General features: G+C 61.1%; 53 protein-coding genes and 4 pseudogenes (1 of these 57 only partly in view). 31 read left to right on the top strand and 26 right to left on the bottom strand.

What is annotated here, in order from left to right:
* The 5 genes and pseudogenes from AC1ECN_RS20505 to AC1ECN_RS20485 all read right to left on the bottom strand — a co-directional run.
* Positions 1 to 609 carry the 5' portion of an RES family NAD+ phosphorylase gene (locus tag AC1ECN_RS20505; RefSeq protein WP_024319688.1) on the bottom strand. It extends 30 nt beyond the left edge of the window, so 609 of the gene's 639 nt are visible here — the first part of the coding sequence; the start codon lies at positions 607 to 609; the stop codon falls past the left edge of the window.
* On the bottom strand, positions 609 to 1,220 hold the full coding sequence (locus AC1ECN_RS20500; RefSeq protein ID WP_024319689.1) for a helix-turn-helix domain-containing protein: 612 nt from the start codon (positions 1,218 to 1,220) through the stop codon (positions 609 to 611). The genes AC1ECN_RS20505 and AC1ECN_RS20500 overlap by 1 nt, the downstream gene beginning before the upstream one ends.
* Before the next feature lie 93 nt (positions 1,221 to 1,313).
* A pseudogene (locus AC1ECN_RS20495) lies at positions 1,314 to 1,465 on the bottom strand (alpha/beta fold hydrolase); the annotation flags it as partial.
* A gap of 2 nt (positions 1,466 to 1,467) precedes the next feature.
* Positions 1,468 to 1,749: a hypothetical protein gene (locus AC1ECN_RS20490; protein ID WP_024319690.1), complete on the bottom strand. Its 282-nt coding sequence runs from the start codon at positions 1,747 to 1,749 to the stop codon at positions 1,468 to 1,470.
* A gap of 77 nt (positions 1,750 to 1,826) precedes the next feature.
* Positions 1,827 to 2,291, bottom strand: a complete 465-nt coding sequence (locus AC1ECN_RS20485) for a hypothetical protein (RefSeq protein WP_477953943.1) — start codon at positions 2,289 to 2,291, stop codon at positions 1,827 to 1,829.
* A 212-nt stretch (positions 2,292 to 2,503) separates the two neighbouring features.
* Between AC1ECN_RS20485 and AC1ECN_RS20480 the strand changes: the two genes are divergently transcribed.
* Positions 2,504 to 8,803 carry a HAMP domain-containing protein gene (locus tag AC1ECN_RS20480; RefSeq protein ID WP_477953941.1) on the top strand — a complete coding sequence of 2,100 codons (6,300 nt, stop codon included), beginning with the start codon at positions 2,504 to 2,506 and terminating at the stop codon, positions 8,801 to 8,803.
* A gap of 10 nt (positions 8,804 to 8,813) precedes the next feature.
* A complete protein-coding gene (locus AC1ECN_RS20475) occupies positions 8,814 to 10,490 on the top strand; it encodes a response regulator (RefSeq protein WP_018073027.1) in 1,677 nt (558 codons plus the stop codon).
* A 46-nt stretch (positions 10,491 to 10,536) separates the two neighbouring features.
* Here the strand turns inward: AC1ECN_RS20475 and AC1ECN_RS20470 are convergent, their stop codons facing one another.
* The gene (locus AC1ECN_RS20470) at positions 10,537 to 10,842 is read right to left on the bottom strand and encodes a type II toxin-antitoxin system RelE/ParE family toxin (RefSeq protein WP_024319693.1); all 306 of its coding nucleotides are present in this window, start codon (positions 10,840 to 10,842) and stop codon (positions 10,537 to 10,539) included.
* Positions 10,842 to 11,123 (bottom strand): type II toxin-antitoxin system ParD family antitoxin, encoded by a 282-nt coding sequence (locus AC1ECN_RS20465; protein ID WP_011649474.1) that lies wholly within the window; start codon positions 11,121 to 11,123, stop codon positions 10,842 to 10,844. The genes AC1ECN_RS20470 and AC1ECN_RS20465 overlap by 1 nt, the downstream gene beginning before the upstream one ends.
* Before the next feature lie 209 nt (positions 11,124 to 11,332).
* Here AC1ECN_RS20465 and treZ point away from each other — a divergent pair, with 209 nt between their 5' ends.
* From treZ to AC1ECN_RS20425, 8 genes are all read left to right on the top strand, one after another.
* The gene (gene treZ / locus AC1ECN_RS20460) at positions 11,333 to 13,093 is read left to right on the top strand and encodes a malto-oligosyltrehalose trehalohydrolase (RefSeq protein ID WP_392397320.1); all 1,761 of its coding nucleotides are present in this window, start codon (positions 11,333 to 11,335) and stop codon (positions 13,091 to 13,093) included.
* 29 nt (positions 13,094 to 13,122) lie between these two features.
* A complete protein-coding gene (gene malQ, locus AC1ECN_RS20455; protein ID WP_130657002.1) occupies positions 13,123 to 14,976 on the top strand; it encodes a 4-alpha-glucanotransferase in 1,854 nt (617 codons plus the stop codon).
* A 137-nt stretch (positions 14,977 to 15,113) separates the two neighbouring features.
* The gene (locus AC1ECN_RS20450; RefSeq protein ID WP_130673584.1) at positions 15,114 to 15,329 is read left to right on the top strand and encodes a hypothetical protein; all 216 of its coding nucleotides are present in this window, start codon (positions 15,114 to 15,116) and stop codon (positions 15,327 to 15,329) included.
* A 130-nt stretch (positions 15,330 to 15,459) separates the two neighbouring features.
* On the top strand, positions 15,460 to 15,750 hold the full coding sequence (locus AC1ECN_RS20445) for a hypothetical protein (RefSeq protein ID WP_024319696.1): 291 nt from the start codon (positions 15,460 to 15,462) through the stop codon (positions 15,748 to 15,750).
* Positions 15,751 to 15,862: 112 nt separating this feature from the next.
* On the top strand, positions 15,863 to 16,270 hold the full coding sequence (locus AC1ECN_RS20440; protein WP_024319697.1) for a hypothetical protein: 408 nt from the start codon (positions 15,863 to 15,865) through the stop codon (positions 16,268 to 16,270).
* Positions 16,271 to 16,337: 67 nt separating this feature from the next.
* Entirely contained in the window at positions 16,338 to 16,586 is a 249-nt protein-coding gene (locus tag AC1ECN_RS20435; protein WP_018073033.1) for a hypothetical protein, read from the top strand.
* 279 nt (positions 16,587 to 16,865) lie between these two features.
* A complete protein-coding gene (locus AC1ECN_RS20430) occupies positions 16,866 to 17,096 on the top strand; it encodes a hypothetical protein (protein ID WP_018073034.1) in 231 nt (76 codons plus the stop codon).
* A 121-nt stretch (positions 17,097 to 17,217) separates the two neighbouring features.
* Positions 17,218 to 17,481, top strand: coding sequence for a hypothetical protein (locus AC1ECN_RS20425; protein WP_027688258.1), 264 nt, complete (start codon positions 17,218 to 17,220; stop codon positions 17,479 to 17,481).
* A 220-nt stretch (positions 17,482 to 17,701) separates the two neighbouring features.
* Here AC1ECN_RS20425 and AC1ECN_RS20420 read toward each other — a convergent pair whose 3' ends face one another.
* Positions 17,702 to 18,805, bottom strand: coding sequence for a helix-turn-helix transcriptional regulator (locus AC1ECN_RS20420; RefSeq protein ID WP_477953937.1), 1,104 nt, complete (start codon positions 18,803 to 18,805; stop codon positions 17,702 to 17,704).
* A gap of 175 nt (positions 18,806 to 18,980) precedes the next feature.
* Positions 18,981 to 20,051 (bottom strand): LacI family DNA-binding transcriptional regulator, encoded by a 1,071-nt coding sequence (locus AC1ECN_RS20415; protein ID WP_130714046.1) that lies wholly within the window; start codon positions 20,049 to 20,051, stop codon positions 18,981 to 18,983.
* A 182-nt stretch (positions 20,052 to 20,233) separates the two neighbouring features.
* Here AC1ECN_RS20415 and AC1ECN_RS20410 point away from each other — a divergent pair, with 182 nt between their 5' ends.
* The 4 genes from AC1ECN_RS20410 to AC1ECN_RS20395 all read left to right on the top strand — a co-directional run bounded on the left by AC1ECN_RS20410 (position 20,234) and on the right by AC1ECN_RS20395 (position 24,506).
* Positions 20,234 to 21,061 carry an ABC transporter substrate-binding protein gene (locus AC1ECN_RS20410; protein WP_130657004.1) on the top strand — a complete coding sequence of 276 codons (828 nt, stop codon included), beginning with the start codon at positions 20,234 to 20,236 and terminating at the stop codon, positions 21,059 to 21,061.
* Positions 21,062 to 21,150: 89 nt separating this feature from the next.
* Entirely contained in the window at positions 21,151 to 22,689 is a 1,539-nt protein-coding gene (locus AC1ECN_RS20405; protein ID WP_130663329.1) for an amino acid ABC transporter permease/ATP-binding protein, read from the top strand.
* A gap of 96 nt (positions 22,690 to 22,785) precedes the next feature.
* The gene (locus AC1ECN_RS20400; RefSeq protein WP_130663328.1) at positions 22,786 to 23,916 is read left to right on the top strand and encodes an NAD(P)/FAD-dependent oxidoreductase; all 1,131 of its coding nucleotides are present in this window, start codon (positions 22,786 to 22,788) and stop codon (positions 23,914 to 23,916) included.
* 83 nt (positions 23,917 to 23,999) lie between these two features.
* Positions 24,000 to 24,506 carry a hypothetical protein gene (locus tag AC1ECN_RS20395; RefSeq protein ID WP_130665531.1) on the top strand — a complete coding sequence of 169 codons (507 nt, stop codon included), beginning with the start codon at positions 24,000 to 24,002 and terminating at the stop codon, positions 24,504 to 24,506.
* Between the two features lie 20 nt (positions 24,507 to 24,526).
* Here AC1ECN_RS20395 and AC1ECN_RS20390 read toward each other — a convergent pair whose 3' ends face one another.
* Positions 24,527 to 25,255, bottom strand: a complete 729-nt coding sequence (locus AC1ECN_RS20390) for an endonuclease/exonuclease/phosphatase family protein (protein ID WP_477953934.1) — start codon at positions 25,253 to 25,255, stop codon at positions 24,527 to 24,529.
* Between the two features lie 119 nt (positions 25,256 to 25,374).
* On the opposite strand from AC1ECN_RS20390, the gene AC1ECN_RS20385 reads away from it, so the two are divergent.
* Positions 25,375 to 26,337 (top strand): lysylphosphatidylglycerol synthase domain-containing protein, encoded by a 963-nt coding sequence (locus AC1ECN_RS20385; protein WP_130657009.1) that lies wholly within the window; start codon positions 25,375 to 25,377, stop codon positions 26,335 to 26,337.
* On the opposite strand, the gene AC1ECN_RS20380 is transcribed toward AC1ECN_RS20385, so the two are convergent.
* Entirely contained in the window at positions 26,284 to 27,795 is a 1,512-nt protein-coding gene (locus AC1ECN_RS20380) for a phospholipase D-like domain-containing protein (protein ID WP_130665530.1), read from the bottom strand. The two genes, AC1ECN_RS20385 and AC1ECN_RS20380, sit on opposite strands and share 54 nt — an antisense overlap.
* A 115-nt stretch (positions 27,796 to 27,910) precedes the next feature.
* On the opposite strand from AC1ECN_RS20380, the gene AC1ECN_RS20375 reads away from it, so the two are divergent.
* Positions 27,911 to 29,155, top strand: a complete 1,245-nt coding sequence (locus tag AC1ECN_RS20375; RefSeq protein WP_024319708.1) for a DUF763 domain-containing protein — start codon at positions 27,911 to 27,913, stop codon at positions 29,153 to 29,155.
* 70 nt (positions 29,156 to 29,225) lie between these two features.
* Here AC1ECN_RS20375 and AC1ECN_RS20370 read toward each other — a convergent pair whose 3' ends face one another.
* The 3 genes from AC1ECN_RS20370 to AC1ECN_RS20360 form a co-directional block, all read right to left on the bottom strand.
* A complete protein-coding gene (locus AC1ECN_RS20370; protein ID WP_130663324.1) occupies positions 29,226 to 29,627 on the bottom strand; it encodes a pyridoxamine 5'-phosphate oxidase family protein in 402 nt (133 codons plus the stop codon).
* Positions 29,628 to 29,817: 190 nt separating this feature from the next.
* Positions 29,818 to 30,735: a DMT family transporter gene (locus AC1ECN_RS20365; protein ID WP_024319710.1), complete on the bottom strand. Its 918-nt coding sequence runs from the start codon at positions 30,733 to 30,735 to the stop codon at positions 29,818 to 29,820.
* A gap of 261 nt (positions 30,736 to 30,996) precedes the next feature.
* Entirely contained in the window at positions 30,997 to 31,713 is a 717-nt protein-coding gene (locus tag AC1ECN_RS20360) for an SDR family oxidoreductase (protein WP_024319711.1), read from the bottom strand.
* 258 nt (positions 31,714 to 31,971) lie between these two features.
* Here AC1ECN_RS20360 and AC1ECN_RS20355 point away from each other — a divergent pair, with 258 nt between their 5' ends.
* Positions 31,972 to 32,784, top strand: coding sequence for an AraC family transcriptional regulator (locus AC1ECN_RS20355; protein WP_477953930.1), 813 nt, complete (start codon positions 31,972 to 31,974; stop codon positions 32,782 to 32,784).
* Positions 32,785 to 32,830: 46 nt separating this feature from the next.
* On the opposite strand, the pseudogene AC1ECN_RS20350 reads toward AC1ECN_RS20355, so the two are convergent.
* Positions 32,831 to 32,916 (bottom strand): annotated as a pseudogene (locus AC1ECN_RS20350) (type II toxin-antitoxin system VapC family toxin); the annotation flags it as partial.
* Between the two features lie 123 nt (positions 32,917 to 33,039).
* A complete protein-coding gene (locus tag AC1ECN_RS20345; RefSeq protein ID WP_024319713.1) occupies positions 33,040 to 33,963 on the bottom strand; it encodes a LysR family transcriptional regulator in 924 nt (307 codons plus the stop codon).
* 101 nt (positions 33,964 to 34,064) lie between these two features.
* Here AC1ECN_RS20345 and AC1ECN_RS20340 point away from each other — a divergent pair, with 101 nt between their 5' ends.
* The 12 genes from AC1ECN_RS20340 to AC1ECN_RS20285 all read left to right on the top strand — a co-directional run bounded on the left by AC1ECN_RS20340 (position 34,065) and on the right by AC1ECN_RS20285 (position 45,874).
* A complete protein-coding gene (locus AC1ECN_RS20340; protein ID WP_050574259.1) occupies positions 34,065 to 35,090 on the top strand; it encodes a YeiH family protein in 1,026 nt (341 codons plus the stop codon).
* A gap of 100 nt (positions 35,091 to 35,190) precedes the next feature.
* Complete coding sequence (locus AC1ECN_RS20335) at positions 35,191 to 36,741, top strand: acyl CoA:acetate/3-ketoacid CoA transferase (protein ID WP_477953928.1); 1,551 nt, start codon at positions 35,191 to 35,193, stop codon at positions 36,739 to 36,741.
* Complete coding sequence (locus AC1ECN_RS20330; protein ID WP_477953926.1) at positions 36,738 to 37,544, top strand: SDR family NAD(P)-dependent oxidoreductase; 807 nt, start codon at positions 36,738 to 36,740, stop codon at positions 37,542 to 37,544. The genes AC1ECN_RS20335 and AC1ECN_RS20330 overlap by 4 nt, the downstream gene beginning before the upstream one ends.
* Complete coding sequence (locus tag AC1ECN_RS20325) at positions 37,541 to 38,392, top strand: MaoC family dehydratase (RefSeq protein ID WP_130682919.1); 852 nt, start codon at positions 37,541 to 37,543, stop codon at positions 38,390 to 38,392. Before AC1ECN_RS20330 ends, AC1ECN_RS20325 begins: the two co-directional genes overlap by 4 nt.
* Entirely contained in the window at positions 38,389 to 39,156 is a 768-nt protein-coding gene (hutC, locus tag AC1ECN_RS20320) for a histidine utilization repressor (RefSeq protein WP_130682917.1), read from the top strand. Before AC1ECN_RS20325 ends, hutC begins: the two co-directional genes overlap by 4 nt.
* Positions 39,153 to 40,658, top strand: coding sequence for an HAL/PAL/TAL family ammonia-lyase (locus tag AC1ECN_RS20315; RefSeq protein ID WP_130682915.1), 1,506 nt, complete (start codon positions 39,153 to 39,155; stop codon positions 40,656 to 40,658). The genes hutC and AC1ECN_RS20315 overlap by 4 nt, the downstream gene beginning before the upstream one ends.
* 69 nt (positions 40,659 to 40,727) lie before the next feature.
* The gene (locus tag AC1ECN_RS20310; RefSeq protein ID WP_027688240.1) at positions 40,728 to 41,660 is read left to right on the top strand and encodes a glycine betaine ABC transporter substrate-binding protein; all 933 of its coding nucleotides are present in this window, start codon (positions 40,728 to 40,730) and stop codon (positions 41,658 to 41,660) included.
* Between the two features lie 118 nt (positions 41,661 to 41,778).
* Positions 41,779 to 42,783 carry an ornithine cyclodeaminase family protein gene (locus AC1ECN_RS20305; protein WP_130682913.1) on the top strand — a complete coding sequence of 335 codons (1,005 nt, stop codon included), beginning with the start codon at positions 41,779 to 41,781 and terminating at the stop codon, positions 42,781 to 42,783.
* A gap of 6 nt (positions 42,784 to 42,789) precedes the next feature.
* Positions 42,790 to 43,608, top strand: a complete 819-nt coding sequence (locus AC1ECN_RS20300) for a phosphate/phosphite/phosphonate ABC transporter substrate-binding protein (protein ID WP_130682911.1) — start codon at positions 42,790 to 42,792, stop codon at positions 43,606 to 43,608.
* A gap of 37 nt (positions 43,609 to 43,645) precedes the next feature.
* Positions 43,646 to 44,278 (top strand): ABC transporter permease, encoded by a 633-nt coding sequence (locus AC1ECN_RS20295; protein WP_003550062.1) that lies wholly within the window; start codon positions 43,646 to 43,648, stop codon positions 44,276 to 44,278.
* Entirely contained in the window at positions 44,275 to 44,910 is a 636-nt protein-coding gene (locus AC1ECN_RS20290; RefSeq protein WP_130726084.1) for an ABC transporter permease, read from the top strand. The genes AC1ECN_RS20295 and AC1ECN_RS20290 overlap by 4 nt, the downstream gene beginning before the upstream one ends.
* A 22-nt stretch (positions 44,911 to 44,932) precedes the next feature.
* Positions 44,933 to 45,874, top strand: a complete 942-nt coding sequence (locus tag AC1ECN_RS20285) for an ABC transporter ATP-binding protein (RefSeq protein ID WP_018073067.1) — start codon at positions 44,933 to 44,935, stop codon at positions 45,872 to 45,874.
* Between the two features lie 190 nt (positions 45,875 to 46,064).
* Here the strand turns inward: AC1ECN_RS20285 and AC1ECN_RS20280 are convergent, their stop codons facing one another.
* The gene (locus tag AC1ECN_RS20280) at positions 46,065 to 46,268 is read right to left on the bottom strand and encodes a cold-shock protein (RefSeq protein ID WP_003550088.1); all 204 of its coding nucleotides are present in this window, start codon (positions 46,266 to 46,268) and stop codon (positions 46,065 to 46,067) included.
* Between the two features lie 112 nt (positions 46,269 to 46,380).
* A complete protein-coding gene (locus AC1ECN_RS20275) occupies positions 46,381 to 46,893 on the bottom strand; it encodes a hypothetical protein (protein WP_032988759.1) in 513 nt (170 codons plus the stop codon).
* Positions 46,894 to 47,289: 396 nt separating this feature from the next.
* Between AC1ECN_RS20275 and AC1ECN_RS20270 the strand changes: the two genes are divergently transcribed.
* Positions 47,290 to 48,387, top strand: coding sequence for a hypothetical protein (locus AC1ECN_RS20270; protein WP_130682953.1), 1,098 nt, complete (start codon positions 47,290 to 47,292; stop codon positions 48,385 to 48,387).
* Between the two features lie 179 nt (positions 48,388 to 48,566).
* Positions 48,567 to 49,010 (top strand): annotated as a pseudogene (locus tag AC1ECN_RS20265) (GNAT family N-acetyltransferase).
* A gap of 198 nt (positions 49,011 to 49,208) precedes the next feature.
* Here AC1ECN_RS20265 and AC1ECN_RS20260 read toward each other — a convergent pair.
* The 8 genes and pseudogenes from AC1ECN_RS20260 to AC1ECN_RS20225 form a co-directional block, all read right to left on the bottom strand.
* Positions 49,209 to 49,952 (bottom strand): ABC transporter ATP-binding protein, encoded by a 744-nt coding sequence (locus AC1ECN_RS20260; protein WP_018073070.1) that lies wholly within the window; start codon positions 49,950 to 49,952, stop codon positions 49,209 to 49,211.
* On the bottom strand, positions 49,949 to 50,803 hold the full coding sequence (locus AC1ECN_RS20255; RefSeq protein WP_018073071.1) for an ABC transporter ATP-binding protein: 855 nt from the start codon (positions 50,801 to 50,803) through the stop codon (positions 49,949 to 49,951). The genes AC1ECN_RS20260 and AC1ECN_RS20255 overlap by 4 nt, the downstream gene beginning before the upstream one ends.
* A complete protein-coding gene (locus AC1ECN_RS20250; RefSeq protein WP_018073072.1) occupies positions 50,800 to 51,735 on the bottom strand; it encodes an ABC transporter permease in 936 nt (311 codons plus the stop codon). The genes AC1ECN_RS20255 and AC1ECN_RS20250 overlap by 4 nt, the downstream gene beginning before the upstream one ends.
* 4 nt (positions 51,736 to 51,739) lie before the next feature.
* On the bottom strand, positions 51,740 to 52,837 hold the full coding sequence (locus tag AC1ECN_RS20245) for an ABC transporter permease (RefSeq protein ID WP_018073073.1): 1,098 nt from the start codon (positions 52,835 to 52,837) through the stop codon (positions 51,740 to 51,742).
* Positions 52,838 to 52,843: 6 nt separating this feature from the next.
* Positions 52,844 to 54,430, bottom strand: coding sequence for an ABC transporter substrate-binding protein (locus tag AC1ECN_RS20240; protein WP_024319727.1), 1,587 nt, complete (start codon positions 54,428 to 54,430; stop codon positions 52,844 to 52,846).
* A 141-nt stretch (positions 54,431 to 54,571) separates the two neighbouring features.
* Positions 54,572 to 55,525: a dihydrodipicolinate synthase family protein gene (locus AC1ECN_RS20235; protein ID WP_018073075.1), complete on the bottom strand. Its 954-nt coding sequence runs from the start codon at positions 55,523 to 55,525 to the stop codon at positions 54,572 to 54,574.
* Positions 55,526 to 55,582: 57 nt separating this feature from the next.
* Positions 55,583 to 56,476 carry an SMP-30/gluconolactonase/LRE family protein gene (locus tag AC1ECN_RS20230; RefSeq protein WP_130673593.1) on the bottom strand — a complete coding sequence of 298 codons (894 nt, stop codon included), beginning with the start codon at positions 56,474 to 56,476 and terminating at the stop codon, positions 55,583 to 55,585.
* Positions 56,473 to 56,919: pseudogene (locus AC1ECN_RS20225) on the bottom strand (NAD-dependent epimerase/dehydratase family protein); the annotation flags it as partial. The gene AC1ECN_RS20230 and the pseudogene AC1ECN_RS20225, both read right to left, overlap by 4 nt.

Genomic DNA, 56,919 nt, shown 5'->3' with positions numbered 1-56,919 from the left:
GCCGTAGACCTCGAGGATCGCGGCAATCTCCTTGAGGATACCGGAGAGCGGAAGCATGCCCTTTCTGTCGAACGCCATGTCGCTGCGTTCGAAAAGGGCAAGGCAGATCTCGCTCGAATCGTGACGTGACTGGTAGGCGAGACCGTCCGGCTGGTCGGCATGGTCCCAAAGCGCGTCGGCCCAGAGGCCGCATGGTTCGTAAGGGCCGGTGGAGACGGCATTATCGGTGCCGAGGGCCTGCAGGCCGGTGCCGTGCATGCGCACGATCCTCAGCGGTCTGATACAGCTGAGTTCGCTGATGGCGCGGGTGGTGATTTCGGTCATCGACACCATCAACCGCTGGGGATTGCGCAGGATCGTTTCCGCAATCGCTCCCCTGCGGCTCATTCCGACATAGAGAATTCCGAAACGTCCGCTGGCGCTGTCGAAACGATTGGTGGCGGCAATCCCGGGGCCGGGTCCAAAGAAGATGGGATCGAGAGGCGTCCGATGGACCCTATGAAGAACCTGCCCGGCCGCAATGAGGTCGATCGGCAATGACGAATGGGCGAGCCAAGGAGGCGGGGGCAGGGCAGATCCCGACGGCCCTCTGCCTGCATTTGCCGGCATCAGGCAAAGCCGTCGGAGGTTTCAATCCGGATCAGACGCCGGACTGCTTCGCGATCGCCGTCGCGCAGCGCCTGCAGGGCTGTCCGGCCACCGAGAGCCGTATCGGCAGCAAGCAGAAAATCCAATGCGATCCAGGGACCGGCGGCGGCAAAATCACGCACGACGTCGGAAATCCCCGCGATCACCTCACCTTGGTCAAACTGGCAGAGCGGATAGCGCCAGTCGCTGCCCTCGCGTACGGCAAGCAGCGTGCCGGCCCGCCGCCTCTTGTCGACGGCCTGTCTGCTGATGCCAAGCATCCGTCCGGCGTCTTCGGCTGACACTGTCCCGCCGGCCCGCTCGACGAGATTTTGCCGATGCTCGACGTTGCGAGCTAGCGCCGGAACCAGCGGATCGAGATCGTTTATAGCCGCGCCCACCATATCCGAGCGGCTGAGAAGCTGCGCCAACGATCCGGCGTCGGTCGGGGCTGAAAGCGCATCGGCCAGGTCCTTTGCCGGGACGTTCGCCGAAATGCGTTCCAGCGCCGATGTCGCACGTCGCAGAAACGCGGTCCTGATGGAATTCGGCTCTTCCTGCACTGTGACGGGACCGGATGCGTGGCGGGCCATTGAGCGGCTCCTTGGTTGACGAGGTATTTATATATCTGTTGATGGTATGAAGTCAACCAGGGTGGAGGTCAAGAGGGAGATGCCCCGTATGCGGTCCGGTGCCAGAAAGTCCGCCGCCTTGCTCCAGGTCATATGCGTTCTGGATGACCGTGGAGAAGAAAAACGGCTTGGCCCCGATCCTCCGTGACGGACCCGAAGCGAACCCGCTCCGATGTCAACAGCATCAGGGTAAAGCCATCGGGCATGTTCAGGTCAGCTTTGCCACGAGCTTGGCATAGTCCGAAAACGTCAACCGTTCGCCTTTCCTGCCTGCCTCCTCGGCGAGCTGCAGCACACGGATGGGGAACAGGATCGCGGCGCGGTTGGCATCCGACAGTTCATGGTCGTCGTCCTCCTCGATTGCCTTCGTGGCTTTCGAGAGAGCGGCATTGAGTTCCCCGCTGGTAAGCAGTTCCTTCTCGACGATCGCATCACATATCGCTGCCATGGCCATGATCAGGCCTTTGAGCTGGAGGTTGGCCGTATTCATGAGAACTCCGAGGAAACGAGAGGAACTGCGATGGTGACGCTCCGGCGTCTCGCCGATCGCGCCGGGGAATTGCTACGTCAGTCCGTTTGAACCGGTCGGATGGTGTCGATGGTGACCACACCGTCGACGATCCCGCGCGTGACATCGCGTCTGTTCCGATCGATCTCGATGACGGTGTAAAGCTTATCGTCCMGAAAGGCGCTGGCATTGACCGTCGTCACATCCTCGGCGGGAGCCGCATCCACCTCCATGAAATCGAGTTCACGAGCCGCGGCGACGATCCTCGCGTCACCGGGCGTTCTGGCGGCGACGACGACGGTGCCATGTCCGGGGGAATTGTCCCATCGCGGATCGTCGGGTGCGGCGATCGGCTCCAACCGGTAGATGTTGAGCATCTCGCCGCCGGCGTCGGGCGACGCTTGCGCAGCCRCATCCTTAATTTGCGCCTGGCTCTCGACCGACTTTCCGAAGGTGGTCGGGCTGGTCGCGTTGTTGATCTCTTCCTTGCCTGTCCTCGAGACGTTCGACATGTCGCTCTCCATCGTCAGGACTGAAACGACAGCCGGCAGGCAAGTGTTCCCCCGCGCACGAAAAACCGCAAATTCCGGCCAGACGGTTTCCGACGGGCATTTTCGATACCTGCAACTATCGGGCTCATTTTAAGCACTGAATCATGATAAGCTGTATGCGGGATGGCCCATACCATTTTCTGAGTTGAGCGCTAAATTACCAGTCGTCGAACAGGGGGATTTTCGTGAGCAACCAATCCAGCGAATTCGCGCGCGAAAGCGTTGCGGTAGACAGCCTCAATGGGCATGACCACAAAACAATGGCGTTCGACGACGCCAGCGCACTTCTGGAAGTCCTCGTCGCGGTCAGGCGCGGCGACTTCTCCGTACGGATGCGGTCCGACCTGACAGGACTCACCGGCAAGGTCGCCGATGCCCTCAACGACATCATTGCCGCCAATCAGCGCATGGCCCAGCAGCTCGAGCATGTCGGGCAGGTGGTCGGCCGGGACGGGCGAACGAGCACGCGCGTGCGCTTCGGCCTGTCGGACGGCTCCTGGTCTGAAATGGAAGGATCGATCAACGGTCTGATCGACGATCTCCTGTGGCCGACGACAGCCGTCACGCGCACGATCACCGCGGTCGCCAAGGGGGATCTCTTGCAGACCGTGCCGCTCGACGTCGACGGGCGGGCGCTCAAAGGCGAATTCCTGCGCTCGGCCGATATCGTCAATACGATGATCAAGCAGCTGAGCGTCTTCACATCGGAAGTGACGCGCGTCGCGCGCGAGGTCGGCACGGACGGAAAACTCGGCGGCCAGGCGCAGGTGCCGGAGGTGACCGGCGTCTGGAAGGATCTCACCGAAAGCGTGAACTCAATGGCGTCGAACCTGACGGCGCAGGTGCGCAATATCGCCGACGTCACGATCGCCGTTGCGAATGGCGATCTTTCCAAGAAGATCACCGTCGACGTGCGCGGCGAAATCCTGCAGCTCAAGGAAGCGATCAACACCATGGTCGACCAGCTGCGATCCTTCGCCTCGGAAGTGACGCGCGTCGCGCGCGAGGTCGGTACCGAGGGCAAGCTCGGCGGGCAGGCACTGGTGCCGGGCGTCGCCGGCACCTGGAAGGACCTGACCGATTCCGTCAACGCCATGTGCGGCAACCTGACCGCCCAGGTCCGTAATATCGCCCAGGTGACCACGGCCGTGGCGCGCGGCGACCTGTCGCGCAAGATCACCGTCGACGTTTCGGGTGAAATCCTCGAGCTCAAGGAAACCATCAACACGATGGTCGACCAGCTCAACGGCTTTGCCGGCGAGGTGACGCGCGTGGCGCGTGAAGTCGGCACCGAAGGGCGGCTCGGCGGGCAGGCGCAGGTGCCAGGCGTCGCCGGCACCTGGAAGGACCTCACTGACAACGTCAATTCCATGGCCTCGAACCTCACSGCGCAGGTGCGCAACATCGCCGAGGTCTCGACCGCGATCGCCAATGGCGACCTGTCGAAGAAGATCACCGTGACGGTGTCGGGAGAAATCCTCGAGCTGAAGGAAACGATCAATACGATGGTTGATCAGCTCAATGCGTTCGCGTCGGAAGTGACCCGTGTCGCCCGCGAAGTGGGCACCGAGGGCCGGCTCGGCGGCCAGGCCAATGTGCGCGGTGTCGCCGGCACCTGGAAGGATCTGACCGAGAATGTAAATTCCATGGCCGGCAACCTCACGGCGCAGGTGCGCAATATCGCGGACGTCTCGACCGCGATCGCCAATGGCGACCTGTCGAAGAAAATCACCGTCGACGTGAAGGGCGAGATCCTCGAACTGAAGRAMACCATCAATACGATGGTGGACCAGTTGAACGCCTTCGCCTCCGAAGTGACCCGTGTCGCCCGCGAAGTGGGCACGGAGGGCCGGCTCGGGGGCCAGGCCAATGTGCGCGGCGTCGCCGGCACCTGGAAGGATTTGACCGACAGCGTCAATTCCATGGCCTCCAACCTAACCGGGCAGGTGCGCAACATCGCCGAAGTCGCGACCGCCGTCGCCCAGGGAGACCTTTCCAAGAAGATCACCGTCACAGTGTCGGGCGAAATCCTCGAACTGAAGGAGACCATCAACACGATGGTCGACCAGCTCAACGGCTTTGCCGGTGAAGTGACGCGTGTGGCGCGCGAGGTCGGCACCGAGGGGCGGCTCGGCGGCCAGGCGAACGTGCTCGGCGTCGCCGGCACCTGGAAGGACCTGACCGACAGCGTCAACTCCATGGCGGGCAATCTGACGGCGCAGGTGCGCAACATCGCCGAAGTTTCGACCGCGATCGCCAATGGCGATCTGTCGAAGAAGATTACGGTGTCGGTCTCGGGCGAAATCCTCGAGCTCAAGGAAACGCTGAACACCATGGTCGATCAGCTGAACCGCTTCGCTTCCGAAGTGACGCGCGTCGCCCGCGAAGTCGGCACCGAAGGCAAGCTCGGCGGCCAGGCGCAGGTGCCGGGTGTCGCCGGCACCTGGAAGGACCTCACCGAAAACGTCAATTCCATGGCCTCCAACCTCACCGGCCAGGTCCGCAATATCGCCGAAGTGACGACGGCCGTGGCGCGCGGCGACCTGTCGCGCAAGATCACTGTCGACGTGAAGGGGGAAATCCTCGAACTGAAGAACACCATCAACACGATGGTGGACCAGCTCAACGCCTTTGCCGGCGAAGTGACGCGTGTTGCCCGCGAAGTCGGCACCGAAGGCAAGCTCGGCGGCCAGGCGCAGGTCTCCGGTGTTGCCGGCACCTGGAAGGACCTGACCGACAGCGTCAACTCCATGGCCGGCAACCTGACGGCGCAGGTGCGCAACATCGCCGAGGTGGCCACCGCAATCGCCAATGGCGACCTTTCACGCAAGATCACGGTCGACGTGCGCGGCGAAATCCTGCTCTTGAAGGATACGCTCAACACTATGGTCGATCAGCTTCGCTCCTTTGCCGGCGAGGTGACGCGTGTCGCCCGCGAAGTCGGCACCGATGGCAGGCTCGGCGGCCAGGCCGTCGTTCCCGGTGTCGCCGGCACCTGGAAGGACCTGACCGACAACGTCAACCTGCTTGCGGCCAATCTGACGACCCAGGTTCGAAACATCGCCGAAGTGACGACGGCCGTGGCGCGCGGCGACCTGTCGCGCAAGATCACCGTCGACGTGAAGGGGGAAATCCTTGAACTGAAGAACACCATCAACACGATGGTGGACCAGCTCAACGCCTTCGCCGGCGAAGTGACGCGYGTCGCCCGCGARGTCGGCACCGAAGGCAAGCTYGGCGGCCAGGCGCAGGTGCCGGGTGTCGCCGGCACCTGGAAGGACCTGACCGACACCGTCAACGTCATGGCCGCCAACCTGACCGAGCAGGTCCGCGGCATCGTCAAGGTGGTGACGGCGGTCGCCAACGGCGACCTCAAGCAAAATCTCACCGTCGCATCGAAGGGTGAGGTGGCCGCCCTTGCCGAGACCATCAACAACATGACCAACACGCTCGCGACCTTTGCCGATCAGGTGACCACGGTTGCGCGTGAGGTGGGCGTGGAAGGCCGTCTCGGCGGTCAGGCGAATGTTCCCGGCACCGCGGGAACCTGGAAGGACCTGACCGGCAACGTCAACCTGCTGGCAGCCAACCTGACGACGCAGGTGCGCGCCATCGCCGAGGTGGCAACCGCCGTCACCAAGGGTGACCTGACCCGCTCGATCAAGGTCGACGCGCGCGGTGAAGTGGCCGAGCTCAAGGACAACATCAACACGATGATCGACAACCTCAGGCTCACCACCGAGCGCAACACCGAGCAGGACTGGCTGAAGACCAACCTGGCCCGCTTCACCAACATGCTGCAGGGGCAGCGCGACCTGACGCTGGTCGGAAAGATGCTGCTGTCGGAGCTGGCGCCGCTGGTCGGCGCCCATCAGGGGGTCATCTACCAGGTGGATGCCGACGAGCGGCAGCCGGTCTTGTCGCTCCTCTCCGTCTACGCGAAAGGGGGCGAGGCGGCGCACCCGGCCCGGCTCGAGTTCGGCCAGGGACTTGTCGGCCAGTGCGCCAGCGACGCCCGCCGCATCCTGGTCACCGACCTTCCCGACAACGTCGTTCCGATAAGCTCCGGCGTGTTCACGACCCTGCCGAGAAGCGCCATCGTTCTGCCTGTGCATTTCGAGGGGCAGGTGAAGGCGGTGATCGAGCTTGCCTCCGCAGGCGAATTTACCGAGCTGCAATTGTCCTTCCTCGATCAGCTGACGACATCGATCGGCATCGTCCTCAACTCGATCGAAGCGACCATGCAGACCGAAGGCCTGCTCAAGCAGTCCCAGCAGCTCGCCGCCGAGCTTCAGACGCAGYAGCGCGAGCTGCAGCAGACCAACGAGCAGCTCGGGCAGAAGGCGCAGCAGCTGGAGGAGCGCAACGTCGAAGTCGAGGCGAAGAACCAGGAAATCGAGCAGGCCCGGCGCGCGCTGGAGGAGAAGGCAACCGAGCTCGCGCTGACATCGAAGTACAAGTCCGAATTCCTCGCCAACATGTCGCATGAGTTGCGCACGCCGCTGAACTCGATCCTCATTCTCGGCCAGCAGCTGGGAGAAAACCCGGATGGCAACCTCTCGGGCAAACAGGTCGAGTTCGCAAAGACCATCCATGGCGCGGGCACCGATCTGCTGAACCTCATCAGCGACATTCTCGACCTGTCGAAGATCGAGTCCGGAACGGTCTCGGTCGATGCCGAGGAGATCTCCGTCAGCAACCTGCTCGAGGTGATGGCCCGGCCGTTCCGGCACGAAGCGGAAAACCGCAACCTGTCGTTCGCAGTCGAGGTCGGCGCCGATATAACGAAAAGCATCATCACGGATTCGAAGCGGCTCCAGCAGATCCTCAAGAACCTGCTGTCGAACGCCTTCAAGTTCACCGCGCAGGGCGGCGTGACGCTTCGCGTCGCATCGGCAACGAGCGGCTGGTCGTCCGATCATCCCTCGCTCAAGCACGCGCCTTCGGTCATCGCCTTCGAAGTCGTCGATACAGGCATCGGCATACCGCCTGAAAAGCAGCGCATCATTTTCGAGGCCTTCCAGCAGGCGGATGCCTCGACAAGCCGCAAATACGGCGGAACCGGTCTCGGCCTGGCGATCAGCCGCGAACTGGCGAACCTGCTCGGCGGCGAGATCCAGTTGCGCAGCACCCCAGGTGTCGGCAGCACCTTCGTCCTCTACCTGCCGCTCACCTATGTCGGCGCCGGCGCGGTTGCGCCGAAGTCCGTTCCGCCGGCAAATGTCGTGGAATTCGCCGAGGCGGCAGCAAACCGTCGCGCCGATAAGCCGACCGAACATGTCGAAGACGATCGCCACCAGATTGCGGCCGGCGACTCGGTGCTGCTCGTCGTCGAGGACGATGCGCATTACGCCCGCGTCCTGGTGGATCTCGCCCGCGACAACGGATTCAAGGTTCTGGTGGCGATGCGCGGCAGCGATGCGCTCGCACTCGCGCAGGACTACAGGCCGGCGGCGATCTCGCTCGACATCTTCCTGCCCGACATGCTCGGCTGGACGGTGCTGAGCCAGCTCAAGCAGAATGCGCAGACGCGGCATATTCCGGTCCAGATCATCAGCCTCGACGAGGATCGCCAGCATGGGCTGACCCGCGGCGCCTTCGCTTTCATGAGCAAGCCGACGACACCGGAAGGCCTCGGCAGGGCACTGTCGCGATTGAAGGCCTATGCGCAGCCGCGCCGCAAGCATCTGCTGCTCGTGGAAGACAACGAGGCCGAGCGTTTGAGCGTCACCGCCCTTCTCGGACATGACGACATCGATATCACCAGCGTCGGCTCCGGATCGGAGGCTCTCGCCGCGCTTCGGCAGAATGCCGCCGACTGCGTGGTGCTCGACCTGTCTCTTCCCGACATGTCCGGCTTCGAAGTGCTCGAGCAGATGCGCGACGACGCCGAGATCGGCGAAGTGCCGGTGGTCGTGTTCACCGGCCGGGAGCTTTCCGCCGAGGAAGACGCGGCGCTGCACAGCATGGCTCGCAGCGTCGTGGTGAAAGGGGTCGAGTCGCCCGAGCGTCTCCTGGATGAGACGGCGCTGTTCCTGCACCGGGTGGTCGCCGACCTGCCGGCCGCAAAACAGGCGACGCTGCAGGAACTGCACAGCTCGGACGAGGATCTGGTCGGCGAGACCGTGCTGCTCGTCGACGACGACGCCCGCAACATCTTCGCGCTGAGCAGCGTCCTCGAACGCCGCGGAATGAAAGTCCTGACCGCGACGACCGGCAGCGAAGCCATCGACGTCATCAACAACGAGCCCTCTGTCGCGATCGTGCTGATGGACATCATGATGCCTGGAATGGACGGCTACGAGACGATGCAGGTCATCCGTTCGGAGCCTCGGTTCCGGCGGTTGCCGATCGTGGCGCTGACGGCCAAGGCGATGAAGGGCGACCGCGAGAAATGCCTGGAAGCGGGCGCATCCGACTATCTGGCGAAGCCGGTCAATACCGAGCAGCTTCTGTCGGCTCTTCGCATGTGGCTGCATCGCTGAGGATCCGGCCATGAACCCCGTCAACATCCTCCTCGTCGACGACCAACCGGCAAAGCTCCTGAGTTACGAGGTTATTCTCGAAGAGCTCGAAGAAAACCTCATCAAGGCGCAATCCGCTCGCGAGGCTTTCGAACATCTGTTGCGCACCGAAATCGCGGTGATCCTCGTCGATGTCTGCATGCCCGAACAGGATGGGTTCGAGCTCGTCAGCATGATCCGGCAGCATCCGCGCTATCAGAATACGCCGATCATCTTCGTTTCCGCCGTGATGCTGGCCGAACCGGACCGGCTGCGCGGCTATGCGGTCGGCGCGGTCGACTACGTCTCGGTCCCGATCGTCCCTGAGGTGCTGAGAGCCAAGGTGCGGGTCTTTGCCGATCTCTATAGGAAGACGAGGGAACTCGAACGCCTGAACGCCGAGCTGGAGGCCCGCGTTCACCAGCGCACCGCCGAGCTCGAGGCCTCGGCGGCGCAGCTGCGCGAGCTCAACGAGGAACTCGAGCACCGGATCGATCAAAGGACGCGCGAGCGCGAAGAGGCGCTCGCACAGCTGTTCGAGGCGCAAAAGCTCGACACGATCGGCCACCTGACGGGTGGCGTGGCCCACGACTTCAATAACCTCCTCATGGCAGTTCTCGGCAGCCTCAACCTTCTGAAGAAGCGGCTTCCGGCCGATGAACGCAGCGAACGCCTGGTGACGAATGCGATCCAGGCGGCCGAGCGCGGCACCGCGCTGACCCAGCGCCTGCTTGCCTTCGCACGCCGCCAGGAGCTCAAGCCGCAGGCAGTCGACTTCCTCCGGTTGTTCGAAAACGTCGAAGATCTTCTCGCCAAGGCGGTGGGGCCGCGCATCGAAATCCGCAAAAGCATCCCGGCGGATCTGGCACCCCTTCTGGTCGACAGCAACCAGCTGGAACTGGCGCTGCTCAACCTGTTCGTCAATGCCCGGGATGCGCTCGAAAGCGGCGGAGCCGTGACGGTGGCCGCGGCGGCAGCCGAAGAAGCCCGGCCGGCCGGGCTCGCGGGCGGAAACTACATCAGGATATCGGTATCGGACGACGGCGAGGGAATGGACGAGGCAACGGTCTCGCGTGCCGCCGAACCGTTTTTCACCACCAAAGGGGTCGGCAAGGGCACCGGTCTCGGCCTGTCGATGGTGCATGGCCTGGCGGCGCAATCCGGCGGCTCGATCCAGATATCGAGCGTCCGGGGCAAGGGCACGACAGTTTCCCTCTGGCTGCCCGTTGCCGAAACCTTCGTTAAGGTGCAGCCTCCCGTCGAGCCTCTGGCGACGGAGCCTTTGAAACCGGCGTCGCGGCCGCTTGCCATTCTCGTCGTCGACGACGATGCCCTTGTCAGGACGGGAACCGTGGCGATGCTGGAGGATCTCGGGCACCTGCCGCAAGAAGCGTCTTCCGCTTCCCAGGCTTTGGAATTCTTTGCCGACGGACAGGGTTGTGATCTCGTCATCACCGATCATGCCATGCCAGGCATGACGGGCGCCGAGCTTGCGCGTCACCTTCGCTCCTCCTTTCCAGGGCTGCCCATCATCCTTGCCTCTGGCTATGCCGAGTTTTCCGAGGACAATGGCCTCGGCCGGATGCTGCGGATGAAGAAACCATTCACGCAGGAACAGCTTCAGGCGGCGATGGATCAGGCGCTCTCGGGCAAAGTCGTCGCAGCTTGACGATCGAAGTGGGGATGTACTGGGTGTATTGCGTTCTGGGCCAGCTCTAACTCTCGTCGCTTTCAAACTGCTGCCCGGCATAGAGGATGCGGAGGACAACGACCTCGGTGGGCTCAACCACGAACGCCACGCTTACACGGCTCTCGAAACCGACAATGCGTAACCCGGGTCGGACATGATCGCGGATGCTGCCGCGCTCGGGGTACGTTTCGAATCCACTTACAAAGGTCTTGATGCGTGCCACGTAATCGCGGGCGACGGTCGAAGATGCGGATGTCTTGCGGACGAAACTATAGATGCTCGCCAAATCCAATTCCGCCTCATCAGTAAGGCGGATACTATAGCGCTTCATCAATCTTCTTCCCGATCGATTTCGTCCATGCGTGCTTCGAGGCGCTTCCAGACCTCATCGAGGGGCTTGGCCTTGGTGGGATCGGCCTTGTAGGCATCATAGGTGGCCGCAACTTCTGTTCGCAGCCAATGTTCGACGGCATTCTCGCGTTCCTGCAAAGCCCGCAGTCCCTCGCGTATGACTTCGCTCTCTGAGGCGTAATCACCGTTAGACACCCGCTGTTTAACGCGCTTCGCCATTTCCACGGGCAACGTGATGCTCATCTGTTGCGTCGAACGCATCGATTACACTCCTATTTTGCAGGTTTATAGCACGCGATAGGATAAAATCCTACTCCCGATAGGATGGAATCATACTCTTAGGGTCTCTGCCGGTGGCGCGCCTCGCGACGGGGGCCGCTTTGCGCTCTCCGTGCCTGCGAAACTTTTTGCCCTGACAAAAGTTACCTAAATCCCATCCCCATTTCATCGAAGGCTTTCCTTTGACCCAAATGACGTTCGGACCGGCATTCACCGAAGAGGGCATTCTATTCCGCCTCTGGGCTCCCTTGCATGAAAGCGTGTCGTTGAAGATCGAAGGCGCTGATCCGCGGCCGATGCAGGCGGTCGGGAACGGCTGGCACCACTACACGGTCGCGGATGCCAGTGTCGGTACACGCTACCGCTTCGTCCTGCCGGATGGTCTTGAAATTCCCGATCCCGCCTCGCGGTTCCAGCCGCAGGATGTGCACGGGCCGAGCGAAGTGGTCGACCTTTCCTTCTATCGCTGGAAGACGAGCGACTGGACGGGACGGCCTTGGGAAGAGATGGTCATCTACGAGATGCATATCGGCTGCTTCACGCCGGAGGGCACTTTCAAGGCCGCGATTGAGCGGCTCGACCATCTGCAAGCGCTGGGTGTTACGGCGCTGCAGATCATGCCGCTTAGTGAATTTCCCGGCCGTTACAGCTGGGGTTATGACGGCGTGCTTCCCTATGCTCCGGACAGCAGCTATGGCCGGCCGGAAGATTTCATGGCGCTGGTGGACGCAGCACATCAGCGCGGCATCTCGGTTTTCCTGGACGTGGTCTACAATCACTTCGGGCCGGATGGCAATTACATCCCGGCCTATGCGCCACTCTTTACCGATCATCACAAGACGCCCTGGGGCAACGGCATCAACTACGACGGCGACGGATCGGAGATGATTCGCGAGTTCATCATCGAAAACGCCATCTACTGGATCACCGAGTTCAGGCTCGACGGTTTCCGCTTCGATGCCGTCCACGCCATCAAGGACGACAGCGCCGAGCATTTGCTTCACGCGCTTGCCCGCCGCGTCAGGGCCGCGGCCGGCGACCGGCATGTGCACCTGATCGTTGAAAACGAGGAGAACGACAGCGACCTGTTGCAGCGTGACGAAAATGGGGAAGTGAGATTGTTCATCGCCCAGTGGAACGACGATGTACACCATGTGCTGCATATCACTGCCACGGGCGAAACCTTTGGCTATTATGCCGATTACGCCGGCGACGCTGGCAAGCTCGGCCGGGCGCTGGCTGAAGGCTTCGTGTTTCAGGGGGAACACATGCCGTACCGCGGTGGAAGCCGCGGCAGGCCGAGCGGCCATCTCCCGCCCACCGCTTTCATCTCCTTTATCCAGAACCATGACCAGATCGGCAACAGGGCGCTGGGGGATCGGGTTCTGGCTTCGAGCCCGGCTGATGTCATCAAGGCTGTCGCCGCCATCTACCTGTTGGCGCCCGAGATCCCGATGCTGTTCATGGGCGAGGAATGGGGCGCCAGAGAACCTTTCCCCTTCTTCTGCGATTTCGACGAGGACCTGAACGAGAAGGTCAGGAAAGGCCGTCGCCAGGAGCTCTCCCGTCTGCCGGGCTTCGACGCCGAGGACCTTCTCGACCCGACGGCGCCATCGACCTTCGCCGCTGCCAAGCTGGACTGGTCGAAACTCGCCTCCTCCGATGTCCTTGATTTTTACAGGACGCTTCTCGACCTCCGGCACCAGAGGATCGTGCCGTTGCTGAAAGGCGCTGGCGCCGGAAACGCAGTCTATCGCGCGGCGGGAAGCGCGCTCGCGGTAGATTGGACCCTGGCGCAAAACCGCCGTCTTCATCTGCACGCCAACCTCGGCGCCGAGGCGGCGCCGCCCGTCTCGCAGCAGAGCGGCGGCGAGACGATCTTCCGTCTCGGCGGCAGTGACGGTGGCAATCTCGCGCCCTGGACAGTGATCTGGAGCATCGGCGAGGTTTGACGGCGTGCTGACAGGAAGGCGATCGAACGATGAAATCTGCTGAGCTCGACAAGCTCGCCCGCCGGCACGGCATCAGCCTGACCAGGCCCAGTCCCGACAATCGGGAGGTGGCGATCTCAGGCGAGACCAAACGCAAGATCCTCTCGGCACTGAAGATCGACGTACCGGGAGCGGCCGATCACGAGACCGGCGCGCCGCGGCGGGAGCCCGCGCCGGCGGCTAAAAAGGTCGCCAGGTCATTTCTGCCGGATTTCCTTTCCGGCACGCGCGTCTGGGGTGTGAGCCTGCAGCTTTATGAGCTCCGTTCGGCACGCAACTGGGGCATCGGAGATTTCGAGGATCTGTCCGAAATGGCGGATCTCGCGGGATCGCTGGGCGCCGATTTCATCGGCCTCACCCCGCTTCACGCGCCGTTTCTCGCCGATCCCGACCGTTGCAGCCCCTATGAGCCCTCGAGCCGCCAGCATCTCAACCCGCTCTATATCGCGGTCGACCGGTTGCCGGGTTTTGCCTGCAGTCCCGAACTCGAACGGCAATTGGCAAGCCTTCGCCAAACCGATCTCGTCGACTACGCCGGCGTCGCAGAGATCAAGCTGAGGGTCCTGCGCGATCTCTGGCCGGTCTGGCGACAGCGCAGCCTGATTGACGAGGCCTATGATCCGGCCGATTTCGACGCCTTCGTCGTGCAAGGCGGTAACAGCCTGCGGCTGCACGCGCTTTTCGAATGCCTGTCGTTTTCCATGGTCGAGCGCGGGGCGGGCGCCGGCTGGCAACGGTGGCCGGCCGATTTCCAGCGCTTCGACAGCGCCGCCGTCGCCGAATTCGAGCGCGGACACGTGGACGATGTCGGTTTCCACATGTGGCTGCAGTGGCTTGCCCACCGGCAACTGATGCAGGCGGCGGACCGGGCGCGGACGGCCGGCATGCGGATCGGGCTCTATCTCGATCTTGCCGTCGGGGAGGCGGTCGACGGCTCGGCGACATGGAGCGAGCCGGACACCTATCTCGCGAAGGCCACGATTGGCAGCCCGCCCGATCCATTCGCCGTGAACGGGCAGGACTGGCATCTCGCCGGATATCTGCCTTCCGCGATCGCGGCGGGAGAAATGTCGCCTTTCCGGCGCATGGTGAGCGCTGCCATGCGATATGCGGGCGCCATCCGTATCGACCACGCCGCAGCGCTTCGCCGCCTCTTCCTGGTGCCATCGGGCAGCAGGCCGGACGGCGGCGCCTATGTGCGCTATCCAGCGGATCGGCTTCTGCAGATCCTCGCCGAGGTGTCCGGCGAGCATCGATGCCTCGTCATCGGAGAAGACCTTGGACTGATCCCCAAGGGATTGCAGGACGATCTGGCGGCCGCCCACATTCTCTCCTATCGCATTCTTTCCTATGAACAGGACGAGCAGGGCTTCAAGCCGGCGGACGTCTATCCTGTCCTCGCTCTGGCCTGCATTTCGACGCACGACCACCAGACCCTTGCCGGCTGGTGGCGCGGCGCCGACATTCAAGCCCGGTACGACCACGGCATCGTGCCGCCCGATCTCACTGAAAAACATCTCGAAGACCGCAAGCGCGAGCGGAGGAACCTGAAGACGGCACTCAAGGCTGCCGGCCTCAACCTGCCTGCCCGGCTCGCCAACGAGCAGACGCTGAGGGCACTGACCGTCAGCGCCTATCGCTTCATCGCGCGGACCCCATCGCTGCTCGTTGCGGTTCGGCTTGCCGATCTCACCGACGAGAAAAGGCCGACCAATGTTCCAGGCACCAGTGACAGCTATCCGAACTGGAAGCCCAAGCTAACGGTTTTGCTCGAGGATTTGCTGTCGAGTCCGCTGCTCAAGAGCGTCACGGCGGCAATGCGAGAGGAAAGGCCGAAGGAGTGATCGAGGTCGGCCGAGCCGTCAGCTTCGTCATTGTTGTTCGATCGCGCATCCCAAGTGAATGAAATCGATCGCGCAGGGAACGAATAGGAAGCCGGCGAATTTTGAAGGAATAAGGACAGGGATCGCGAGATGAACGCTTGTCCGCATTCGCCGCTTCAGTTGCGACGATCAGTATTGATGGAAACAAGACCATGACGACCGCATTCATCCTCATCGCGTTGGCTCTGATCATGATCTATGCCGGCCCGACATTGCTGTTCATCTGCGTCGGATATGCCGACTATATGCTGGAGCGTCGAAGGCATTTGGTGGCTCTGAGGCACGCCGTGAAGCGCCGCAGCGATGAGTTTTAGGCGCCTGCGGCAGGCGGCAACCGAGATGATCATTGATGCGCGAGTGCACCGACAGGTTTCCCGAACCCGTCGTGATGACCGTGCCAAGGGTTTGGAGCGGCGGTCGACACTGAAGCCGTTGGAGGGCTCGATGAAGCGGAGCATAGGATTTGGGTTGGTTTTCGCCGTTGTGCTGGCAGGCTGCACGACCGGCGCAGGCTATTACTCGTCGGCGGGACTGGCCCCCATTCCCGGCAGCATCACGTATAATGGCCAGCCTCGCACGAAATTGACGAAATCGCCCGTGGGGTCTCCCTTCCCGCATAGTTTCACGGATCAATGGGGACGCCAGGTCGAGGAGATCTATATCATCCGGCCCGACCGGAGCTTGCTGATTGCCGAGCGCCACTACCGGCCGGTCTTCGCGCTCGACGACGACTAGAGCAATGCCACAAGCGCGCGGCGGTTTGCGTCGGGAATCGCGTAAAAACAAAAAGATAGGGCGTTTCCGTGACTGCGAGAAAAACGGGGATGTTGTAGAAGGAGAAATGGCAATGCCGCGTCGCAAGGTCACTGAGACGACGACCCTCGATAACAGAGGAGCCAAGATCGGCGAGCCCGTGCCGAAGGCGGTCATCGATACGAAGACAGCCGCCGTCGGTGTTCCCCGGCAGCCTGATCATGATCTGCGCGAAGAGTTGAGCGCGCTACGGAAGCAGATCGGTGCACTCCAGCAACAAGTCCTCGATGCCGGTCGATCGGCAAAGGGAAGTGCCCGCAAAGCAATGCGTCAGACGGAAGCAGCGGCGAAGCTCTACCCGGCCTCGACGCTCCTGCTCGTCGCGGCGGTCGCCGGCGCGCTCGCATTCGCCGGACGTCGCGCCGCACTACCGCGCCATCGGCCTCGACCCGCACTGCGTGAGCTGAGGGATCTCTACGCCACGATTCGAAGCCGCGTCTGACAAGATTTCAGGATTGTCAGCGTCACGATTATCGCCGAAGCTTCGTTATCGAAGCGAGGGGACGTGCATGTTCGACATCATCATACGAAGCGCTCTTGATATCGTTGGGCGAAGTGAGCGCCTGATCGAGGCGATGAGGCGATTGCTCCTGAGTGACGGCCTTGACGAAGTCGAGGTCTACGAACTCGATTATGAGATCGAGCGGCTCGGGGACGTGGTTTTCAACGTGGACGAAGCGGTTCGATCGCTGGCACGTACGCTCGAATGCTGGCCGCAGACCGCTCTCGCACACGAGATCCGTAGGACATTGCACTAACGGTTGATCGCCGCTTAGCAACTGGCGCGTTAGAGCTATTCCAGGAAAAGCGCGAGGCGGTTTTGCCGGGGAATTGCGTAAAAACAAAAGGCTGGCGCGGTCCTGCGCTTCCTTTAAAAGCTGACTGCTCCAGGAGGCCCGGCCTGCGTTCGCCATGACGTTTCTGCATGTCACGCTGATGTCACGCGACCGTCGCAGCAATATGTGCTTGATTGGCGCAGTTAGGCTCAGACCAGGGCAGGGTCGAGCCAAAATTGCTTTTTTCGTTGGGGCACCGCAATGAGCTTGAACACTTCGGGGGAGAAACCTCAACCCCATGAATTCATCTTTCCGGTTCATACCCGGACGATCGCGGAGATCAGATACGATAGTCTGAGCCGCGTCATGACGGTGGTCTATCACGACGGCCACTCATGCACGACTTCCGGCATACAGGGCCCTGCGATGCTGAGGATCCTCGCTCAGCGTCCGTTGGAGCGCTCTCCGTTTCTGTTGAAGACGGTCATCTGAGGCGGAAAGACCTCGCCGGCCGTTGCCGGTATGGCGCGGCAGGTTAAATCAGCATGGTCGTGCATCCATTTCCCCTGGGCTGCGTTCATCCACAACAGACGCACCTATGGAGGGAACGCCGATGACCTTTCCACCGCCGAAGACCGAATCTCCCGCGCAACGCTTCGAAGAGGCGAGCGCAGCCGCGCGCGACGCTTTGGAAGGGATGATTGCAGCCGCCAATGAAGCCGGATGGGGCACCGAGGAGATAACCGCGGCGCTCCTCAAGGCCGCGCAGTTTATGAGCGATGCCACCAAGAAAGATCCCGATCCGGCCGACGATCCCTCAATCAGCGACGCACCTGCCAGGCAGGAACAGATTGGTCACGGCGAACTCTACGATTAGAGAGCGTCGCGTTGATCTTCCTGCTCGAACGAAACAAGGGTTCGCAGAATTTCTTGTTCAACGCGTATTTGATCTCAGCTGTCGGACTCGGTGATTGGACGTTGCCTGCGAGATAATCGACGCAACCGGGCGTCGCGTGAGGAGTGTGCAACGGCATTGCCGCCAAACTGGCGCGGCTAAGCTGTGCGGGCCAGTCATGATTGCAAGATCATTTGGCGGGTTAGCGCATGAGCAGCGCCACCAGACCCACCTGGGAATTAACCCCGAGCTTGGAATAGATGTTTCTGAGGTGAGTTCTGACAGTTTCGTAGCTTATGTGATCGGCTATGGCCACCTCCTTTGGAGAATGCCCGGAGGCAATGCTTGATGCAATCCGGATCTCCGTCGCGGTCAGTTTGTACGTTTGCATCAGGAAGTCTCGCCGTTCACTGAATGGCGTAACCATCATCGGCTCGATGATTACGGCCACAGTCGGCCCCTCCAGGAATTCGGTGAATGCATCGGACTGGAGCCGGACGAGGGTGATGCGATAATTATCCTTGTCTCTTCCCTTTACAACCRCTGTGTGCGGCTTTGTCTGCACACCCTTTCTCGACGTCAGGAAATCGAGAACGACAGCCGACTTCTCGCATTGAAGGCGGAGCTCGCCACCTGGCAGGACATGGACAGGAAAGCCAGCCTCCATTAGGGCTTCCGCGCTCTTGTTCCATTGGCGTGCTCGCCCTTGCTCCGAAACGTAGATCAGTCCGACGCCGATGCTATCGAGCAGGGTTTGCGTATTCTGTCTTTCCGGGGCGAGTAGATCACGCTTCCGGATGAAGTCGAAAGCCCTTTTCAAATGGGGCGCGAGTAGCGTGTAGCGCCCGGCCGCCTCCTTGTTGAAATCGGGGTCCGCTGACGACGTGCAGGTCGATAGGACGAAGGTGCGGGTTTCCTCCCGAATGATGGAGACACCGATGCTTGTCTCGCATTGGGCCTGACCCTTCAGCCAATCATTGTAGAATTCCGATTTGAGCAAGTCCTCGCGTGGAAAGATTTCGTCTCCGCAGACACCCTGACCGACGGGCACAAAACTCAATCTCGGAATCCAGGGGTTCACTGCGGCAAAGTGGCTGCTGAACTGGTCGACCTCATTCCTCGAAAACCCAGATACGTAGGGAACATGGGCCACAGGCGAGGCCAGATCGTGGTAATGGAGGGCAGCCTTTCCATTCGGCGAAGTTTGCGCCACTCGATCCAGAAAATCTTGCCAGTTGCACTCGCCGAAGAGACTTCCATAGATCAAATCTATCAGCTCAGATGAAGCGTCTTTTGACTGGAGCATGATCTTTCTGAAAATCCCACAGCGAGTATTTTCGGTATTAAATAACGTTGGTCAGGCAAAGACAACAGCAACCCCATGTAATGTCAAATCGGCGACCATGGGCATCAGTGACTTATTGCCATGCGGTACTACTCTGCTTCGCAAAGCGATGCGGGTATAGCCAACTCCATAGATCTCACCGGCCGATCGCCGCGACGGAGCCGCGCACGACGAGGCTCGTGCTGACGCGCAGACGTTCGACGGCAAGGGGCGCGCGTTCGATACGGGCGATGAGCCGCTCGCCGGCGAGCTTGCCCATCTCGTAGACGCGTTGGTCGACGATGGTGATCGGCGGAACGGTGACGCTGGTCCAGTCGGCGTCGAGAAACGAAATCATCGACACGTCCTTGGGGATCGATAGGCCGAGCGACTGCAGCGACTTGAAGATGCGCAAGCCGACGAGGCTGTCTGAAGCCAGCAGTGCCGTTGGCGGCGATCCCTCCGAGAGCAGGCGCTTGATCACGCTGTCCGTCTGTTGCTGGTTCGTGGCGCCGAGCCTGATATAATGAAGAGGGTTCGGCAACCCCGCCTCAGTCAGGACGCTGACAAAACCTTCCGCGCGTTCGCGCACGGCGGAATTCGAGATCCGCCCGATATCGGTGAGCCCACCGTCCTCGGCATCCATGGCAGAGACGTAGGCGAGGCGGCGATGTCCTTGCCCGATCAGATAGCGGGTCGCCGTGATGGCCGCATCCCGGTCGTCCCCGGTCACGGCGTCGACATCGAGTTCGGGGATGGCCCGGTCGAACAGAACCAATGGCACGCCGGCGCGACGGACGTGCTGGAGATGATCGACGCTGTCGCAGCGAGCGGGCGTGACGATCAGGCCATCGACACGTTTGCCGATCAGGAGGTCGACGGCCGATTTTTCCGCATCGAGCTCTTCGCCCGAATTGGCGATGATGACGTTGAATCCCGCAAGACGGGCCGCATCGCTGATGCCGCGCACCGCCAGACTGAAGAAAGCGTTCTCGATATCGCCGACCACGACCCCGATGATGCCGGACCTCCCGGTGCTCATGCTCCGGGCGAGCTCATTCGGGCGGTATTCGAGCGCGGCGGCGGCCGCCATGACCTTATCCGTGATCTTGGCGCTGACCACGCCATAGCCGCCAAGCACACGGGCGGCCGTCGCCTTCGAGACCTTTGCGGCCTTCGCGACGTCGGCGACCGTGACTGAACGTTTCGAATGAGCGGAATCTTCCATGAGCTGAGGACTACAAGAGTTGTTGACGACCGGTCAATTGACGGATATCAAATATGTTGTGAGACCGGTCTCTTTATACAGGAGACCGGTATCTTGTCCAGAAATCTCTGCCGCATTACGCGGCGGGGCAGGGCGACCCGACGATGCCGACAAGAGCATTCCTTTCAGAGCGGAGAACGAACATGAAGCCTTTTGAATCATTCGTGGCCACCCTCGCCCCGTTGCGAGCTGGCCTTTTGACATGCCTTCTTGCGATGGGCGCAGGCTCTGCAGCGGCGGCTGACAATCCCTATAACCTCATCGAACCCGGGGTGATCAGCGTCGGCACGATGGGCGATTCCAAGCCCTATACGTTTGCGACGGCGGACGGCCAGTTCACCGGTTTCGATATCGAGCTGTTTCTCAACGTCGTCTCCCGCCTCGGTTTTCCAAAGGACAAGGTGACGTTCACGGGCCAGGAATTTTCAGCACTCCTGCCGTCGGTCGCAAACGAAAGGTTCGATGTTGCCGTTGCAGCGATCGGAACCACCGAAGCCCGCAAGAAGACCGTCGACTTTTCCGACGGCTATCTCGCCGGTTATCTCTCGGTCTTGACTGCGGACGCCGGGATCAAGGATGCCGGTGGCCTCAAGGGCAAGCGTCTCGGCGTCGTGCAGGGGACCTTGCAGGAAGTCTATGCGGCCAAGAATTTCGGGGGAACCGATCTGGTGAAATTCCCCGACAACAATTCCGCCGTGGCCGCGCTCAACAACGGAACGATCGATGCGCATTTTCTCGACTACGAGGCTGCCAAGCAATATGGCGAGCGCTATCCCGCGCTGAAGGTTGCGGTAAACATCCCGTCCTTCGATGCGCCTGCTGGCTTCGTGGTTCGAAAGGGAAATGATGCCTTCCGGACGGCGCTGAACGGCGCGCTTCACGACGCGATGCAGGATGGCACCTGGAAGTCCCTTTATGAAAAGTGGTTCCCCGGCTCGCCGATGCCGGAACAGTATCTTCCCAAGAAGTGACGCCGTGGCCGCCCGCTCATGGCGGGCGGCCTACCAAGGCTCTGCCGGACGGCGGCGTCTGCGCCGGGCAAGAATTCATGGGGATCTGAATGAACTGGCTTGAAAATCTGCGCCGCAGCTTCCTGGACTGGGATGCCATGGCGGAAGTTCTGCCGAGCATGATCAGCATCGGCCTGAAGAATACGCTGATCCTGGCCGCGGCCTCGACCGTGCTCGGCGTCGTCATCGGCATGGCTCTCGCGGTGATGGGCATCTCGCAGTCCCGCTGGCTGCGGCTGCCGGCACGCATCTACACCGATGTTTTCCGCGGGCTGCCGGCGATCGTCACGATCCTGATCATCGGCCAGGGTTTTGCCCGGATCGGGCGCGAGATCTTCGGTCCATCGCCATTTCCGCTCGGCATCCTGGCGCTCAGCCTGATTGCCGGAGCCTATATCGGCGAAATCTTCCGATCGGGCATTCAAAGCGTCGAGCGCGGTCAGATGGAAGCCTGCCGGGCGCTCAGCATGAGCCACGGGCAGGGCATGCGCCTGATCGTCATCCCACAAGGCATCAGGCGCGTTCTGCCGGCGCTGGTCAATCAATTCATCGGAAACGTCAAGGATTCCAGCCTTGTCTACTTCCTGGGATTGCTCGCCTCCGAGCGGGAGATCTTCCGTGTTGGGCAGGATCAGGCGGTGGTCACGGGCAATCTGTCACCACTGCTGCTGGCGGGCGTCTTCTACCTCGTCATCACCGTGCCGCTGACCCACTTCGTCAATTATATCGATGCGAAACTGCGCCTGGGCAAACAAGGCCGCGGCTCGGGTGCTGCGAGCGGATTGGTCGAGGTGAGCGAGTTGCAGGCCGCCACCAGCCCTCATCCCACGGTCAAGGTGGTCGAGGAGAGGACGCCGCGCTTCAAAGGCGGCGTCCTGAACATCCGCGACCTCACCATGGCCTACGGCGATCTCGACGTGCTGAAGGGTGTCGATCTCGACATCGCCGCCGGTACCGTCACCTGCATCATCGGCCCTTCCGGCTCGGGCAAATCGACGCTGCTGCGTTGCATGAACAGGCTCGTCGAACCGAAAAGCGGCGACATCCTGCTCGATGACGAGAGCATCCTGGCGATGAAGCCGGAGAGGCTGCGCCGGCGCGTGGGGATGGTGTTCCAGCACTTCAACCTGTTTCCCGACCACACGGCACTCGAAAACGTCATGCTTTCGCTGACCAAGATCAAGAAAATGCCGAGGCAGGAGGCGCGGCGCATCGCCGAGGCACGTCTGGCCGATGTCGGTCTTGCAGAACGCAAGGATCATCGGCCGGCAGGTCTGTCGGGTGGGCAGCAGCAGCGGGTCGCCATTGCACGCGCGCTGGCCATGGATCCGGAGGTCATGCTGTTCGACGAAGTGACCAGTGCGCTCGATCCCGAACTGGTGAAAGGCGTGCTCGACCTGATGGCCGCCTTTGGCCGACAGGGCATGACGATGGCCGTGGTGACGCATGAGATGGGATTTGCGCGCAGGGTTGCCGATCAGGTCGTCTTCATGGATGAGGGCCGCATCGTCGAGGCCGGCTGCCCGCAGCAGATCTTCGACAATCCCCGAAGCGAGCGGCTGCAGCGCTTCCTTGCGGAAGTCCTCTGAAGCGCCTTAGGCAACGCATGGTGCCCCCGGTCGTCTTGATGGCGGGTGCGCCGGATTTCATTCGATCTAGCAAGAGCAGACAACAAGGTTATCGACATGAATGCTTCCACCAAACCTTCGAAGGTCGTCGTCATCGGCGGCGGGATCTTTGGCGTCTCGACATCGGTCCATCTGGCACGGCTCGGGGTCCGCACCGTGCTCATCAATGACGGCCCCCTTGCCAACGGCGCCTCCGGCCGTTCGCTCGCCTGGCTCAACTCGGCGCGTAAACGCACCGACGCCTATCACAGGCTGCGGTTGGCCGGCATAGATCGCTATCGCACACTGGCCGTCCGGTATCCCGATGCGCCGTGGCTTCGCTTCGACGGTGGCTTGACCTGGGATGCGGACGATGCCGGCAACGAGATCGCTGAGATCTTCGACTATGAGCGCGATCTCGGCTATCACGCGCAATGGCTCGCGCCGCAAGGGATTGCCGCGGCGACGCCGGGTGTCGACGAAAATGCGGTGACGCGGCAAGGCGCGATCTTCAACCCCGGGGAGGGCTGGGTCGATCTTCCGTCCTTGATCGGCATGCTTGCGGAAGAATTCCGCACCCTGGGCGGCGTGATCGTCACGGACGCGGGTCGCGCGACGGTCGATATCGACGGCGGGCGTGCCCGTGGCGTGATCACGGCAGACGGCATGCGCCGCGATGCGGATGCCGTACTGCTTGCTGCTGGCGGCGACGTCCCCGCAATCGTGGCCGAGGTCGGCCAGCATATCGGCGATGCAACGCCGGTCGCCCTTCTCGTCCGGACCAAGCCGATCCGCCATCCATTGCAGGCGGTGCTCAACACGCCTCGCATTGCTATCCGGCCAACGCCCAGCGGCGGCTTCGCGCTCGATTCCGCCTGGTCCGAGGAAGAGGTGAGCGTCAGGCTCGACGGCAGCTACGAAGTCAGGCGATCGACGCTGGAGGGGTTGCTGCGCGAGGCTTCCAGAGTTCTCGAAGGCAATCCGGCGCTGGAGATCGAGGATTACGGGGTTGGCCCGAAGCCCATCCCGGGCGACGGCGAGCCGGTCTTCGGCGAGCTGCCGTCAATCCCTGGTTATTTCGTCGCCTTCAGCCATAGCGGCGCCACTCTCGGCCTGATCGCCGGCGAACTGCTGGCGGACGAGATCGTCAGCGGACGCCGCCATCCGCTGCTGGCAGACTTTCGACCGGAGCGTTTCAGCGCGTCGTGACGTGAAGGCGGCAGCAGGAGCAGCCGATGCATCCTTCTGACCCGTCGAGCGTTCTATCGCCAGGAAACAACTGGAGACGCATCATGTTCAAGGACGAACTCGGGGATACCGGCACAAACAAGGATATGCGCGACGGTGTAGAAACCGCGCCGGCCTCCTTCGAAGAGGCGAGCATCAATCCTGATCTTATCAGACGTGAGGGTTTTGCCAGCGATGCTGAATATCGGGCGTATATTGCGACACTCGGAGGTGATGCTTCGGTCGGAGGCACCGTCGAGGAACCGCTCCTGGTCTCCGATGGTCATGCCCTGGAAGGCCGGTTGCGAGAACTGAGAGAAGAACTCGAAAACCTCCGCGCTCGCCTTCACGTGATCCAACATCAGGCCGCGACCGTCGTTACGGAGAACGTCCGATGGGCCGATGCGAGCGCCCATGCGCAGCTTGGCAATCAGCCCTGGCTCAAGCTGGCAGGCGCAATGGCGGCGACCTTCGTCGTCACGAGGGGCATCATGCGTTTGCCTCTGGGAGCCGTGGCGACGACGGCGCTACCGTTGGTGGCGGCGGCGATGAACCGGAAGCTCGCCCGGTGAAAGTCGTCGTCGATGACGGATCAGGCGAAGCCGATTTCCGCGAGCAGAGGCAGGTGGTCCGAGGCAATCCTTGTCAGGCGGTTTTCCAGGACCGCCGCCTGTTTGACGATGAGATCGTCAGTGACGAAGATGTGGTCGAGGCGCATCAGCGGGTAGCGCGAGGGAAAGGTCGCTCTAGGCGCGGCGCCGCTTGCGAGCTGGGCGTCCTTCAATGACCGCGCGGCAAGTCGGTAAGTCGCCGATGACGGAATGGCGTTGAAATCGCCGCAGAGGATGGTTGGAAGAGGTTCATCCGCCGTGCCGCGCAGCCAGCCCGGGTTCAGCAATGTCGTCATCTGCCGGATGCGCTCGCGGCCTCGGAGGCCGAGATGAGTGTTGACGACCAGCAGTTTTCTGTCGCCGACCAGTATTTCGACGGAAATGGCGCCGCGCTGTTCGCCGATGGATGGCAATGGTCCGGCCTTGACCGCGCCTGTCGGCAGCGAAGTGATGATCGCATCGCCATACTGCTCCTCGGCGATCGACAGCGCTGGATGGAAATGAGCCTGCATCTTCAAAAGCGAGGCGATCRCATGGGCCTGGTCAACGCCGCCAGTCCTGCGCCTGAGGACGTCGACCTCCTGAAGAGCGACGATATCAGCCTCAGCCTCAGCGATGACAGACGCGATGCGGCCGGGATCGAGCTTCCGGTCGCCGCCGATACAACTGTGCACGTTATAGGTCAGGAGTTTGATTGATTTATCCGGCATAGGCCCCGCTGAACTCGTTCCCCCCGGGAGAACATAGAATGTGTTCTCCGGGGAACACAAAACTAGTTTGATCGTTCCCGATGATCGAACCATCGCGCTCGCACTCCTGAGGACAATCGATGAGCTTGAAAAGCATGATATGGAATGGACTGCTCGTTGCTGCCCTTTGTCTTGCTGTCTTTCTCCTCTATCGGATCTTCCAACAATACAGCCTCGATCAGATCGTCCAATCGGTTCGCAGCATACCTTTGTCGACCTTTTGCATGGCACTTCTCTTTGCGACGGGGTCCTATCTGTGCCTGAGCTGCTTCGATGTCCTGGCGATCCGTTCGCTCGGCAAATCCTTGCCCTATTCCAGGATTGCACTGGCGTCCTTCATCAGCCTTTCGCTCGGCCACAATATCGGCTTTGCCGGGCTGAGCAGCGGCGCCTTTCGCTATCGTTTCTATTCGCGCTGGGGGCTGACGGCGGAGGACGTGGCGAAGATCATCCTCTTTTGTGGTGTCACGGTGGGGCTTGGGCTGATCACACTTGGCGGTCTTGCCATGATCGTCAATCCCGGCGATGCCGGGCGCCTGCTGCGCATCGACCCGGCAAGTGTGCGCATCTTCGGTTTGCTGGCGCTGGTCGTGCCGGGGGTCTATGCGGGCCTGGCGTTTTTCATCCGCGGCACGTTGCGGCTGTGGCGCTGGTCGTTTCAGCTACCGCGATTTTCGATCGCGGTCGCACAGGTTGCGGTCGGGACGATCAATTTCATGCTCGTCGCCGCCTGCCTGCATCAGATGCTTTCGGCCTTCGGCGACGTTGCCTTCTTCAGGTCGGTGACGGCGTACGTGCTTGCCAATTCAGCGATCCTCGCAACCCATGTTCCGGGCGGTCTCGGCGTGCTTGAGGCGACGGTCTCCTATGTCGTGCCGAAGGAGGCGTCGATCGGCGCGCTGATTGCGTTTCGCTGCGCCTATTTCTTCATTCCGCTGGCGCTCGGCACGACGCTTCTCGTCATCAGCGAGGTCGTTTTCCGACGGACGTCACGCGGGGCGAATGAGGAGGCGGACGAGCGCGCCGAGGCCCAGTCGGTCTAGGGGCGCGAAGGGTCGAACCGGATCGAAGAGGGCGGTGCCTAAAATCGGCGAAATGCTGCCCGGCAGCTCGACGGTGAATTCCCGTAAACCCCGAGGCCCGTCATTGAGCGCGTCGACTGTCTCGATCAACGAGCCGCTTTGCATAAAGGCTGCGGCAAAGCTTTCCGGGGTGGTTCCGAGATATTCCGAAAGCAGGCGATTGCGCAGATCCACGATCGCGCGGCGATGCTCGTTATTACCGGCCTCGACAAGCATGTCACATTCGCAATCCAGCCCTTCCGAGCGATTGTTGAGGTTGGACGAGCCGATTCGGACCAGTTCGTCATCGGCAATCATCAGTTTGGAATGGACGAGCACCTCCACCTCGCCGTTCTCTCCGGGCGTGACTGGCCCGGGCACGACAGCATAGTAGACGCGCAGGCGGTCCGCACGATCGGCGCGTTTCAGGCGGCGGATGACCCTGTCGCGATTGCCGCCCATGACAATCTTTTCGATCAGCCCGTGAGAGCTGCGCGTGCAGATGATGACGACTTCGGGGCAGTCCTCCTCCTGCAGCCGCGCGGCAATGGCGTCGGCGACGCGGAAGGAGGCAAGATATTGCGCCTCGATGTAAAGCTGCCGCCGCGCCCGGGCGATAATGTCTAATGTCATGGCGATGCCGTCGCTGATGCCGGGGCGAAGTGCGGTCGAGGGCTCCGTCAGCGCGAAGCTGACCGCGATCTCCTTCAGGGGAACTGCGAGATCGTCCGGCCAGGCGAAGGGGACGTTTTCGGCCAACGACAGGTGGCTTTCGCCGGTGGCGTTTTCCCAGCGCCGCCTGGCGATATCGCCGATCAACCTGGCAGCATCGCCGGTGACCATTGCCTGAACGTCGTGCAGCGGATCGTAGGAAACGCCCTCGGGGTCGCGCCGTAGCTTATCCTTGGCGCGGTGGAGCCAGGTGTCCCACCGGCGCGACGTCAGATCTATGCCGCCGATGAAGGAGACGGCATCGTCGATACAGACGAGTTTCTGATGGTGGCAGCCGCGCAATGTCGGCTGAAGTTCGAAGCGTAAATCGATCCGCGCATTTCTGGGAAAGTTTTTCTTCCGCAGCGGCTGCAGGGACTTGCCAGAATAAACGGGACCGAGCGCCCAGATGAGGATGCGTATTTCGAGCTTCGGATTTGCCGCTGCCAGGGCATGCAACAGGTCGGCCAGCGTTTTGTCGGACTTATCGGGTTCCAACCGGATGTTCGGATTGAAATCCCACCCGACGATCCAGATGGTGCGCCGCGCCTGTCGCAACGCGCGCGCCAGCTCTGCGAAATAGCTGTTGCCGTTGATCAGGAAGGCCGCCTTCGCAGCGCTCCCTTCCGGGGACAAGGCGCTGCCCTCCTGTTTCTGGCGGCCGCCCGGCCGTTGTGATTTTGTCTGGGGCAAGCTCGGGTTATTGAAGATGGTTTCGAATGTCGTCATGATTGCCTCGGCCTCTAACTGGAGCACAAACGCCCGGAATTTGCCTGAGTTCCCCGATAGCGTCGGCCAGTGGCGCGCTGTGGGCAGCCTGCGATGCAAAATGCAAGGAAACGAGATGTCACAACGAGCAGGCAGCGCCGATCTTCCTCTTCACGGGGGACGCGTACCGTATTGGCTCGGCGACCGGATGACGCGGTTGGGAACGCTGATCACCGAGGCGATCGTTCATCATTATGGCCGCGACGAATTCCTGCGCAGGCTCGCGCATCCCTTCTGGTTCCAGTCCTTCGGCGCGGTCATGGGCATGGACTGGCATTCCTCAGGCATCACGACCAGTGTTCTCGGGGCGTTGAAGCGCGGGCTGAAGCCGCGTGCCGGCGAGCTCGGCCTGCATGTTTGCGGCGGCCGCGGCGCGCATTCGCGCAAGACGCCGCAGGAACTCGTCTCGATCGGCGAGCGTGTCGGTCTCGACGGCGAGGGGCTTGCGACCACCAGCCGTCTTATCGCCAAGGTCGACAGCGCCGCCCTTCAGGATGGGTTCGATCTTTATCTGCACGGGTTCATCGTTGCCGATGACGGCCATTGGGTGGTCGTGCAGCAGGGCATGAACGGCGACAGGCGGCAGGCCCGGCGCTATCACTGGCTGTCCGAAGGCCTGGAGAGCTTCGTCGACTCGCCGCATGCGGCAATCGAGGGAAGGAGCCAGGGCGAGATCGTCAATCTTGCCGACCGGCGCGCCGAACGCTCGCGGCGCGGTCAGCTCGATCTGCTAGCGACCCTCGGTCCCGACCGGATCATCCGCGAAGCCGCCGCATTGTTGCGCGCCGAAGCGCCGGCGCCCGAACCCGCCGCACAGCCGATGCTGCCGCACCTGATCATGCCTGCCCATCACGACGTCCGCGAGAGCGACGTCAACATGCGCCGCCTGCATGGAAATCTGGCTGCCGCCGCCGATCGCGGGCCGGCGGAATTCGAAGAGCTGCTGCTCGTTCCAGGCGTTGGCGCCCGCACGGTGAAGGCGTTGGCGATGGTGGCGGAAGTCGTCCACGGCGCACCCTGCCGTTTTTCCGATCCGGCGCGCTTCTCGATCGCCCATGGCGGCAAGGACCGCCATCCTTTTCCGGTCCCGCTCAAGGTCTATGACGAGACGATCGCCGTGATGAAATCGGCGGTGCAGAAGGGCAGGCTCGGACGCGAGGAGGAATTGCAGGCGCTCAAGCGCCTGGACGATCAGTCCAGGCAGATGGAACGCTATGTGACAGGTCCCGACCTCAAAGAATTCATCGCCGGCGAATTCCGCCAATCCGCCGATTTCGGAGGCCGGAGCGTCTTCGGTTGGGAGGAGCCGCCCGCAGAGTAGGGCACCTTTTTATGCCATTACCCTAACTCGCTGAGCCAGGCAGGGCGACCTCGCCGTTTTTCTCACCATCTCAGTACCGGATGGAGGATGCTGAAACCTTGATAAGAACGATCCCGGGAGTGTTCACACCTTCAGGAAACCACCGCTCGAGATCGGGGACCCAATGTTCTTGGAATGCAGCCTTGTCCCGTACCAGCGAGGCGAGGCCCTCGACAGCGATGAAAATCCCCGGTTTGCCGAGGAGGCTGGGAGGTGCCGTGAACGTCAGCGAGACGGTGTCGATGCCTTCGATCTCCGTGATTTTGCTGCTGTCTTCATACGAAAAGAACCAGGAATCCCCGTCATATTCGACGTCGCCGTTGTTGCTCATCGGCCGGGCCGAGATGCGGCCCGACCCGGCGTTCGTCGACAGCATGCAGAAATCGATCTTCTTCAGTTGCGAGGACAGGTCTTCGAGGGTCATGGACGCCATTGCGATCTCCCAGGTTTGAATGCTCGGGAGTAGCGTGCAAGCGTCCAAATTGTTCCGTGGAACGCCCGCGTGACTGAGCCCCCATCCGTTTGATCTATTCCCGCACGGTTTAAGGATGGAAGTATGTGGGAATTCCAGGAGTTACAGCAGCGTCCCATGCGAAGCTGAAAGATAAGCAGCGCTGTAGCCCTCAATGACCGTCGGGCGGGACGGCTTCGACCGGAACCGTCTCTTTCAGGTTCTTCCGGTGGAAGATGAAGAGCCCCGCAACGACGATGATTGCGGCACCGATGATGATCTGTGCATCGGGAATATCGTTGAAGAAGAGGTAGCCGAGGACGATCGCCCAGAGCAGCAGCGTATATTGCAACGGGGCGAGCAGCGATGCCGGTGCGAGCTTGAGCGAGCGGGTGATGAGCAGATGCGCGCACGAGGCGACGATGCCAAGCAGCAACATGCCGGACCAATCGATGAGGGTTGCCGACTGCCAGTGGCCGACGCTTAAAACGATGCCGGTGACGAGCGCGGCGATCGTCTGCCATGTCACCAGCGTCGTGTCGCTGGTCGAGCGCAGATAGCGGCTCATCACCAGCGACAGCGCAAAGGCAAGGCTGCCGGCAAGACCGAAGAGCGATGGAAGCGACAGCATCGCCATGGACGGACGCAGCGCGATGACGACGCCTGCGAAGCCGATCAGAACGGCCAGCCACCGGCGCCAGCCGATCTTTTCTCCGAGAAAAAAATGCGAGAGCGCCGCAATGTAGATCGGACCGGCCATATAGAAGGTCATCACATCTGCGAGCGGCAGATAGGCGACAGCGGCATAAAACAGCGCGACATCGCAGGTCGCCATAAAAACACGGATGAACTGGAGGCCCTTCTGCTCGACGCGGAACAAGGCCATCGGCCCTTGCCGAAGGATCATTGGTCCGAGCACGATGAAAGCGCCAATCGAGCGGATCACCAGCACCTGGCCGACGGCAAAGCTGGCGACCAGCCACTTGCCCATTGCATCGTTCAGCGCAAAAAGCAGATCGCCAAGCAGCATCAGCAAGACGCCGGTCATGATCAGATTTCCGGCATTGGCTACGCCAGTCTTGGTCGTCATCTTTGGCATCCTCGCAAAACGGCCGCGCATGCGCGGCCGAGTGCGGCTTCTGCCTTAACGCTGCCGATGTCAATGGTCAGTTTGAAGCGGCTGCACTCGAATTTGCCAAGGGGTACAGCGAGCGACAGTCTTCGTTCACCTTGACCGACAGCTTAGTTGTCTGACCGGCGGCACCGCGACGTACGATCGTGGAACCAGCGATTAAATTGGCTGTCTTTAGGAAAGGGCGCACCGGCCCCCGCCCTGGACATTAAGTCAGGCTCACCAAGGTAGTGTGCCCTTGTCATTGATGAAGGCACCCGTCTGGCCGTCGTTCGCGACTGCAAGCTGGACGATGATCTCAGCCGCCTGCTCGACCGTCCGATAGCCTGTATTGCCGTTAAAATCGGTCTTTGTGTATCCGGGATCCGCGCTGTTGACCCTGATGCCGAACGACGCGAGGGCCTTGGAAAACGATACGGTCACTGCGTTGAGGGCGGTCTTCGAGCTGTTGTAGCCCATGCTGTTCACACCATAGAATTCGCTCTCCGGGTCTGTCAGGGCGCCAAGCGAACCGAGCTCGCTGCTGACGTTGACGACATTGGCGGACCCCGCTGCTTTGAGCAGAGGCAGGAAAGCTTGCGTAATTCGGATCGGCCCGAATACGTTGATCTCGTAGACCTGACGGATGTCGTCTAAGGTCTGATCCGCCGGATCGATGAATGCTCCGGGTATGCCCGCATTGTTGACCAGTGCGTCGAGCTTGCCGTCTTCCTGTCTGACACGATCCGCGGCTGCCTTCACACTTGCGTCGTCCTCGACGGCAATTTCAAGGAAGCGCACATCGTGACCCTGAGCTCGCAAAGTTTCCGCCGCACTCTCACCGCGCCCCGCATCGCGGGCACCAAGCCAAACACGATAACCCAATCCCCCGAGCCGTCGAGCGGTTTCAAAGCCGATGCTCTTGTTGGCGCCGGTGATCAATGCATTCTTCGACATGGTCGTTCTCCATTCTGGTTGCCCGTCCAATATGAGTAGGCGCCTTTCCGGCCGCGTGCCAAATTCTATTGAACTCTTGCCTAATCCTGCCGAAAGACTTGCGCGCGTTGGAGGAGGGTGCAATTTAACAGCATGGACAATGTGGGCGAAGAACTAAGGTCCCTGATCGACAGGCACTCGCGTGGCGGTCGTACGACGACCGCCATTCCACGCGTCGGTTTGCTAAGAGCAGAACGCACGACTGAGCCGACGGCAGGCATGACGGAGCTTGTCATATGCCTGGTGTTACAAGGCGCCAAGGCAATCACTTGCGGCGAGAACGTATTGCACTATGGAGGGGGCAGCTACTTCGTGGCCTCGGTCGAGGTTCCTGTCTTTGGCAGAATATCCGAAGCGAGCCTCCAGAAGCCATTTCTCGGCGTCGGGTTCAGCTTTGACGCCCGTAACATCGCCGACCTTCTGATTGAGATGCCTGATGTGCACGATCCGGAATTCTTATGTGGCCTCGGCGTGAGTCCGACCGATCCTCAGCTCGAAGAAGCATTTCTACGGATGATGCGACTTCTCGATAGGCCAAACGAAATTTCCGTCATGGCACCAATGATTGAGCGGGAAATCCTGTTCCGGCTATTGCGGGGACCGCAGGGAGCGAAGCTGCGGCAGATCGCACAGATCGACGGCCGCCAGTCTCAAGTCAGGCGGGCGCTCGCCTGGATTCGCGAAAACTTCACGGAATCTTTCAAGGTCGAAGATCTGGCGCGGATGACGGGAATGAGTGCTTCGGTGTTCCACCGCCATTTCAAGGCGGCAACGACCATGACGCCCATCCAGTATCAGAAGCGGTTCCGTCTCCACGAGGCACGCCGTCTGTTGCTCGAGAYTCCGGGCGACGCCGCCCGTGTCGCTTTCGCCGTCGGCTATGAAAGCGCGTCCCAATTCAGCCGGGAATACGGGCGGCTGTTCGGACTTCCGCCCGCCCGCGACGCAAGCCGGCTTCGCGCCAAGCCTATTGCGCCGGTGACGTCGGACGCATCAGACGATGCGGTGACAAGTTTCGGACGCGCAATCTAGCGAGCCTCGTGATAGTATTGTTTCAGGATTTGGCTGGCACGTTCATCCATAAGCCCGCTCGCTGATCAAGGAGCACCGATGGCAGCAAGTGGGCATCCATGTAGCCATGCCCATGCTGAAAATGTCATGACGTCGTCGTGCGTGGCGACCACCATAATGCCATGAAGCAGGCCAAACCGTTCCCGCGGGCGTGGAAGAGTACTGCTGACGCGCCTGTGAGCAGCAACGACAAAGACCGTCGGCGGCTTGGATCAGCTAGAGCGCCCAATCATCCCAATTTTGGACTTCGGCAGCTTTGTCCTCGCGGCAAATGGTTTCCAGCGCCAGCGAGGCACGACTGGAGTGCCTTTGTTTATGCCGCAGGATCTCAAATTGGCGGGACGGCAGAGGGAAGCGCGCCTTTACCAGCAGACCTTGCGTCAAGAGTGGCGCGGCCACGGCTCCCGAAACGACTGTCGCGCAGAGGCCCTCCCTTGCTGCCGATATGACCGCCTCGTTCGACGGCAGTTGCAGCGCGACAGCCAGATCTCCGGGGTCTATGCCGAGATTGGAAATCGCCGCCTCGAAAGCCGACCGGGTTCCGGACCCCTTTTCCCGCATGACCCATTTTGTGCCCGAAACCAGGTCTGCCGGTGCAATTGGTTTGCCACGCGCCCAGGGATGGCGCGGACCGACGACGACAAGGAGTTCGTCCTCGGCAAGCGGCTGAACATGCAGCGCCGGCTCATCAACGCTGCCTTCGACGAAACCGACTTCGGCCAATCCATCGAGAACCGCTTTTGCCGCCGTGGTCGTGTTGCCAATCATCAGCTTCAGGTCAATGCCCGGGTAGCGGATCTTGAAACGCATCAGCATCGCCGGTAGCCAGTAGCTGGCGATCGTCTGGCTCGCAAAAACGACCAGTTCACCCTTTTGCAAGCCGCCGAGATCGGACAGGACGAGTGCTGCGGCCTTTGCGCGCGCCAGCGTCGCTCTAGCCTCCCCCAGAAACACCCGTCCTTCATATGTCAGCTCTATGCGGCGTCCGACGCGATGGAAAAGCTCGACGCCATAGGAGGTCTCGAGATTGCGGATAGCCGAGCTGACGGCCGATGGCGTGAGCCCGATCTCAAACGCGGCCTTGGTCAGATGCTCGCGTTCCGCAACCGCGACGAAAATGGAAAGCTGTTCAAACGTCATTGATTCAATCGTTCGATTTTAGCGAATGAACTATGCTATACTATTCAATAGAAGTCGACAATCGAGTGTGGKAGATTACGGTCCTCCGCAAGGACTTGCCGATGATCGTTTCCGCCTCACGTTCCCTGTCGCTTCCTGCCGCCCTGCCAGGACTCCTCCTGTGTGCGGCAGTCACGCTCTCTGCGTATCTCGTTGAACAGCTGCAGATGATGGTTTTCGGCTCGCATTGGATCGAGAGCCTTGTGCTTGCCATTCTGATCGGCATTGCCGTGCGCTCCTCGGTCTGCCTGCCGCAGACCTTCATTCCCGGCATCCAATTCGCCGCCAAGACACTGCTCGAGATTGCGGTCGTGTTGCTCGGCGCCTCGCTCAGCACGGCTGCCATCCGACAGGCTGGATTGCCGCTTGTCGGCGGAGTTGCCGTTCTGGTTGCTCTGTCTTTGGCCGGCAGCTTTGTTATCGGGCGGCTCTTCGGGCTGTCGGCCAGCCTGGCGACGTTGGTTGCTTGCGGCAATTCGATCTGCGGCAATTCTGCGATTGCCGCCGCAGCGCCCGTGATCGGCGCCAAACCCGACGATATCGCCGCCTCGATAGCCTTTACCGCGCTGCTCGGTATCGGTGCCGTGCTGACGCTGCCGCTTCTTCACCTGCTCTTTGGTCTCAGCGCCGTACAATATGGCGTTTTCGCCGGACTGACAGCCTATGCCGTCCCGCAGGTCTTGGCGGCCACGGCCTCTGCCGGAGCCGTCAGCACCCAGGTGGGCACGCTCGTCAAACTGATCCGCGTGATGATGCTCGGACCCGTCATCCTCGTGCTCGGCGCAGTTCATGGCCGCCGTCCTGGCGGTTCGCCAGTCAAGCTCCGCCATGTTCTCCCATGGTTCATCCTCGGTTTTGCAGCCATGGCGACGCTTCGTTCCCTCGACGCGATCCCGGCGCCGCTGCTGCCCGGAATGGGGGCTGTTTCCGCCGCCTTCACCGTCACCGCCATGGCGGCTTTGGGCCTCTCCGTCGATGTCAGATCCGTCGCCCATACCGGCGGTCGTGTCCTCGCAGCGGCGGCGCTGTCGCTGTTGGCGCTGGGGGCTCTCGGGCTTTGCCTGATCGGGCTGCTGAATATCGTCTGATCGAGGTGATATGCCCAAAATACTTGCAAAGAATCCGGTTGCCTTCCAAACGATCAGCGGCTAGCCTGTATATACAGGTTAGGCGGAAGCATAGATCGTCATGCGGGTCATCTCTTCACAGCAAGCTGCGGATCTTCTCGAAGACGGGATGACTGTCGMTGCTTCCGGTTTTGGAGGATGCTGCCATCCCGAGGCCATTACGGCCGCTGTCGAGGAGCGTTTCCTCGCCTCTGGAAAACCCCGCAACCTGACGCTTCTGTTCGCTGCCAGTACGGGCGATCGTCAGACGCGCGGCATGGGGCACTTCGGTTATGAAGGCCTGGTCGCCTGTGTGATTGCCGGGGGATGGCGCGGAACGCCGCGCCTTGGAAAGCTTGCGATCGAGGAAAAGATCGAAGCGCATTGCTGGCCGCAGGGCGTCATCGCGCAACTCTATCGGGCGATTGCGGCGGGTCAGCCTGGAGTGGTCACCCATATCGGTCTCGGTTCCTTCATGGATCCGCTTCATGGCGGCGGCCGCATGAATGCGACGACACCGCGTTCGCTTGTCGAGCGTGTGTCGTTGCGCGGCAAGGAATGGCTGCTTTATCCGTCGATGCCGCTCGACTGCGTGCTCTTGCGCGGAACGACGGCCGACGAAGACGGGAACATCACGCTCGAGGACGAGGCCTTCCCGCTCGATGTGCTCGCCATGGCACAGGCGGGCCGAAACTCCGGTGGCATCGTCGTCGTGCAGGTCAAAAGGATTGCCGAGCGCGGCTCGCTGCAGCCCAACGATGTTCGTATCCCGGCGGCGCTCGTCGATTATGTCGTCGTCTGTGATGATCCGGCCCAGCACGGCATCAGTTTCGCTGAAACGGACAATATCGCCTATACCGGGCGCGTCCGGATGGCGGTGAGCCGCCTGCAGCCGGCGCCGCTGTCGGTCGATAAGATTATTCAGCGACGCGCCTTCCTGGAACTGGCGCCGCTGAACCGCCCGACGATCAATCTCGGCATCGGCATTGCCGCCGGGATCGGCCGTATCGCCAGCGAAGAGGGATTCGACGATTATACCGTGACGATCGAATCCGGCGTCATCGGCGGCGTGCCGGCCGAAGAGCTGTCCTTCGGCGCCGCGGTCAATCCGACCGCCATCGTCCCACAGGCATCGCAGTTCGACTTTTACGACGGCGGCGGCCTGGACATCGCCTTTCTCGGCATGGCCGAGGTGGATCGGCATGGGGCGGTCAATGTCAGCCGCTTCAACAATTCCATCGTCGGGGTCGGCGGATTCACCAATATCTCGCAGACAGCCAAGCATGTTGTCTATCTCGGCGCATTTTCGGCGGGCGGCGCGCAAATTGCAGTTGCCAACGGCAGGCTCGACATCATCCAGGACGGCCGCCTTTGCAAGATCGTCGAGGCTGTCGACCAGATCAGTTCGAGCCCAGCCTTTGCGCCGGAGGGACAGTCACAGCTCGTCGTCACTGAGCGGGCGGTTTTTCGGGTGATCGGCGGATGCTTGACGCTGACGGAGTTTGCCCCCGGCATCGATCTTGCCGCCGATGTTCTCGACCGCCTGCCGAAGGGCATCGCGGTGTCGGACCAGCTGAAGCAGATGGATGTGCGCCTGTTTTCGACCCATGCCATGAAGGACTTTGCCCCATGAAAATCGATGGAGCCGCCATCATCGTCACGGGCTCGGCAACGGGTGTCGGGGCTGCATGCGTGAAGCAATTCGCCGAGGGCGGCGCCCGGGTGGTCATCAACTACAGCCGCAGCAAAAAAGAGGCCGATGAGACCGGCGATATCTGCCGCAGTCTGGGCACGGAGGTCGAGATCGTCCAAGCCGACGTTGCCGACGACGCGGCTTGCCGCCGGATGGTCGCGATTACCGTCAATCGATGGGGACGGCTCGACGCCTTGGTGAACAATGCCGCAATGACGGTCATATCCGATCCTTTCGATCTGGAGACGCTGTCGGCCGAAGACTTCCAGAACGTTTTCGGTGTCAACGTCATCGGCGTCTATCAGATGTGCCGGGCGGCGATACCTGCGATGCGGAACAGCGGCGGCGGTGCGATCGTCAATGTCTCATCCAACGTTGCCTTTACCGGCGGCGGCAGTTCGCTTGCCTATACGGCCTCCAAGGGTGCGCTCAATGCGCTGACTTTGGCCTTGGCGCGCACCTGCGGTCCCGATATCCGCGTGAATGCGGTTTGCCCCGGCATCATCGATACGCGCTGGATGCGCGACACGCTCGGGCCGGATGCCTATGGAGCCATTGCCAAGCGATTTTCGGAAACCGCGCCGCTCGGCCGGGTCGCGACACCGGAAGACGTTGCCGGCGCCATAGTCTGGCTTGTTCAGGGGGCTGACTTCGTCACCGGTGAATTGCTTTCCATTGACGGCGGCATCCGCCTGTCCRGTGGCGCTCGCAAACCCGCGACATCCGGGGGAGYCGCATCGTGACGCTATCGGCCCAATCCATCCTCGACTTCCCGGTGCCGCAAGCGACACATGTGGTTACCGCAAGGGATGCCATCCTTTACGCCCTGTCGGTTGGCTACGGCACCAACGCGCTCGACGAAAAGACATTGAACTACGTCTATGAACGCGATCTCGTGACCGCGCCGACCCTTGCCAATATCGTGGCGCATCCAGGCCCTTGGATGCAGCAGACAGGCGTCGACTGGGCGCGTCTGGTGCATTCCGAACATCGGCTGACCATCCATCGGCCGGTTCCTCTCGATGTGCCGCTGATCTCTCGCTCGCGCGTCTTGTCGGTGGTCGACCGCGGCGTTGAGAAAGGGATGTTCGTCAGCTTCGAGCGCTTGATCGCAACCGTGGACGATGATGAGCCAATCGCGACGATCGTCCAGACGAATGCGTGCCGCGGCGACGGTGGGTGCGGTTCGGCGGGATCTGCGCCCGAACCCTTGTCGAAAGTCCCGGACAGAGGGCCGGATCTTAAAATCAATGTCGACATCCCTGACAACGCCGCTCTGCTTTATCGCCTGAACGGCGATCTCAATCCGCTGCATGTCGACCCGCGGGCAGCCGGCAAAAGCGGCTTTGACCGGCCGATCCTGCATGGGCTGTGCAGCTTCGGTTATGCGGGTTACGCCATTGTCGCTGCCATCGATCCAAGCCTGGCGAGCGGGTTGAGCACCATCGCGGCGCGTTTCAGCGCGCCGATCTTTCCCGGCGAAACGATCACCGTGCAGATGTGGCGGAACGATGCCGAGATCCGCTTCAGGGGGCTCGTTGCTTCTCGCGGCGCGACCATCCTCGACAATGGCATGGCGAGGTTGTCATGACGAAAGCGGTCAAACCCGCCGCCGGCGAGGCGCGCCATTATATCAGGATCAAGGAGCAGATTCTGGCCGAGATCGCCGAGGGCAAGCTGCAGCCGGGAGACCGGGTATCCTCTGAGAGCGAATTGGTGGCGGCATTCGGCGTCAGCCGCATGACGGCGAACCGGGCGCTGCGGGAGTTGATGTTCGAGGGTGTTCTCAAGCGATCCGCCGGGATCGGAACCTTCGTGTCGCCAAAGCACCTCGACGTCGATCTGCTTCAAATCCGCAACATAGCCGACGAAATACTGGAGCGGGGCCACACGCATCAGGCGATGGTGGTCAAGGCCGGCTTGATGAAGGCGGATGCCAACGTCGCCGACGCGCTCGAACTCATCCTCGGCGCTGAGGTGATGCATTCGCTGATCGTGCACATGGAAAACGACCGGCCCATTCAGGTCGAGGAGCGCTACGTCAATCCGCTGGTCGCGCCCGACTATCTGTCGGCCGACTTCCGCAGCATGACGCCGCACGAATATCTGACGGAGGTGGCTCCGATAACGGCGTTCGAACATATCGTCCAGGCCGTCAAACCGGATCCGGCCATACGCAAATATCTCGGCCTCAGGAATGATCACCCTTGCCTGCGCGTCTTTCGAAGAACCTGGTCAGGCGAGGCCGTCGTGACCTGTGCGCTGTTATACTATCCCGGCGCGCAATATCGGCTGGAAGCACGGTCCACCAAGGGTCCCGCACGGCCCGTAGCCATTCTCGGAGAGAAACAGTGAGCGCCACCAATTCTCCATCGATCATCTTCAGTGCGGCGGCGCCGACGATCGAGGACATCGCAGCAATTGCCCGTCGTCACGCAAGGATCGAGGTATCGGCCGAGGTCGAGGCCCGGATTGTGGGCGCGCGCGCCGTCGTCGATCGCTATACGGAAAGCGATCTGCCGGTCTATGGCCTGACGACGGGACTTGGGGCGGGGGTCGATACCCGACTTGCAACGGAAGATCTGGTAGCGTTCCAGATGCGTGTGCCGCAAGCCCGCTCCGTCGGTGTCGGGGAACCGCTTGCCGAGGAATCCGTGCGGGCGATGATGGCCGTCAGGGCCACCGGCATGGCGGCGGGCGGTTCCGGCGTTTCGCTGAAAGTCTTCCAGGGTCTGATTGCCGCCATCAATGCCGGTGTCCATCCTGTCGTCCCCTCATTGGGCTCGATCGGTGCGGCGGATTTGGCGCCGCTTGCCCATATGAGCCGGGGCCTTCTGGGCTTCGGTGAGATCGAGTTTGACGGCGAAGTGCTGCCGGCCGCCATCGCCCTTGACAGGGCCGGCCTGAAGCCCCTCGAATTGGCGCCGAAGGACGGGCATGCGCTTGTTGTGGCCAACAGCCTCTCCATCGGCCTCGCCTGCTTGGCGCTTGTGGATATCGAGCGGCTCTTCGATTGGTCCCTGAAGGCGATTGCCGTTAATTTCGAAGCGTTCCGGGCCAATGTCAGTGCCTTCGACGACCGCGCGCTGGCTGCGAGACCGGCCTTTGGGCAGCGCCGCGTCGCCGCTCAGCTGATGGAGCTTCTTTCGGGCAGCTCCTTGCTTGCCGCCGATGCGGCAAGGCGTCTGCAGGATCCTTTAAGCTACCGCTGCACGCCGCAGGTTTGGGGCGCGTTGCGGCATGCGATCGATGAGGCAAGGCAGGCGACTGACATAGAGCTCGTCAGTTCCAGTGACAATCCTGTCGTGATCGCATCCGAGGGCGTCATTCTTTCACACGGCAATTTTGACATGACCGCTTTTGTGCTCGCCTGGGAAAGGCTGGGGCAGGCGATGGCGCATTGTGCGGCAGGCACCGCCTATCGGATCATGAAGATCATGTCGCCTGGCATGTCCGACCTGCCACGCTTCCTGACCCCGATGGGCCAGAGCCGTACCGGTTTTGCGACCGTGCAAAAGACCGTCTCGGCCATGGAAGCCGAAATCCGCCATCTGGCCATGCCGGTTTCGCTTTCGCCCATTCCTGTCGCCGATGGCGTCGAAGACCAGGCATCGATGGCTCCGAGCGTTTTGGCAAAGGCGCAGGCGATCGTCGAGCGCCTGCGCTATCTGGTCGCCATCGAACTGATTGCTTCGGTACAGGCCGTCGAGCTCAGAGGCGTCTCAGGCGAATTGGGCAAGGGATCGGCGGAAGCCTATGCCTTTGTCCGCAACCACGTCCCGGCGCTTGAAGAGGATCGCGCGCAAGGGCCGGATTTTGCGACGATTGCCGCATTGATCGGGCGTGGCCCGCAATAAGCCGGTTTGCCACTGCCCCGGCAAGAAGGGCAGGGCGCCGACCGGTCATACTGATGGTCATTCAGGAGAATGCCGTCAGTCCGTTCATTGAAAAGTCAACAAGAGGGAATGACTATGAAAAATTGGACAAAAGGCATTTTTGCAGCCGGCATCATGGCAGCCGCCATGTTCCAGCCTGCATCCGCAGAGACCATCAAGGTCGGCAGCAAGAATTTCACCGAGCAGTTTATCCTCGCCGAAATGTACGCCGCCGTTTTGGAAAATGCCGGCATCACCGTCGAGCGCAAGATCAACCTCGGCGGCACGCTGATTGCGCACCAGGCATTGGTGGCCGGCGAGATCGATCTCTATCCGGAATATACCGGCACGGCGCTGGCTTCTGTCGTCAAGGGTGAGATGTCGACCGATGCCGAGAAGGTCTACACGCAGGTCAAGGACTTCTACGCCAAGCAGTTCAACCTCACCTGGCTGAAGCCGAGCGGCATCAACAATGGCTATGTCATCGTCGTCCGGCAGGAAACGGCGCAGGCCAACAATCTGAAAAGCCTGTCGGATCTCGCCAAGGTTTCGAAGACCCTGGTCTTCGGCGGCGGCGCTGAATTTCCGGACCGCGCCGATGGCCTGCCCGGCCTGAAGCGTGTCTACGGCGCCGAGTTCAAGGAGTTCAAGCAGTTTGCCAAGCTTGGCCTTCGTTATGACGCGCTGGAACAAAAGGACATTGACGTCGCCAATGGCGCCGCGACCGACTGGCAAATCGGCTCGAAGAACCTCGTGCCGCTGGCAGACGACAAGGGTCTGTTTCCGCCCTACTACGTGGCCCCCGTTGTCCGCCAGGACGTGCTGAAGGCCAATCCGAAGGTTGCCGAACTGCTGGAAGCGGTCGGCACCCATCTCGACAATGAGAAAATGCGCGTCCTCAATGCCAAGGTCGAGACCGATCACGAGGAAGCCAAGGACGTGGCGGTCGAATTCCTCAAGGAAAACGGCCTGCTGCCGAAATGATTGTCACGCCCGCGGCCGGGTATCGATCCGGCCGCGATCTGGCGTGGCGATCCCTTTAGGGTGTCTGTTCAAAAATCCGTCCCTTCAGCAGCTGGACAGGAATGTGGAGAAGCGGGAAATGCAGGAAATCTGGATCGATTATCTCAACGCCCTCGATGCCAAGGCGCTGGCGCTGACGAATGACGAGATTCTCGATGCGGTGTCGAAAGCGCTGGATGCGCAGGGCAGGGGCGAAACCGTCATCGAGCCGCGTGTTCATCTTGTGCCGGAGAGCTCCGACAAGGGCCATTTCAACGTGCTTCGCGGCTATATCAAAGCGCTGAACTATGCCGGCGTCAAAGTCGTCGGCGATTTCGTCGACAACTATAAGGTCGATCTGCCCTCGGAGCTTGCGGTCCTCAACCTGTTCGATCCGAACACGGGCGTGCCGAAGGCCATCATCGACGCAACGGCTATCACCGACATGCGCACCGGCGCCGTGACCGCCCTTGGCGCAAAATATCTCGCCCGCAAGAACAGCAAGATTCTCGGCCATATCGGTGCCCGCGGAACCTCGTACTGGAATGTCCGCCTTCTCGATCATCTCTTCGACTTCGATGAAATCCGCGTGCATTCGCGCCGCCCGGAAAGTCGCGATGCCTTCGCAAAGCGTCTTGAGGCGGATCTCGGCAAGAAGATCATCGTTACCGACAATTGGGAGGATTGCCTCAAGGGCGCCGATATCATGGTCGAGGCGAGCCGCCTGCCGGAACCGGAACCGCTGTTCAAGACGGAATGGGTGAAGAAGGGGGCCTTCGTCGTGCCCTATGGCACGATGAGCGCGCTTGAATTCGATCTCACCGATATCATGGACAAGGTCGTCGTCGACGATTGGGGACAATGCGGGCCCGGCAAGCCGTTCGGAGCGCTTCGCCGTCACGTCGACGAGGGCAAGGTGACGGCCGAGAACTTGCATGCCGAAATCGGCCAGATCGTCTGCGGCATGAAACCCGGCCGCGAGAGCGACGAGGAGACGATCCTGTTCTGGCATCGCGGCCTCAGCACGACCGACGTAGCGCTCGGCGCCGCCATGGTGGAGAAGGCCAGGGAGATGAATATCGGCCAGCGCCTGCGGTTCGCATAGATAGCCATGGTCATGTCCAAGCCAATCGCCTGTTCGAGAATGTATAATCTCAGCACGCGCATTCGCGGCCTGTGGGACGCGCTGTTTGCGCTGGTCAGCCTACGGTCCGGCGTCGAGCTCGAGATCATCGCCCATGCCGCACCAGCACCCTTGTCGGCGTTATGGTCGAGGCCGGACATGGGAACGGTCTTCATGTGCGGCTATCCGTTTTCACGCATGCCCGAGGACACGAGACCGGCTGTCCTTGCTGCACCCGTCTCGAGCGAAGCATGGTCTTTGGACCGGCCGCTCTATGCCAGCCACATCCTCGTCGCCTCCACCGGGCCGGTGAACGCGGTGGCGGATCTCGCTGCCGCACGCTGGGGCTGGACCGTGCGCGATTCCCAATCGGGCTACCACGCGGCGCGCTCCTACCTTGCCGACCGATTTGCGGGCACGATGAAGCAGAGCACGACGGTCGGACCGCTGCTCAACCCCTCAGGCATCGTCGCAGCCCTCAAGGATGGCAGGATCGATGCGGGCGCGATCGACGCCTATGCCTTCCAATTGTTGTCGATGCACGAGCGCGACGCGATCGATGGCCTTCGTATTCTGGCGACGACCGATCCGCTTCCCGCGCCGCTATTGGTTGCCGCGCAGACATTGCCCGCGGACATCGCCACAGCATTACAGCAAGGCCTCGTGACGTTGCATGAAACGCCTGGGGGAACGGCGGTTTTGGAACGGCTCGGCCTCAGACGATTTTCGGCGGTCACTCCGTCCGCCTACGATGTCCTGCCGCAGAGAGCCGACGACGCCGATCGCAGATTGGGGATCTCATGGTAGACAGGCGAACGAGCGCCCGGACGCGAAGGTCTCGACGATGAAATGGGTCCCTAAACACCTCGACCGACTATTCGAAGCGCTGTTGGAGCACCTGTATCTCGTTTTTTCCTCGGTGGGCATTGCCCTGGTGATCTCACTGATCGTCGGGATATGGGCGGCAAGGCGGCCGCGAAGCTTCGCGGTAATCATCATCTTCACCGGTATCCTGTTCGCCGTGCCGAGCTTGGCGCTGTTTGCGCTTCTCATTCCCATCATGGGGATCGGGGCGGCACCCGCCATTACCGGTCTTGCCGCCTACTCGCTGATGATCCTGATCCGCAATATCGGCATGGGGTTTCAGGCAATTCCGCGTGACATACTCGAAGCTGCCGATGGCATGGGCTACGGCACGGCGCGCCGGATCTGGGAAGTCGAGCTGCCGCTGGCGATGCCCTATATCGTCGGCGGTATCCGCATTGCCATGGTGACGGTCATAGGCATTGCGACCGTTGCCGCCTATATCAATGCCGGCGGGCTCGGCGTCATCATTTTCGAAGGCATCGACCAGCGGTTTCCCGAAAAGATCATCGCCGGCGGGCTGCTGACGTCATTTCTGGCGCTCTTTGCCGACTACTGTTTTGCATCGTTCGAAAAGCTGCTGCGCCGGCGCAGTGGAGGTAAAGCAGCATGATCGTTATCGATGCATTCAGCTGGATCTTCAACAACTCCGGCGCCTTCTTCAATGCTTTCAATCGCCATCTTCTGATGTGCGTCCTATCGCTCGGCATCGCTTTCGTTATTGCCGTGCCACTCGGATTTGCCGTCGCACGGGCACCTCGCGCCGCCTTTGCAGTGGTCAATATTGCCGGCGCCTTGCGCTCCATACCGAGCCTTGCGCTCCTGTCGGCGGCGATGCCGTTTCTCGGCATCGGATTGTTGCCGTCGGTGGTGGCTCTCATCGTCCTTGCCGTGCCGCCGCTGCTGTTGAGCACGATCATCGGCATCCGCGAGATCGACGCCTCGGTGATCGATGCGGCCGATGGAATGGGCATGAGCGTCGGGCAGATGCTGTGGGAGATCGAACTTCCTCTGGCCGTTCCCTCGATTCTGTCAGGCGTCAGGACGAGTGCCATCCAGGTCATCGGCGGGGCGGCGCTGGCCTCCTTCATCGGCGGCGGCGGGCTTGGCGATTTCATCAATGCCGGCATTGCGATCATGAATATGCCGCGCCTTCTCGTCGGAGCGGTCCCGATAGCGCTGCTCGCGATCTTTGCGGAACTGGCGTTCGGCGCCCTGGAGCGCGTCTTCACTCAACGGCGCTAAGCGGCCGAAAGCGGATATCAGGATGATTCATCTCGACCATGTTACGAAGAATTACGACGGCGGCGGCCAGCATGCGGTCGACAATCTCGATCTCCTGATCGAGACCGGTACGACGGTTGCCCTGATCGGGCCTTCGGGCTGCGGCAAGACCACGACCATGCGCATGATCAATCAGTTGGAAACGCCCACGGCGGGACGTGTGCTGGTCGATGGCAAAGATATCGCCCGGGTCGATCAGAAAGAGCTGCGCCGCAGCATCGGTTATGTCATCCAGCAAGTCGGTCTGTTTCCGCATATGTCGATCGCGCGCAATGTCGCAACCGTGCCGCGGCTTCTCGGTTGGGAAAAGGCGCGCAGCGATCGCCGGGTCGACGAGCTGCTGGATCTCGTGGGGCTTGATCCGGCCATCATGCGACAGCGCCTGCCACACGAATTGTCGGGAGGGCAGCGTCAGCGCGTCGGTTTCGCGCGCGCGCTCGCCGCCGACCCTGCAATCATGCTGATGGACGAACCGTTCGGCGCGATCGATCCAATCACCCGCGTTCGGCTTCAGGACGAATTCCGCGATATTCTCAGGAAGGTGAAGAAGACCGTCGTCATCGTTACCCATGATCTCGATGAGGCAATCAAAATGGGTGATCGCATCGCCATCATGCGGGATGGCCGCCTCCTTCAGTATGATACCCCGCAGGAAATCCTCGCGCGTCCCGTCAATGAATTCGTCGAGAGTTTCCTCGGCCCCGACCGAGCCATAAAAAGGCTAAGCTTGATTGCCGTATCGATGATCATGACCGCGCCGGAACCGTCCAACGGCGATGCCGAGATCGCCGCTGACGCCACGGTTCACGACGCCTTGGCGCTCATCCTCTCCGGTGAGATGCCGGGCCTGCACGTCAGGGCCGCCGATGGGACGCTTGCGGGATATTTGTCTCGTGACACGCTATTGCGCGCCAATCGGCTTTAGAGCATCCAGCAAAGTGCGCAGCGGTCTTGCGCCCGGAAATGCACAAAACAATAAGATGGAACGTTTCCGTGACGCACGCAAAAAGCGGAAACGCTCCGGCTGGAGTCGTTTGCGGAAGAGGGCGACATTGCAGGTCGCCGTGACGACAAGCCCAACCCGCTCAACGCGGGCTGGGCCATCTTCGATTCGATCAGAGGGTCGAGACGTTCTCAGCCTTCGATTTTCCGGTCTTGCGATCCTGTCCAACTTCGAAGCTGACCTTGTCGCCTTCGCGGAGCGACCCGCCGCTTTGAAGCGCAGACACGTGAACAAAAACGTCCTGCCCGCCACCCTCAGGGGTGATGAAGCCGAAGCCCTTGTCGTCATTGAAGAATTTAACGGTACCTGTCGGCATGAGATAAATATTTCCTTGTATCGTTCGACGATTTGCGAAGGCGAAACTATAGCTTCGGCGCTTCTGTATCAACCCTTTAGCACACTGGTGGCTTTTTGAACGCAAAAAGACATCAGCTCCGACGAAGTTCAATGCGGCTGGTAACAACCGATCGACCTGTAGCAGGGTCGGTGTCGACGGTTGTGAGACGCATTCCCGACGCTCCGGTTTTTTCGATCGTCATCTGGGCACGTCGATCGCCATTCACTTCTTTCGCCCATCTTATCGCGAGGCTTATGGCGTTACCCTCGCGCCTTCCGCCAAGCCCCGCGGTGCCGGTGCCCGCCCCCACGTAGGAGCCAGTGTACGTGTCACCGCTGGCCTTGAGGTTAGCGCTGATGACGCGGGAAAAAACGACAAGGCTGGTACAGCGTCCATTGAGTGCGAGGGAGCTTGCATTCGCATCCGACTTGAAACGGCAGGTGACGTTAATGGTGGGTGCGTTTATCCGGACTTTCACCGTCCCCTTACCGCTCCAACTTCCCGCCAGTGTTTTCAGAAAGGCCGATTCGTCGGCGTTGGCGGCGCCAGCCATAGCTATCGACGCCGTCGCAACGGCGAACGCGCATACAAGGACCTTAAGCATGTGATTAACTTTCGGACCGCGTAACATCCGCATCATGACGCTCCGCTGATCGAGGAGAGGGTACCATTTAACCGTTCGGCAGTGACTTAGTTCCGTGTGGAAAGCATTCGACCGCGTTCGCAACCATCCGCTCGCCGCAGGCCGCACGTTTTCAACAGGATCAACATACCATTGCTACCTACGGACGTTGAAAGGGATTGCCGATCACCCGCCTGAGCATTTAGATCGGTCTTACACAATGAGATTGTGCAAGCCGGCTGAAATGGCGTCAATTCCGCTACAGCGCCGCGCGTCTTTTGAGACGCGCAAAGGAGGTTGTAGCGTTTTGAATTGCTGTGCAGATGGCCTGAAACTTTGCCAGCCCACCGCGCTGTCACATATGAGGGGTCGACGCCATTGTCTTCGCTTATTCTTCCTAGTCGCCCGCTCTCGTTGGCGCGCAACGTCATCTCTACGCCGAATGCTTACTTTTGGGCAACGCCCATCATCCTGGCACTGGCTGTCTTTCTATTCATCTCGGAAGCACCGGGCGTGATCCGCGATTTCCAGATCAGCCAGAACCCTTTGACCCTCGAAAATGGCGACGTGCAAAACGGGCGATGCACGACACGCAAGGCAGTCTTTACCGATTGCGAGGCACGCCTTGTCTACAGCTACGGTGGACGAGACTACGACACCGAAGTCGAGGTCATGTTCGTCGATTTCCATACCGGCGACTACGAAACCGGTCTTGTGATATCAGCCGATCATCCGGAACTTGCGACGATGAGCCTGGGTCTGGACATGCTCTGGAACCGGATCATCACGCTTACTGTGTTCGCCGTCCTGCTTGGCGGCATGGGCCTCGGGATGATCTTTCTCGGTATCCGCATTTGGCGGCTTAAGGGCCAATTGCTTCGGCCTGCCATGCTGACCCCTGTCCCGGTCGAGATCACCGCATTCGACCGCAAACGCGGCGTCCTTTCCATTACCTACAACGACAAGATTGCCGACGACAAAACCGGGCGATCGGTTTACACGCGCATGAAGAATGGTGAGGAGCCTCTGATCGTCGGTGAAGCCAATGGCAAAGCGATCGGGCTGGCTGTCAGGCACGGCAATACTGCCCTGCCAGTGCTTCTGGACGATCGTCTGCAGCGCGTGAACCTTACGGATGATGAGCGCAACACCGCTCTTGCACCTTTCGCGTATCAGCAAGAAAGCGATGGAGGTGTGCCGGTTTTGATCGGAGAACCCAAGCAGGCGGGGGTATCGATCTGGAGGCGGTTGCAGCTTTTCTTCGGTATGTTGCTTCTGATCCTCGTCGGTGCGATCGGCTTCTGGCTTTGGTACGTCACCACCTCCACGACACCATTCCAATCGCCTGGCATGGACATCAACAATCTCATGCCGGCGCCGTTGAACGAGTGGGGATGCGAGCAGCTCAAGAAGAGGTTCGGCGAGGGGCGCGCGCCGTTTGGTTGCGTAGCCGACGATTACACGAGTTGGAAATAGAGGTTGAACCCGTCTGTTGCCGAGCTTCCCGGTCTGCCGCAGACCGGTATCTTCGAACTTGGCGGTTTTCGTCGGCTGCACACTTGCCGGCAAGAAAACTTGCGGATGGTAGGTAATACCCCGTTGCCGAACCGGGAGTACTTCGGCAAATGTCACCTTCCTTGGTGCGAGGTGAGTTTATGTCATCTCGGATCGAGCTTCTGGTTGCAAAACACGTCAGTGGCGCGGCCGATGTATTGGTAAACACCTATGCCCTGCCTCCGTGGAATGAGAACTGGTCCCTTGAAGCGGCAGCTGAAAATGTGACCTATGTGCTTGAAACCCGTAGATCGGTTGCACTTGTGGCGGTTGATGAAGGTAGGGTGCTCGGGAGTGCGCTGGGATAAGACAGCGCCGCCACCGGCCCGATCATTTACTTGGACGAGCTTTCAGTGCAGCCCGACGCGCAGGGTAAGGGAATAGGGACCGCTCTACTTTCAGCGATGTTTGAAACAGCCAACGCTGAAGGATGTAGCAGCGTTTGGTTGATCTCACAGCGAGGAGGGGCGCTGTCGGAGTTTTATCAGCGTTGCGGGTTTGCTATGAGAAGCGACCTCGGTATCTACTCAAGATCGAGCGGATAACGCTCGAATGGGAATTTCCGATCCGCCAGCGAAAATCCTGAGTATGCATGGTTGAAGTGCGAGTGGCCGAGCGTCTTTCAAAGAGTGCGTAACATCATCGGCGATCGCTACTACAATTGGTTTAGGTAGCCGGTTCGGCTTGATGTGGATGGCGGAGCTTGCGACGACTTCAAGCCGCCGCCGCATATCGGTCGAGAATTACGCCTTTCCATACATCCTGCTCGCGCGCAGCAGGCGTTGCGAATAGGGGTGTTCGACCGTACCTTTTCGCAAGGCGCCGACATCGACCTGTTCGACGATCTCGCCCGCTTCCATGATGGCGACGCGGCTGCACATGTGCGAGACGACGGCGAGATCATGGCTGACGAGCAGATAGGTCAGACCGCGATTGGTACGCAAATCCTGGAGGAGGTTGAGGATTTCCGCCTGAACCGACACGTCGAGCGCTGATGTCGGTTCGTCGAGAAGCAGAACGTCCGGATCCAGCATCAGGGCACGGGCGATCGCCACGCGCTGGCGCTGGCCGCCGGAGAGCTGGTGGGGAAATCTGTAGCTCAGCGCCGGATCGAGGCCAACCGATCTCAGGACCGCGTTCATGTCGACGGAATTCGTATCCAGACCCTGGTTGCGCAGCGGTTCTTTCAGCTGCGAGCGGATCGTCTTGCGGGGATGCAGGGAACCGTAGGGGTCCTGGAACACCATCTGCACCCGACGAAAGAATGGCCGGCTGCGCTGTCGGTCCAGCGTTTCGCCGTGGAGCGCGATCCGGCCGTCATAGTTGGCGTTGAGACCGGAAAGCGCCCTCAGGACAGTGGACTTCCCGCAGCCGGACTCGCCGACCAGGCCGAAAGCAGTTCCCTTTTCGATGGCGAAGCTTACGTCTCGAACGACAGGCCGCTGCCCGGGTCCGAAACGGACCGTAAGATTGTCGATTTTAATCACCGCGGCGGCTCCAATGCGAATTCTTCAAGCCAGGCCGGATCTCGTTTCAGGATCGGCAGCCGGGCAGGGGGATCTTCGATCGTCGGCAAGGATGCCAGCAACCCCTGCGTATAAGGATGTCTGGCCTTGTCGAGATCGCGCGCCTCGAGCACTTCCACGACCCGCCCCGCATACATGATGAGGACGCGATCGCAGAAATTCCTGATGAGATTGAGATCGTGGCTGATGAAGATCAGCCCGAGATTGCGGCGCAGGACGAGCTCGTCGAGCAGGGCCAGGATCTCGAGCCTCACCGTCACATCGAGTGCTGACGTCGGTTCGTCGGCGATCAGCACTTCTGGTTCGGCAATCAGCATCATGGCGATCATCGCCCGCTGGCCCATACCGCCCGAGATTTCGTGCGGATAAAGGCGGGCCACACGCTCGGGATCGCGGATCTGAACGGCTTCGAGCATATCGAGCGCCTGCTGCCAGGTCTTTGCCCTGCTCGTCCTCGGATGATGGAAGCGGTAGGTCTCGGCAATCTGTTCGCCGATCCGCATGACGGGATTGAGCGAATATTTCGGGTCCTGCAGGATCAGACCGATCCTCCGGCCCCTGATCGTCATCATCGTTTTTTCGGTCGCCTTGAGCAGATCGACGTCGCGAAAGCGCATCCGCTCGGCATTGACGATCGCGGTCGGTGGCAGCAGCTTCATGATCGCGCGGCCGACGGTCGACTTTCCCGATCCCGATTCACCGACGATCCCGAGCTTTTCCTGTCCAAGCGAAAAGCTCACGCCGCGCACGGCCCGTACCTGTCCGCCGCCGAAGGCGATTTCGAGGTTCTGAATATCGATCAAGTCCGTCATTCTGAACCTCGGGGATCGAGAACATCGCGAAGCGCATCGCCGACGAGGTTGAAGGCGAGGCTGACGAGCGCGATGGCAATGCCGGGTGCGGCGATGACCCAGGGGCTGTCGAGCATGAATTCACGTCCGCTGGCGGCCATCGAACCCCATTCCGGCCATGGCGGCTGCGCACCGAGGCCGAGGAAGCCGAGACCGGCGGCAGTGATGATGATGCCGGCCATGTTGAGGGTGACGCGGACGATCACCGAGGGAATGCACATCGGCAGGATGTGGCGGGTGATGATCGCAATTGATGTCGCGCCCTGCAGGCGTACGGCGGCGATATAATCCGCCTTGCGAAGGCTGAGCGTCTCGGCGCGCGCAAGACGCGCGATCGGCGGCCAGGCGGTCAGTGAAATCGCGATGATCGCATTGGTGATGCCCGGACCCAGCGCAGCGGCAAAACCCAGCGCCAGCACGAGGCCGGGAAAGGAAAGAAAAATGTCGGTGACGCGCATCAGGATTTCATCGACGATGCCGCCGAAATAGCCTGAGACAGTGCCGATCAGCAGGCCGAGCGGGGCGACGATGACCGTGACGAGCATGATGATGTAGAGCGTGGTGCGGGCGCCATAGATCACCCGGGAAAAGACGTCGCGGCCAAAATTGTCTGTGCCGAGCCAATGGCTCGCCGATGGCGCGGCAAGCCGCCCGGCCATGTCCTGAACGATCGGATCATAGCTCGTCAGCAAGGGCGCCGCCGTCGCCACGACGATCAGCAGCACGATGATCGCCAATCCGACGAGGCCAAGTGGATGCAGGCTGAATTTCCGCCAGCCTTGATGAATTTGCTGCGCGGACGACTGGAACCAGCCTCGAGGCTCCGGCGTGAGCAGCCAGTTGCGAAGGCCGCCAGTGTTAAGGCTGTCTGCGTGCTCAGAGGAGATCGTCATGGCGTCACCGTGTCCTCGGATCAAGAATGCGATAAAGGAAGTCCGACAGGATGTTGATCGTCAGGAAGACGGCGCCAATCGTCAGGACGGAACCCATGACCACGTTCATGTCGTTCATCTGCAGCCCCCGGGTCAGGTACTGGCCGAGCCCCGGCCACCCGAAGACGGTTTCGATCAGCACCGCCCCCTCGAGCAGCCCGCCGAAGGTCAGCGCCATGATCGTCAAAAGCTGCACCCGGATGTTCTTGAATGCATGGCGCCACACCACCTTGCGGGTGCCAAGCCCCTTTGCCCGCGCCGTGATGATGTATTCCTGGCTCAGTTGCTCCAGCATGAAGCTTCGCGACATGCGGCTGATATAGGCGACGGAATAGTACCCAAGGATTGCCGCCGGCAGGATGATGTGGCCAAGAGCGTTGTGAAACACGTCCCATTGCCGCTCTATCGCCGCGTCGATCAGAAGAAAGCCGGTCACCGGCGTGACGAGACCCTCGTAGAAGACGTCGATCCGGCCTGATGCGCCGACGAGCTTGAGCTTTGCATAGAAGATGAAGAGCGCCATCAGCCCGGTCCAGAAGATCGGGATGGAATGGCCGGCAAGGGCAACGATGCGGGCGACGTGATCGATGATCGTTCCGCGCCTGACGGCGGCCGTGATCCCCAGGGGAACGCCGACGATCGCCCCGATGATCATGGCGATGACCGCTAACTCGATGGTGGCGGGAAAAATCGTCAGGAGATCGGTGAGGATCGGCTGGCCCGTCGTCGCCGATGTGCCGAGATCGCCTGTCGCGATCTTCCCGACATAGGCGAGGAACTGCATCCAGACAGGTTGCCCGAGCCCCAGCTCATTAAAGACGCGATCGTAAACCTCCTTGCTGACCTCCGCCCCGGTGATGGCAAGCACCGGGTCGGCAGGCAGCAGGCGACCCATCGAAAAGGTCAGGAAGAGCAGGCCGAGCAGCGTCGTCACGACCGCGACGGCGCGTCCTGCCAAGCGCCGCAACAGGCTCACCACGGGGTGCGGGGCCGCATCGGCGAACCCGCCCTCCGTGGAACGATGGCTGCTCTCCGGCTTCGATGTCAGATCGGCGCTCGCCACGGCGTTCTACTCCTTGGTCACGTCATGCCAGCGCGTCGACCATGTCGTGTGCCCATGATAGCCCTTGACGTTGGTGCGCATGACATAGGGGTCGGTTCGCTGGAAGAAGATGACGAGTGGGGAAGCCATGCCGCTGTAGATGCCGTCCATCTTCTTGAAGATTTCCGAGCGCTTGCCCGTATCGCGCTCTTTCATCGACTGGTCGACGAGTGTGTTGAGGTCGTCCACCTTCATGCCTGTGCGCCAAAGATAATAGCTGCCGAGGCGCGCCTCGTCGCTATTGTCGGGATTGTAGGCATATTGTGTGGCGACGGCGAAAGGATCAGGCAGTCGGGCGCCGGAATTGCCGAGCAGAACCTCATATTTGCGCTCGCGAAATGCGGGCGTGAATTCGCCGGGCACGAGATCGAGATCGAGGCCGGCAGCACGGGCGCTCGCCTGCAGCGCTTCGGCGAAGGGCAGTGTCGCCGCACCCGAGGGATTGAGCACCTTCTTCAGGCCATTGGGGTAGCCGGCTTCCGCCAGCAGCTGCTTGGCTTTGGCAGGATCGTAATCGTAGTGGGTGGCAGCTTCCTCAGGCGCGCCGATCATGCCACGCGGGATCATCGACTGCCAGGGAAAGCCGGTATAGCGCATGATGTTGCCGGAGATCGCCTTCCAGTCAAAGGCATGCTGGAAGGCCTCGCGAACCTTCGGCTTCTGCAGATCCGGGTCTTTCTGGTTGAGTGCGATATAATAGAAACCGAGGCCCGGAACGCTTTCAATCACCATGTCCTTTTTGTTGGACAGGGCATCGAGGTCGCCGCTTGCGAGGTATTGGCCGACATCGACGTCTCCGGCTTCGAGCTGCAGTCTGAGGTTGCCGGATTCTGGAATGTGCCGGGCGACGACGCGAGCCATGGCCGGCGCTCCGCCCCAATAGTCCTTGCGTGCGTTGAAGATCGCAACGTCGTTCGGCCGCCATTGCGTCAGCGCGAACGGGCCGCTGCCGGCCGAATTGGCAGAAAGCCAAGCACCGCCGAAGTCGCCATTTGCCTCATGCGACAGTGCCGTCTTCTTGTCGATGATGCCGATCGATGAGCCGGCAAGCGAATAGAGCACCAGATCGGTGTTCACGGCCTGCGGCAGCTCGATTTCGAGCGTATGTTCGTCCTTTGCCCGAACAAGCTTTTCGACGTTGTCAGGTGTAAAGCCCCAGAGTGCCACGTCGGTGGAGCCGACCTGGCCCATCTTGATGACGCGCTGGATCGACCAGGCCGCATCGTCGGCGGTCACCTTGTTGCCGCTCTGGAAGACCGCATCTTCGCGCAATGTCAGCGTGATGATCTTGCCATCCGCCGAGACGCTCCATTGCGTCGCGAGCATCGGCTTCAGCGTCTTAAGGTCGTCAGGCGACAGCTGCACGAGGTTGTCGTAAATGTTCGAGATCAGTTCGGAAACCGTGCGGGCATTGTTCTGCGCCGGATCGAGTGTCCTTATGCCCGTGAGATTGGTGCCGATTACCAGCATATTGGGCGGCGACGCCGCGAAGCTGGGCTGCGCCGTCATCATGGCGCCGGTAATTGCGATCGTCGTCAGTACCTGTCTCAACATCTCAAGACCTCCCAATCCTGTTGTTTGCGGAAATAGAGCAATTCCAGGAAAAGCGCGAAACGGTTTTCCGCCCAGAATTGCGTAAAAACAAAGGGTTATAGCGGCTCTGCGCATTCATGCTGAGCCGCTCTCGTGTCGAACTCAGCCGGCCGCCTTTGCGGAATCCTGCTGGTGTGGATGGATCTGGTTGTTGCCGGCGGCATCCCAGCGCTGAAGCAGCCGATGAAGTTCCTCGCGATCATGCCGATCGAGCAGAGGCAATCCCGGCACGCGCACGGGGCCGACATCGAGGCCGGAATAGGTGACGGCCTCCTTGACGACAGTCACGTTCGCGCCATTGCGGAATTTGGTCCGCATCCGCTCGAATGGTTCAAGCTGGTTGACGATAGCCCTTGCGGCGCCGAAGTCACCTCTTTCGAGCGCATCGTGAACGGCAAGCGACAGATGCGGCGCGACATTGACGAGACCGGATGTGAAGCCGCGCGCGCCCGCAGCGGTAAATGTCGGCGCCCAGCTCTCCGCCAGGCCGCAGACGAACAACGCACCGGCCGGATCGGCTGCGGCGATCGCTCTGGACAGCAGCATCAGATCGGTCGTGGCGAACTTGATGCCGGCAATATTACCGTGGTTTGCGAGACGGATGATATCGTCAACACCGAAACCCTCGGCCCTGACATAGGCGATGAGCGGCAGGGTGGAAGCATCCGCAAGATTGCAGAAATAGTCGATTTGGGACGAAGGTGCTGCGAAAGGATCGACGGGCTGATGCGACATCACGGCGGATGCGCCGATCGCGGCCGCATCTTTCGCCATGCCGATCGCCTCGCGCAGCGATCGGCCGATTGCCGCCGTGACCGGCGCCGTGCCGTTGACGCCTGAAACCGCCGCCTCATGGACGATCCTGATTTCCTGCGGCGTCAGAGCATAGAATTCCCCGGTATTGCCGGCAGCGACGATGTTGTGAATGCCGGCTGCCGCGACCCGCTCATAGACTTTCGCCGTGATCCGGGGTTCGACTTCACCTTGGCCGTCATAGGCGGTGACGGGAACACCCGATACACCTGTAAGCGCCTTGCGCATGGTTGCGATGCTCATCTTTCTTCCCCGTTATCTTTCCATCTATTCGCTGTCATTTCGAAGGGAGGCTCGTTGTCATCCCGGAGGGTGACCCGTCCCGAAGCGGAAGGGCGGCAGGCCCTCTGCATCCACGTCGAAGGCGATGACCGTCCCCGCCTCGAAACGTCCGGTGCGGTCCGTCGACAGGCTCGTGACAAAGAGGGTGCGGAGATCCGGCCCTCCGAAACACGGCATTGTCGGTGCCGCGACGGGCAGAATGTAGATCTCGACGATTTCGCCTTCGGGCGATATTCGGTTGAGGCGGCCGGCGGAAACGCCGGCGCTCCAGTAGAACCCGTCACGATCGGTTGCCGCTCCGTCCGGCCGACCCTCGTCTTCCGTGAAGCTGCGAAGCCGGCGCCCATCGCCGAGGTCGCCCGTATCAGGATCAAAGTCGAATGCCTGCAAGAAGCATTGCCGGCTGTCGGAGTGATACATCCGCCGGCCGTCCGGCGACCAGGCAAGGCCGTTGGAGCTCGTCAGTCCGGTTGCAACGGTCCGCGTGCGGCCATCGGCGCCCACGCGGTAAAGTGCGGCCTCATCGGTCTGCGGCTTGGCTTCGCTGAACGATCCGATCCAGAAGTGCCCGTCTGGGCCGACCTTTCCGTCATTGAGGCGGCAGTTGATGTGGCGCCCGACTGGATCCGACACAAGCTCAAAATCTCCAGCAACGGGATCGAAGAGATGGACGCCCGTCTGAAGCGCCACGACGATCCTGTGATCGCGGCAAAGTCCGAGGGCGCCGATTGCGGCCGGCATGTCGAAGCGGTCGATCTTTCCCGAAGCCGAGCGCCGGACGAGTGCTGGCGCCTGAATGTCGACGAACCACAAAGTGCCGGTCTCCTCGTCCCATACCGGCGATTCACCAACCGTCAGCGGCTGTTGGATCACGGAACGGACGTCCGGACGGATGATGCGCGGGGCCGTCATTCAACCGTCTCCAGGTTCTTGGCCAGACCCTCGGCGTCGCGCATGCGGATGGTGCCGTCGTGATTGATCTCACAGAACCCGCCACCCTGGAACGCCAGCGCGACCGGCCCTTCGGATCCCTCTTCGATCAGGGCGTGGTCACGCGGCCGGTCCTGTGGCTGGTAGCCCAATCGTGTCGCCAGATCGTTCTCCCACCACATCTCCTCGGTGTCAGAAACGCCGTAGACCACTGTTGCTGCGATCAACGGGTGCGACAGGCCGATCCTGACCAATTGCGCCAGGTCTCGCGCGCTGATCCAGATCGCAATCGATCGTTCGCTGTTGGGATAGGTGCCCGCATTGCCGATGCGGATGGACAAAGAGCGAATGCCCGACGTGTCGTAGTAAAGCCCCGCCACAAGTTCGCCCCAGCATTTGGAAAGCCCATAAGGACTGTCGGGACG

The organism is Rhizobium sp. 01N447_2, assembly GCF_056399245.1.
Note: the sequence above shows the minus strand (reverse complement) of the source record. Positions and strands in the feature narration are given on the sequence as shown.

Coding starts and splice junctions, on each gene's coding strand:
- AC1ECN_RS20500 (WP_024319689.1), bottom strand. CDS start 1,220: ATGGCCCGCCACGCATCCGGTCCCGTCACAGTGCAGGAAGAGCCGAAT.
- AC1ECN_RS20490 (WP_024319690.1), bottom strand. CDS start 1,749: ATGAATACGGCCAACCTCCAGCTCAAAGGCCTGATCATGGCCATGGCA.
- AC1ECN_RS20475 (WP_018073027.1), top strand. CDS start 8,814: ATGAACCCCGTCAACATCCTCCTCGTCGACGACCAACCGGCAAAGCTC.
- AC1ECN_RS20470 (WP_024319693.1), bottom strand. CDS start 10,842: ATGAAGCGCTATAGTATCCGCCTTACTGATGAGGCGGAATTGGATTTG.
- AC1ECN_RS20465 (WP_011649474.1), bottom strand. CDS start 11,123: ATGCGTTCGACGCAACAGATGAGCATCACGTTGCCCGTGGAAATGGCG.
- treZ (WP_392397320.1), top strand. CDS start 11,333: ATGACGTTCGGACCGGCATTCACCGAAGAGGGCATTCTATTCCGCCTC.
- malQ (WP_130657002.1), top strand. CDS start 13,123: ATGAAATCTGCTGAGCTCGACAAGCTCGCCCGCCGGCACGGCATCAGC.
- AC1ECN_RS20445 (WP_024319696.1), top strand. CDS start 15,460: ATGAAGCGGAGCATAGGATTTGGGTTGGTTTTCGCCGTTGTGCTGGCA.
- AC1ECN_RS20440 (WP_024319697.1), top strand. CDS start 15,863: ATGCCGCGTCGCAAGGTCACTGAGACGACGACCCTCGATAACAGAGGA.
- AC1ECN_RS20435 (WP_018073033.1), top strand. CDS start 16,338: ATGTTCGACATCATCATACGAAGCGCTCTTGATATCGTTGGGCGAAGT.
- AC1ECN_RS20430 (WP_018073034.1), top strand. CDS start 16,866: ATGAGCTTGAACACTTCGGGGGAGAAACCTCAACCCCATGAATTCATC.
- AC1ECN_RS20425 (WP_027688258.1), top strand. CDS start 17,218: ATGACCTTTCCACCGCCGAAGACCGAATCTCCCGCGCAACGCTTCGAA.
- AC1ECN_RS20415 (WP_130714046.1), bottom strand. CDS start 20,051: ATGGAAGATTCCGCTCATTCGAAACGTTCAGTCACGGTCGCCGACGTC.
- AC1ECN_RS20410 (WP_130657004.1), top strand. CDS start 20,234: ATGAAGCCTTTTGAATCATTCGTGGCCACCCTCGCCCCGTTGCGAGCT.
- AC1ECN_RS20405 (WP_130663329.1), top strand. CDS start 21,151: ATGAACTGGCTTGAAAATCTGCGCCGCAGCTTCCTGGACTGGGATGCC.
- AC1ECN_RS20400 (WP_130663328.1), top strand. CDS start 22,786: ATGAATGCTTCCACCAAACCTTCGAAGGTCGTCGTCATCGGCGGCGGG.
- AC1ECN_RS20395 (WP_130665531.1), top strand. CDS start 24,000: ATGTTCAAGGACGAACTCGGGGATACCGGCACAAACAAGGATATGCGC.
- AC1ECN_RS20385 (WP_130657009.1), top strand. CDS start 25,375: ATGAGCTTGAAAAGCATGATATGGAATGGACTGCTCGTTGCTGCCCTT.
- AC1ECN_RS20380 (WP_130665530.1), bottom strand. CDS start 27,795: ATGACGACATTCGAAACCATCTTCAATAACCCGAGCTTGCCCCAGACA.
- AC1ECN_RS20375 (WP_024319708.1), top strand. CDS start 27,911: ATGTCACAACGAGCAGGCAGCGCCGATCTTCCTCTTCACGGGGGACGC.
- AC1ECN_RS20370 (WP_130663324.1), bottom strand. CDS start 29,627: ATGGCGTCCATGACCCTCGAAGACCTGTCCTCGCAACTGAAGAAGATC.
- AC1ECN_RS20365 (WP_024319710.1), bottom strand. CDS start 30,735: ATGACGACCAAGACTGGCGTAGCCAATGCCGGAAATCTGATCATGACC.
- AC1ECN_RS20360 (WP_024319711.1), bottom strand. CDS start 31,713: ATGTCGAAGAATGCATTGATCACCGGCGCCAACAAGAGCATCGGCTTT.
- AC1ECN_RS20345 (WP_024319713.1), bottom strand. CDS start 33,963: ATGACGTTTGAACAGCTTTCCATTTTCGTCGCGGTTGCGGAACGCGAG.
- AC1ECN_RS20340 (WP_050574259.1), top strand. CDS start 34,065: ATGATCGTTTCCGCCTCACGTTCCCTGTCGCTTCCTGCCGCCCTGCCA.
- hutC (WP_130682917.1), top strand. CDS start 38,389: ATGACGAAAGCGGTCAAACCCGCCGCCGGCGAGGCGCGCCATTATATC.
- AC1ECN_RS20310 (WP_027688240.1), top strand. CDS start 40,728: ATGCCGTCAGTCCGTTCATTGAAAAGTCAACAAGAGGGAATGACTATG.
- AC1ECN_RS20305 (WP_130682913.1), top strand. CDS start 41,779: ATGCAGGAAATCTGGATCGATTATCTCAACGCCCTCGATGCCAAGGCG.
- AC1ECN_RS20300 (WP_130682911.1), top strand. CDS start 42,790: ATGGTCATGTCCAAGCCAATCGCCTGTTCGAGAATGTATAATCTCAGC.
- AC1ECN_RS20295 (WP_003550062.1), top strand. CDS start 43,646: ATGAAATGGGTCCCTAAACACCTCGACCGACTATTCGAAGCGCTGTTG.
- AC1ECN_RS20290 (WP_130726084.1), top strand. CDS start 44,275: ATGATCGTTATCGATGCATTCAGCTGGATCTTCAACAACTCCGGCGCC.
- AC1ECN_RS20285 (WP_018073067.1), top strand. CDS start 44,933: ATGATTCATCTCGACCATGTTACGAAGAATTACGACGGCGGCGGCCAG.
- AC1ECN_RS20280 (WP_003550088.1), bottom strand. CDS start 46,268: ATGCCGACAGGTACCGTTAAATTCTTCAATGACGACAAGGGCTTCGGC.
- AC1ECN_RS20275 (WP_032988759.1), bottom strand. CDS start 46,893: ATGCTTAAGGTCCTTGTATGCGCGTTCGCCGTTGCGACGGCGTCGATA.
- AC1ECN_RS20255 (WP_018073071.1), bottom strand. CDS start 50,803: ATGACGGACTTGATCGATATTCAGAACCTCGAAATCGCCTTCGGCGGC.
- AC1ECN_RS20250 (WP_018073072.1), bottom strand. CDS start 51,735: ATGACGATCTCCTCTGAGCACGCAGACAGCCTTAACACTGGCGGCCTT.
- AC1ECN_RS20240 (WP_024319727.1), bottom strand. CDS start 54,430: ATGTTGAGACAGGTACTGACGACGATCGCAATTACCGGCGCCATGATG.
- AC1ECN_RS20235 (WP_018073075.1), bottom strand. CDS start 55,525: ATGAGCATCGCAACCATGCGCAAGGCGCTTACAGGTGTATCGGGTGTT.
- AC1ECN_RS20230 (WP_130673593.1), bottom strand. CDS start 56,476: ATGACGGCCCCGCGCATCATCCGTCCGGACGTCCGTTCCGTGATCCAA.